Here is a 57,671-nt window from a genome sequence, read left to right on the forward strand (position 1 = left end):
TCGATTGCAACATCCACAAGTGAGCGTCGAAGTGATCTTCACAGAGACACCTCTCGACTTGATTGAGGCTGGGTTTGATATCGCATTCTACTTTACCGATACTCCTCCAGAGGGATACGTCGGCCATCAGCTACGCACTTTACACTGTAAACCGATCGCTCATCGCTCGTATTTAGCTGATAAACCAAATGTAAGTACGCCAGAGGAGCTTGGTGACTTAGAGCACATCCTTTATAAAAGTCGCGACTTGGTGTTAGATAAGTGGACGTTTACGCATAAGCAAACTCAACAGCAGTGCAGCATTGAGTTAGAAAGTACGCTGAGTTTTAATCTTGTCCAGTCCATGTTGGATGCTACTTTGGCTGGCTGTGGTGTAGCCATGTTAGATGAATTTGCACTGGCTAAACTCGACCCTGCACAAAAAGAAAAACTCGTGAGTTTGCTGCCAGAATGGCAAACGGATGCGATTTTGCCGCTTTATCTGCTTTACCCAAAACGTGAGCACTTACCAAGAAGAACGCGAGCGTTCATTGATCACTTTAGGAACATATATTCTGTCGGCGAATAGCGACAACAAACTTAGCAACAATTGAGGAAGCAAAGGAATGCGAAAACACTGTATTGCGATTGGCGGTGGGGGCTGGATGATGGGAGAGAATCCGAGCCCGCTCGATCAATACATTTTGTCTTTGTCTGGTAAGGAGAATCCAAACATTTGTTTTCTACCGACAGCCACGGGAGACGCCGATGAAGTGATTGAACGTTTTTACGATGCGAAGCTTAGTGAAAACGTGACCCATTTTCCGCTGTTTAAGTTTGAAGCTGGTTGGAAAGAAACGCTATTTGAACAAGACATCATTTACGTCGGTGGCGGTAATACGCGTTCGATGTTGGCCATTTGGCGCGAATGGGGTATCGATAGAATACTCAAGCAGTGTTATGAACAAGGCATCATCATTTGTGGCATGAGCGCAGGTGCAATTTGTTGGTTTGAGTTTGCGGTGACAGACAGTGATCCCGAAGCATACCAAGTTATGCGTTGTCTTGGATTTATTGACGGTTTGGCTGCGGCGCATTTTTCTCATGTAGGTGAGAAGTTCGAGGTTTTCCAAGCCTTTGCTCGTTCTCAACCGAGCATCACTTGTTATGGCATTCACGATTATGCGGCATTGCACTTTGTCGATGGAAAATTGTTAGCTACTGTCACCAGCTTTCCTGATGCCGGTGTGTTGGTTAAAACAGGTAACGAAGAAAACATATTGCGAGGGTGAGCTTCTTCAAATCAGCATTAAAGGCAATAACTACTGACCGGACATAGAAGAAGCTCATGGATTCAGCTAACTTACATTAAGTATCGTGCTTACAGCTCGTAACGCAGACCTAAGTGGTAGTAGCTTTCGTCTGCGTGTGCACCGCCAAACGAGACTTCTTGTCCATTGCTGTAGCCACGCGAGCCGTTACGATCAACGTAGTTTGTGTAGATAGAAGAACGAGGCGTCAGTTTGTATTGCACTTCTAGCGTTGTATCTTTCAGCTCTAGCTCGTCACCATCACTGTTTTTTAAAGAACGATAACCAGCACGCAGTACCCATTTGTCATTTACACTGTAAACCGCCGTTAGTTCCATCACTTTGTCGGTACTGGTTTGTGAGTAATAGCCCTCTAGTTCATCTTCCGAGTACAACGCACCCAACATCAAATCACCTAGGTAGTAACGCGTACCTGCGCCCCAGAATGTGTAATCGGTGTCGTTGCTTTCACGTGCATCACCTTTATTCTTCTGCATCGCTATCACTGGTGCCAAGGTACCCAAATTCCCCATGTCTAGCGTATAACGCAGTGCAGCGTTGTAACCGTAGTCGAGCTCAGAAGTGTTGTTTCCTAAAATGTACGCGACAGAAAAATCGACATTACCTAGGCTGTTTTGGTATTGCAGCGTGCCATCTTGACGGAAAACTTGCGTTGCGGTTTTGTCGACTTTATTCGCTTGGCGCGCCATAGAAACATCGGAAGAGGCGAACACATCACCAATGTCGGTAAACATAATCAACCCAGATGCCACGCGACCACCAGTAATGCGACCATAATCTTTCGCATCAATACCCGCCCATACATAACGTGCGGTCAGAGACGGTTTGTCGTTTACTTGGTTTGCGTATTCAGCGGCACCCACTTGGTATTGCGCTTGGCCGATGATCGACGCGTACTCGTTGATGGTTTGTGAACCGTTTAAACCAATACGGCCATCAAACTCGCCATTTGCATCGCCGTGCTCATCATTTTTACTGGTGACATTGAAACCAAGACGAGAGTAAATATTTAAAACTGACCCATCTTCCGCTTGATACAGCTGCGCTGCCATTGCGTTTGATGCCATCAATGTTGGGAGAAGTAGAGTCAAAATGTGCTTTTTCATGATTAACGACCTTTCATTTCTATTGTTTTAGGTACGACAAAGCCCCTTCCGAGTAACGGAATAAGAAAAATTGTCGTGAAGTAGAGAGAGGGTGCGCCCTTGTTTGCCAAGGGCGCGAGCTAGTCCATTCCTATAGGGGAAGAATGATTTAGCTTAAATCGACGTCTTTGCAGCCAAAGAAGTAAGTCGCGAGGAAGCCGACGATGTAAGAGATAAGCAGGCCAGCAACAAACACCATCATGCCCGGGAAGATGCCATTTTCAGATGTCATGAGAGGAATCGCCACGATACCGGATGGGCCAAACACCGTATTAAGACCAACTGGTAAGCCAAGGTAAGAAACTAAACCGATAAAGAAGCCGCCCGCAGCACCACCAATACAAGCGGTAACGAATGGTTTTACACGTGGTAATGTCACGCCGTAAATCAATGGTTCGCCAATGCCTAGAAGACCCGGAATAATAGCGCCTTTAACTTGAGTGCGCAGTAGAGCGTCTTTTTTGGCTTTGAAATACAGCGCCATTGACGCGCCAACCTGACCGCCACCTGCCATCGCCAGGATAGGGAATAGCGAGTTAAAGCCCTGTGCTTCCATCAATGCGAAGTACACTGGAACAAAACCCTGGTGGATGCCAAATACCACAGAAATTAAGAACAAACCTGCCAAGATTGCAGCGCCTAATGGGTTATCGTTCAAGTTGAGGAACAACCAAGACATCCCTTTAAACAGCTCGCCGCCGATCGGCATGATGATCAAGAAGGTTACCGCACCCATGATCAATAGAGTGATAACGGACGTTAAGATCATGTCCAGATCATCTGGCATGTATTGACGAACCTTACGCTCGACTTGTGCACCGATGATCGCTGCTAAAAGTACGCCGATAATGTTGCCGCGCGGATCAATCGCAAAGCCGAAAAACTCGTTCATGCCAGAGTAAATGCCGGATGTCGCCTCTGGGTTGTAACCCAGCACAAACAAAGAGGCGAGAATGGCACCATTAACACCAGAGCCGCCAAATGCTTGCTGCGCGTTGTAACCAATCAGAATACTTAGGAAAGCAAACAGACCCTTACCAAAGACTTTCATGTAGGCGATCAGATCCAACATAAACTGGCTTGGTGTCTGGTCGAGAACAAACATTTGTTCCAATAACGTCGCAAAACCTAGCAACAAACCAGCGGCAATAAAACCAGGGATCAACGGCGTAAAGATGGTGGCAAACTTGCTTAAAAAACGCTGAACCGCACTGGTTTGCTTACTCTTCATCTGTTTTTTCTGCTCGGCTGCGACGGCAGAAAGATCTTGTTGCGGCATATCTGCTTCTTCACTGTCACCAGAGGTTAAGCTGTCGATCAATTGATTCATCATCTCAGCCGCTTGTTGAGCTTTTCCGGGACCGAGAATGATCTGAAACTGCTCATCGCTTTCCACCACACCCATTACGCCGGGAATTTGCTTGATAACTGATTGATCAGCCAAGCCATTGTTGGCGAGCGATAAACGCAAACGCGTCATACAGTTACCACATTTGCTTACGTTGCTACTGCCACCCACTGCGGACAGCAACTGCGATACTGTGTTTGAAGTTATTTTTGCCATAGGGTCTATCCTTCAGAACTCGGATTATTTAGTTATTATTTAGTGCTGCGCGAATAAAGCCGTTGTGCGCGGCGAGGCGTGATTTGGCTTGTTCGGCATCCAAATCGGCCAAAATCATTAAGATGGCGGTTTTGCAGTGGCGACCGCAGGCATTTAATGCTCGCTCTGCTTCTTCTTTTGATGCGTCGGTTGCTTCCACAACAATGTTGGTTTGGCGTTGTATGAGCTTGGCGTTAGTGGCTTCTACATCCACCATTAAGTTGCCAAATACCTTACCGCTACGAATCATTGCGCCTGTCGTGAGCATGTTTAGCACCAGTTTTTGTGCGGTGCCGGCTTTCATGCGAGAAGATCCAGTGACAACCTCTGCGCCAACTATCGGCAGAATCGCGATGTCGGCCGCTTCTGCCATGGCACATTCTGGATTACAGGCGATAGATGCGGTCGTGGCTCCGATGGATTTAGCGTAGTCCAAACCACCTAGTACATAAGGTGTACGGCCACTCGCTGCAATGCCTACAACCACGTCATGCTTGGTGAGGTGAAGTGCTTTTAAGTCGTCTTGACCCATTTTCGCGTTGTCTTCTGCGTTTTCTACCGCTTTTAAAATCGCTTGATGTCCACCAGCAATTAAGCCAATCACCATATCTGGATGCGTGCCGTAGGTAGGAGGACACTCGCTTGCATCAAGAATGCCTAAGCGACCTGATGTACCAGCTCCCATGTAAATTAAACGGCCACCATTTGCAAAAGCTTGGGTAATTGCGTCAACTGTCTCTGCAATTTGTGGTAGCACCGCTTTTACCGCGAGCGGGACTTTTTGATCCTCTTCATTAATGACTTGCAGCATCTCGATGGTCGAAAGCGTATCGATCTCGGCACTGGCTGGGTTACGGCTTTCTGTCACCAATCTGCTTAAATCAATTTTCATGTTTTGCACTCTTCGTAATGTTCAATCTGAGGGCGATTTTATGGAATAAAATATTCAGGTTTGGTGATAAAAATCACACTTGAGGTTATTCTTTATGCAGGAGAAATTTGGAATAATGAGAGAAAATATACGTCTATTACGTCCGGGATTAACTGTCTTGGTTAGAATAATCAGGGGGTTAAATCAAACGCCTATTATTTCTGATTTGGAATAATTTATTTAAAGTTTTTGAGGTTTTTGTTGTGTCAGTTATCAATAAGATAGTCGCGAGGCGTACTCAGCTTTCGCAAAGTGGTCGTTTGGTTGGCGATTGGATTGTTGAAAACGCAGAAAAGGCGGCGCTGCTCACCAGCCAAGAACTTGCGGCGCAAGTAAAAGTGAGTCAATCGAGCATTGTGAAATTTACTCAGCGTATCGGCTTTAAAGGTTACAGCGAGTTTAAGTTAGCTCTGAATGAAGAGATTGGCCGTAAGCATGCGATGCAGTCGACACCGCTGCACAGTGATATTTTGGCTGACGACCCCATTGCGGTAATTTCACAGAAACTGGTGAAAGCGAAAACCGACGCTATGTTTCAAACCACCAATACGCTGTCTTACGAAGCGTGTCACCAAGCGGTGAAATGGTTGAGTGAAGCGCGTCGAGTGCAAGTGGTCGGGATTGGGGGCTCTGCACTGACCGCCAAGGATTTAAGCTTTAAACTGCTTAAACTTGGTATTACGGCGCTTTCTGAACAAGACAGCCACGTGCAGATTGCTGTTGCCCGCACGCTCTCTCCAGAAGATGTTCAGATCGCAATCTCGTTTTCGGGTGAGCGCAAAGAAATTCTCGTCGCGGCAGAAGCGGCAAAAGAGCAGGGCGCGAAGGTGATTGCGTTATCTGCGCCTGGAAGAAGTCGCTTGCGCGGTATTGCCGATATTACGTTTGATACGATTGCCAATGAAACGGAACATCGCAGCTCATCCATTGCTTCGCGTACCGCGCAAAACGTGATCACCGATTTGCTGTTTATCATCTTGGTTCAGCAAAGAGACGACAGTGCCCGTCAGTTGATCAGCGATATTAGTACCGACATCAAACAGATCCTCACATGATCGCTTGTTTAACAGCGGACTAGAGATCCGGATCGTGCCTCAGCAAAGCAATAAAAGCGGAGAGATGTTTTTCAATGGTGAGATCGGCAGAAATCGCGGGTAATTCCAACGTGATGCAAGGTAAATCACGTTCACTACACCAAGTGCCGAATGAGCCGGGTGTTTCGTAGTCGACATCGTCTACAATTGGCAGTTGGAACTGCTCGCGGAGCCATTTGGCAAGGTCGGAATGTTTGGGATCATCCACAAACGCAAGCGGTTCATGAAACGACACCACAAACTTTGGCTTGCGCAGTTCAATCAAGTTAATTAAAGCGCTAACTTCAGGCTCTAGTTGATTTTTAGTGCCAGTTTTCACCTGTACGTCTCGAACGGGGGTGTGAGAACTCCATCGATACACTGTGCCATGCTCAGTCCAATTTTGGGTTGGAAACGCGCGATTGAGGTCCACTTGGTTTGCATTTGCGCGTGTGCCTAGCTGGTTGCCGTCAGGATTCATTGACAGAATCACATCATGTCGTAAGTTTTCAGCAGGCAAGCTTCTTAGCGCGCAGGACAAACCTGCAATCGAGGCTGTCTCATCCCCGTGAGTGCCTGCCAAAATCAAACCTCGTGAAGCACTTTCGACTTGAGCCGGAAAATACAGTAATGGCGCACCAAGCACGGATTGACCGTATGATGTTGGCCGAATTAAAAATGCCGCTCTTTCCGTTCTTGGAATTAGACTCACCGTAATCTCCTGATTGATGAAGTAGTATCAATATCTAAGCTAATTACACCTAGCTAAACTGAACCGTTTAAACTCGTCAACGGTTGAAATGTTAATTGTGGCACTTGCTTCACAAGACGCGTTAGGAGAACGAAAAACGATATGGATTTTAAAAAACATTCAACGGCGTTGCTGATTTCCTCTTTATTCACCCCTTTTCTTGCTACATCAGTTGCTGCGGAGACCTTACCTAAAGGCATTCAACTTGCCGCAGAACAGCATTTAGTACGTGCGAATGACGCAGAGGCGGCGACACTTGACCCAGCGAAAGCCGAAGGTCTGCCAGAAATGCATGTGATTCGTGACTTATTTGAAGGGCTTGTGATTCAAGATCGTGACGGAAACATTATTCCCGGTGTGGCAGAATCATGGGAAACCAAGGATAACCAAACCTTTACTTTTCACTTGCGCAAAGACGCGAAATGGTCGAATGGCGAGCCTGTGACAGCGGATGATTTTGTCTATTCACTGCGCCGAGCGGTGGACCCGAAGACCGCTTCTCCAAATGTTTGGTATCTCAAACTCACCAAGATCAAAAACATCGCCGATGTAGCAGAGGGCAAAAAGCCTTTGGACGATCTCGGTATCAAGGCAGTGGATAAATACACCCTACGTTTTGAGTTGGACAGTCAAGTGCCGTACTTTGTTGCTATGACTGGGCACACGTCCATGATGCCAGTGCATCAAGCGACAGTGGAAAACCGCGACAAGCCGTGGAGCGATCCAGACCAATTTGTTAGCAACGGTGCATTCACATTGGATAAGTGGGTCGTGAATGAACGCATTGAACTGGTTAAGAGTCCAAGTTACTGGGACAGCGCAGATACGCATCTAAACAGAGTGACTTACATTCCGTTTGAAAACCAAAACGCGTCTATCAATCGCTTTGCGGCAGGAGAGCTGGATATCACGTCAGATGTGCCGACTCATATGGCGCAGAAGCTTAAACAAGATTACAAGCAGGCTTACACGGTGGTGCCATTATTGTGTACGTATTACTACGCGTTCAATACCACTCGTCCGCCATTTGATGATGTGCGAGTGCGTCAAGCGGTGTCGTACTCCATCATGCGCGATGTGATTACGAATGGTGTCACGCAAGTGGGCAACCTTCCTGCTTATACTTTTGCGCATCAGTACACCGCAGGGTTTGATGCGACGCCGCCTGAATACAGTAAGTGGAGTCAGCAACAACGTGACGAGAAAGCGCGTCAGTTGTTAAAAGAAGCGGGTTACAGCCAAGACAAGCCGCTCGATTTTAAATTGCTGTACAACACCAGTGAGGCAAACAAATCGATCGCGGTTGCGATAGCGTCGATGCTACAAAAAAATCTCGGTGCAAACGTGGAGTTAGAAAACCAAGAGTGGAAGTCGTACTTAGTGGCGCGTAAACAAGGCAATTTCGATGTGATGCGCGCTTCCTGGTGTGGTGATTACAATGAAGCGTCTACTTTCCTGAGCTTACTTCGCTCAGGTTCTTCGGGTAACTTTGCACGTTACAGCAGTGAAGCGTACGACAACGCGATGAACAGTGCATTGGCTGCAACCGATGAGAAAGCGCGCCAAGGTTTCTATGATCAAGCCGAGCAATTGTTGGCGGCGGATATGCCAATCGCACCGATTTACTACTACATGCAAGCGCGTTTGGTTCGTCCTACGGTTGGCGGTTTTGCCAAGAACAACGTAGAAGGTCGTATCTACTCGAAAGACCTCTACATCAAGAAGTAGCGCTCAAAACAAGCGATAACTATGAAGCCCCGAAGATGTATCTTACGGGGCTTCTTTTTATTGTTAGCGAGTGGAGAGTTTATTCACGAGCATAGCGACTCGTTTGCCAAGATACTCCGCCGTTGCAACATCAGAGGCATGCAACTGACCATCTTCATCACCTTGTGCAACAATACCGCCTTGTACACCATAACGATTCAGGTTTTGCTCGCCAGAATTGCTGATCTTATCCAACCCGACCCACATCATGCCGTGTTGGTTAGCGAGCGTTTGTAGATATTGTAATGTGCAAGATTGGTCGCCATTCATTGCCCCACCACTGGTAAAGCCAGCCGCGATTTTGCTCGCCCATTTTTGGTAATACCAAGATTCACTGCTTGCATCTGCAAATGCTTTAAACTGCGCTGCTACACCGCCCATATAGGTCGGTGAGCCAAAGATAATCGCATCACACTCAGCAAGTTCATCCATTAGTTTAGGGTTCACAAAACGTCCCTCAATAATCTCACTGCCTTCAATTCGGTGAGAGAGGATTTCACATTCATCTTGCTGCTTAATGCCTTGTTGTTCAACGCCTGCGGCAATCGCGCGAGCAAGCTGACCAGTAACGTCGGTTTTAGAGAAATAAATAATCGCAATTTTGGACACAATGGTTCCTTTTTTCATTGTTGATTTTTAATCGTGCGACTAAGGCTAAAACCTCAATCTAAGTTGAGGTCAAGAAGAGATTTGAGATAGATAAAGTACGAATTGGCATCTAAAGAGCTTTCTTATAGGGTAAGTCGACGGCATAACTACAGTGAATGCAACGACGATGAATGTCGTGTATAAAAGCGTTAAAGGAAGATCTTAAAGATGTAGAAAACTCTCTTGGAAACAATGATAAAGGTACCGATGCTAGTGATGATTAATAGGCGGAAAAATAGATTAAAATATGTAAACTCAGACCTGATCCAAGGCGGGAAAAGTACATTTCATCGTTTCTTAAGGCGAGGGATTATTATCATTATGGTAGGAGGCCTTTCTACAGCCTCTTCCACGGTATTTGCACACTTTATAGCGGGTGTGTTTGATGTGGATATGAATGTTCATCCAGAGAGCTTAGAAGAAAAAGTGCATGCACTACTTTTTGTTTCGGTCAGTCTTGTTTTTACCTCTTTTATGCCCTTATCTCGCTAAATATTAGTGGGTGGCTCATAATGAAGCTAAAAATATAAGCTTAACTAAAACCATGTCCTTGTATTTTAAGGAAGATGGAACTAGTGACGATTTTTTCTTTGCTTGCACCATCTCTATTTTTGTATTTATTTAAGGTTCGTAAATAAGAAGCTTCCTTTGGTTAAAGTGGCGCTTTTGGTTTCGGCGATGTGTCATGTTTTTATCATGAAAGAATACAGTGGTGACCTTCAGCTTATACGTTTTGTCTCTTCACTGTTTTTCGCCATTAACTTTGGGTTATTTGTGACCACCAAGTGATACTAAAAAGCCGATGTAGATACATCGGCTTTTTAGTGGGTTATTTCTTTCTGCGAGTATAAATCCGAGATTTTGCTTTACTTGGCTCTGGCTTGTTTTTCGCCAGCTTTAGCACTGCTTTTTGCAAAATCTGGTTGTTTGGGTAAGTGATTAAGTTTCCGCTGTCGTGCTTAATTAACACGTGAAACATGCTGATTTCTTGAATCTCGCCACTGATGTCTTCGTCTTTATCTACGACTTTAATTTGGTCACCCACTCGGTATGGGAAGACAAAAAAGATCAAAAAGCTGGCAGTGATGTTGCTCAGAATTGACCACTGCGCAATAAACGCCACACCTAATACGGCAAAAATGGACGATAGGAACAAAGACACATCGCCATAGCCAATACCTGTGATAATGGCAAAAATAGAGGCGGTCAAAAATAGCAGCGCGACATTGAAACAGCGCTGAATAAAACTCAAACGAGCCTTTTTTACACCTTTCGTTGTTGCCAAATTTAGGATGGCTCGATTTACAATCCTCTTCAGGATGCGATACGCGATCAGGACAAAAATGCCCATCAATAGTTTGTAACCGAGGGAGCCCGTAGTGAAATACTGGCTCACTTGCTCTAATTGGATCCAATCATTCATTTCTTCATCTCGACGATATCTAGAAAGCGGCTTTTATAGCTGATTTTTTGCTGTAAGTAATCACAATTTTTCTTTACACCATTTGTCTCTGTGTTGAGGTACCACAGAGTACTATATTGGTTAATCAAAGACTTAGTGAGCATTGCGAACTCTTTGGCTTTATTACTTATATTCAACCAAAGCTGACGTGATTTTGAAAAGAGCAATCTTTGAGCTGTATCCCATATCCGACATTCTATGACGCTAGTTCCTTATAAACGAGCTGAATATGACTTTTGTCCTGATAACCTAAGGTGTATTAATTGAAAGAGCTTTTAGGGCGTTGAAAAATGGAAGAAGATGAAAAGGCGATTATGATTTTATTCGTGATTGTTGGCCTTGTACTCGTTTGGGTCGCGCTTGAAGAACTTAACTATCTCGGGCTCCCAATAAAATAAGCCCCGTTAAACATGAGTCAAACGGGGCCTTTGTCTTTTATCAATGTGAATTCAGGCTAGCTAACCGCACGCACTTTGCCTTGTTTCAAATCGTTCAGCACTTGCGCTTTAGGGCCATCTGCAATGATGCTGCCTTTCTCCATCACAATTACGCGATCAACGATGTCGAGCATAGACGTTTTGTGCGTAATCAGAATCAGCGTTTCACTAGGTTTCAACTGTGCTAATTGATGTTTAATGTGCATCTCTGAGCGATTATCCATCGCACTGGTTGGTTCATCCATGAGTAGAACAGGAGGACGACCCAAAAATGCACGAGCGATCGTGACTGCTTGACGTTGACCACCCGAAAGCATTGCTCCACCTTCACCAACTTGGCGTTCTAAGCCCGCTGGGTCAGATTGCGTAAACGCAGTAACACCGGCACGATTCGCTGCGTCTAGTACGTCACGGTCATCGGTTAATGGGCGACCTAGCGTAATGTTGTCGCGGATAGAACCAAAGAACAGATTCGAATCTTGCGGCACACAACCAATATTACGGCGAATGTCGACATGATGCAGTTGTGCGATGTCGGTATCATCAATGCGAACATGACCTTCCGTCGGCTGATACAAGCCCATGATGAGACGTTCTAACGTGGTTTTACCCGAACCGATACGGCCTATGATCGCTACTTTTTCGCCTGGGTTAATGGTCAAGCTCAAATCTCGAATCGACGCCACCGGTGAATCTGGGTAGTGGAAGGTCACGCGTTCAAGTTCAATTTTGCCTTGTACTATTGGGCGGTGAATGTAACGTTTACCTTCTTCTTGTTCATCCGGCATTTCCATGACTTGATTGATAATTGTCATAGAAGACTTCGCTTGGTTGTAGCGCGTAGAGAGTAAGGATAACTGAACCAAAGGACCAATCGCGCGGCCGCTAAGCATGGTTGCGGCAATCAAACCGCCCATGGTTAAGTCGCCTTCTGCAATTAAGTAAACGCCTAGGATGATCATCCCTACGTTACTACTTTGCTGCACAAAACCCGCCGCGTTTTGAATGCTATCCGTAATTCGTCGGCTTTTTATATTCCAGTTCGCCATGTGCGCAACTGCCTCTTCCCAGCGGTATTGGAATTGGCTTTGCGCACTGAGCATTTTTACGGTTTCTAACCCAGCTAAGCTCTCTATCAAATTGGCATATTTTTGCGATGCTAGGCGTGAACCCTCCTCAATGGAGCGACGCAGCGGCCCTTGTATCAGTAGCGAGTGAATAATCAAAATGACCACGCCCACCATCGGTACATACACAAGATCGCCAGCCATTAGCCATATAATCACTAAGAATAAAATGGCAAAAGGCAAATCAATGAGAGCACTGACGGTCGCTGAAGTAAAAAACTCTCGAATAGATTCGAATTCTTGTAAATGGCGAGCGAAGGCACCGACCGAAGGCGGCTTCGATTCCATTCTAATCCCCATCACTTTGCTGAACAGTTTGGATGAAATCAGAATGTCAGACTTCTTGCCCGCCACATCAATGAAGTAATTTCTCAGCGACTTGAGAATGAAGTCGAACAGGAACACGACAAAGATGCCACTTGCTAGTACCCATAGGGTTTCAAACGCAAGATTCGGAACCACTTTGTCGTACACCAAGCGAGTGAATAGCGGAGCGGCAACCGCAAAGAGGTTGATGAGAAGTGATGCGATTAAAACATCACGGTAGATGCGTTTTGACTGCCACAAGGTGGACCAGAACCAGTGGCCTTCGTTGGTTTTGAGCACTTCGGGAGAGCGCTCATCGAAACGGAATTGCTTTTTAACTAAAAAGTACCGACCAGTGTATTGCTCAAGTAGGTCTTCTAATGGAATAGAGATCGGCACCATTCCACTTTCTAGGGTGGTGACTTCGGCCTCGCGTTTCTCCATATTGATGCTGTTGAGAACGCAAGAGTCACCGCCTTTAAGAACTAAGATTGCCGGCAGAATTAGGCTGGAGATGCTCTCCAGCTCTGCGCGGTTTTCCTTGGCAACCAATCCGGCCCTTTCCGCTGCTCTTGGTAGCAAAAATGGGGTCAGTTTACCGTCAGATAGCGGTAGTCCGTTGACTAGCGCTTCTGGCGAGTTAGCTAACCCATAGTAACGGCTAACGTAGATGAGCGAATTCAGTAAAGGGTCTTTCATCGTTGATAAACCTTTTTATTCCTTGTCGACGATGAATCCTTGGAATACCTCAACAAAATGTTCAGTGAGGAAATCCAACTGGATTTGAGTTTCGATACGCGATGCGATAGTCGTAATACCAAGGTTGTGGGCAGTACGAGAGATCGACGTTAGCGTGAATTTCTGTTTTTCGTCGTGCAAGTTGTGTGTGAATAGGTAATCGAGCTTCACATAGTTCGGGCGGAACTCTTGGATGTATTCCAAAGATTGGAAGTTACGTCCGTAGTTATCTACGCCGAACTCAGCACCTGATTGGCGAATGGCATTACATAACAGTGCTGTGTGGTGAGGCTGATCGATAAAGCATTCCTCTGGAATTTCAAAATGTAGCTTAGAGGCCACTTTGGCGTGTTTCTCTAGCATGCTAGTTGTCCAGCGAATAAACGATGGTTGAGACAAGCTGCTTTGCGCGATGTTAATCGCGACTGGGTCATTAAGTTCACCATTTTCTAGCATCTTAATCATTGATTCAATGACATACTGGTCAAAGATGTTGGTGGCGTCTAACTGTTCTAGTGCGAATAGGTATTGATTCGCACGATACGTTTCACCATCTTTTTCGATGCTTGAAAATACTTCGTTGTGGAATACTTTACCCCATGTGTTTTTCGCAGCTTGGAAACGGAATTTAACCCAATCACTATGAATGGCTTCTTCAACCAACGCTTTCCATTGCTGTTTACCCATCAAACTAGAAGGTGTATCACTGCCAATGAAGCCGTATGGCTTGTCTGGTTGCGCTTTGGCTTTCGATAGTGCGTTGTCCACCATCGAGAGGATTTCAGAACGCGTTTTCTGATCTTTGCTGTGTGCAACCCCTAGTGACGCTTTAGGTTTTGCTAAGCCTGTTGGGTCAGTATTTAGGCCGTTCACACAATTGACGATGCTGTCCGATAAAATGCGTAACTCGCTCTCATCCATATGAGGGAAAAGCAAGCCGAACTCATCACTAGACAAGCGAGCAATAGTGGCACCCGGTACATCAATGGTGTTTTTCAAACGTTGAGACAGTTCTTTAACGTGGGCATCTGCGCGTTGGTAATCTTTGGTCTCGTAAATGTCCCCAATGTATTCAGCATGGAGTAGCGCGATACCCCCTTGCGTTTGCTCTGCAAGCCATTGGTCGATTTGGTTGATGTAGAATGAGCGGTTACCCAATTTAGATATAGGATCGAGGTAAGCCTGAGCACGCAGACGTTGCGCCTCTTTGGCTTGCTCTTTGAATGATAGCTCGATTTGAGCAGACATCATGTTAATGCCATCTACCACCGCGATAAGATCTTTGGTTCTTGGACGAGCAAGCGGTTCACCAAATTGGTTATTCGCGATTTCATGCATTTTATTTACGATGGCCGTTAATGGTTTTAGCGAGCGACGTAGGATGTATGAAATTGCCACTAAACCAGCTAGAAAAATAACACTGAATACAGACAGCAAGCCAATAAAACCTTGCCAGAGCTGCTCGTAAGCTGCGCCTGGGTGACTAATGATTTCTACTTCGGCGAGCTGCATCCAACCACTGGTCACAACACGCTTATCGTGAATCGCTTTAAATAGATTCATGTCGATAAACCATTGTGGCACCGTACTTGGTTTAACTGGGTAAGTACGCACGATCTGGTAGTCAGAATCTAATGCTGTAAGACGAACAACGGAGTAGGTGCTGCCGTCAAATAGAGCATTAATCACGGACTCAACCGCGACTTTATCTTTGTCCTTTAGGTAAGGAGCCAGTGCCAAACCTACGGTGTTAATAGTGTTGTTGACCTCTGAACGTTGCTGTTGCTCCAAGCTGTCTCGAGTCGTGTTGAATTGGATTACGAATACTGATGCCAACAAGAGTATAAAGACCGTAACCATCCCCACCACAAGCTTCTTATATAGGGTCATGTTTCTCACTCGTCATAGTTAATTTTAGGTTTATTTAACTGCAACTTACGTTCGCGCGAGCGTAAGTCATTCCAAAGGCTCAACCGTGATGCTTTCCCTGCTAGCTCTCCAGTGCTAGCAGATGACTTCATCAACCACAGGTTTGTACCATTAAAACTGTATATCGGTAGCAAGTCGCTACGCTTAGAGGCTCGGACAATGTCAGGATTGATATTATCGAGAATGAGCGGCTCAGAACTTGGGGTAGGGTAGTAAGCTAATACCATGTGAAACTGATTCAGTTCGATGGCTTTTACGTATATTAAACGCATCTTTGAATCTGGTATTCCTAGCTCGAGTAAAGAGAAGTACTTAGCAATAGTGAAATCTTCACAGTCTCCTGCGTTACTCCCTAAAAATTCGAGTGGCGTAGCCCAATAATCTGTCTTTCCCCACAGTTTTATGTCGTCAACGAAATACAGCTGATTAAAAAAGTCGTTAACGCCAGCGAGCTGTTCATGAGTCTCTAATTGTTTAAATAAGTCGAGGTTCTTTCGCCATGTATTTACGCGCAATCCCGCACGTTCGCCGTACACCGCTGTGACCGTATTGACCCATCGTTGTTCTTTACTGTTCAGCGCACCAAGTTGGAACGACAAACAACTTAAGCTGATTAATAATGTAACTTTACGCTGCAAATTGGATCGCATATTCGACTCGTATCACAAGTATACTCTTCTAGAGAGTTCGTCAGTGAGAAATAAGTGCTTTTTATTTAATCACTTATCGCTCAATACTCCCTATCGCGAGTATCTTAATGTGGTTTACTCCTTCAAGGCGTTCGTTTTGGCACTTAAAATCGGTTTAAGTAGATATTCCAAAACGGTTCGCTTCCCTGTGATGATATCGACCGATGCTGTCATTCCTGGAATGATTGGTAAATCTGCATCTTGACCAAAGTTTGTTTTTTCGGTGCGTACACGAACAATGTAGAAGCTGTTGCCTTCTTCATCTTGAGTGGTATCCGCGCTGATATGTTCCAACTCTCCCTCTAAACCGCCGTACTTTGTGAAGTCGTAAGCTGTAAATTTCACGATAGCATGAAGATCTGGGCGTAAAAATGCGATGTCTTTTGGCGCAATTTTCGCCTCTACCAATAGTGTGTCTTCTGTTGGTACGATCTCGACGATATCCATACCAGGTTGGATAACACCACCGACAGTATTGATGTTCAGTGTTTTGATTTTGCCTGTTACTGGCGAATTCACAACCGTTCGGTTTACTCTATCTTCCAAGCCCACCGCTGATTCAACCAAGGCAGATAACTGGTCTTGGGCGCTGTTGAGTTTCTCTTGCTGTTCAGAGCGGAATTTGAGTGCAACATCAATACGGTTGAGCATGGATTCTCGAATCGCTGATTGCAATACGGGAATCTTGAGCTCACTGGACGTCATTTCACGACGGGTATCGTTGACTTGGCGCTGTAATTTGAGCAGTTCAATACGAGGAACAACGCCCTCGTCTGCCAAAGGTTTGGTGATATCGAGTTCTTTTTTCGCGTATTGGTAGCTTTGACGCAAGTTCCTTACTCGCGCTTGGATCTCTACCAAGTCCTGCTGCTTTTGCTGCACTTGTTGGTCAATAACAGAAAGTTGGTTGCGCAAATTATCTAGATCTTCGCGATATTCTGCTTTTTGACGCTGTGTGAGTTGAGGTCGAGTCTCTTCCAAGGTTGGTGGGAAGGTCAGTTTACCGTAATCAAGTAGTACACTTTGACGCCAGTTTTCCGTTTCAAAATCACGATTAACGGCAACACTGTTAATAGAAGCGGATAGTTGCAGCACAGATGCGGTAAGGTTGGCAACTTGTTGCTCACGTTCACGAAAATCTGAGCGAAAGCGGGTGTCGTCGATAAGCAGTAACTGTTGGCCTTTTTCAACCAACTGGCCTTCTTTGACCAAGATTTCTTTGACTAAGCCACCTTCTAAGTTTTGGACTACTTGTATCTGTGAGGAGGGAATCACTTTGCCTTGACCAACCGTGACTTTGTCGATTTCAGCCCAAGATGCCCAACCTATTGCTGCAATGAAAAATAGCACCATAACCCAGAGCATAAAACGCGCGCTGTTGGGGGTATTGAGGAGCAATGCTGCAGTTTTGTCATCAACAAAATCCAACTCTTCATCGTTGAGTTTGTTGTAGTTATCTCGGCTCATCACAGTCCCTGCTTATATAATTACGGATTATCTTTTTGATCTTATTATTATTAACCGATCATGTCAGCATGCTCGGCTAATAAAATATGAGAAGAGGGTTATTCTCTCTTCAAATGAGCTTTCTTACACTTTCTAAATCAAACAAAAGCATAATTAGCGCCGGAGTATAGCTATTACGCCTTGAACTTGGCTTTATCCAACTGATGTTTTTTTAGTTTGTCGTACAAGGTTTTGCGTGATACCTGTAATTCTAGTTGAACCTCTTTGAGTCTGCCGCGATGTCTTTGCAATGCATCGAATAACAAGCAATATTCAAAGTATTCTGTGCGCTGAGTCATACTCTGAATTTCAAGACTTTTCTCACTGTTCCAATCTTCCATTCTAAAAGTATCTGGCTTGAGGGCACGAAGTTCAGCAAATTGGCGTAGCTGCTTAACGTTTTCTGGCCATTCGAGACTGGTGAGGTGTTTGACCTCTTCTAGGCTGATATGTGGCGGCTGTAACTGATATCGACTCGCTGTGTGGCGCACAAAGTGCTTGTATAAAGGCCCTATATCTTCCTTTCTTTCATCGAGCGTCGGTAAGTGAATTAGAGTCGCCAGGGATTTTAGAGGTGGCTCGGCTTGGGTGGTCGCGCCAAAAACACGCTCAAGTTTTGGGTGCTTGAATAAGTATTCCCATTGCTCAAATGATACATGCTCTGCGCTATGTAAGTACAAACTGCAGTGGCGTTTTCCTTCACTTAAGCGGTGTATGGCTTTGTCGAGCGCTTCTAATGAAAGCTCATAGAGGTCTTCACCAGAAGCGGCGATTAGCTCACTATCCGGTGTTGCATGTATGTCGTGGGCAAATTGTGCAGCGAGTCGCCGACCCGTACCATCTTGACCTACAAAAATGAGCGGCTGGCTTGTGGGCGCACTGATCAAGGCGCGACGAATGCTCACCATGGCCTTACTGTGACCAATCATTTTCGGACCAACATGAGTTTGCATGTCGAGCTCTTTCTTAAGCCAGATGTTTTCTTGCAACAAGTTCAGTTTATCGCTGGCATTGTTGAGCGATTTCATGAGCTGTTCCGTTGAAAACGGTTTTTCTAGAAAGTCGTACGCGCCGCTTTTCATCGCATCTACCGCGGTTTTCACATCTCCATGTCCAGTAAGTACGATGAATTGAAAGTGATCGTTTTTGCTTCGCAAAGTTCGCATAAACTCCAAGCCATCCATCACGGGCATATGGATATCGGTAATGATAATCGCAGGCGTATTTGAGTCGATTACGCGTAAGGCTTCTACTGCGTTTGGTAAGCAGGTGACGTCTATCCCTTCAATCAGCAGGGCTTGAGACACGGCATCACGAATGTGTGGTTCGTCATCAACAAAGAAAACTGAGTTATTCATGGTCGTTTTCCACTTCTGGAGTACGTTTATTCTGATTGACTATTGGTAGCGTCACGATAAAGGTCATGCCTCCTGCTTGTTGTTCTGTGTTCTGATGTTTATAGGCACAGAGGGAGCCGTGATAGCTCTCTAAAATGCGTTTGGAGATGGTCAAACCTAATCCTAAGCCCTCTGGCTTAGTCGTAAAAAATGGATCAAAGACTTTTGCTAGGGCTTCGTCCGACATGCCAGGCCCGTTATCGGAAACAAGAATGTCGCAACTGTCATCATGACACTGAACAGCAATGGATATTTGCGGATCGATACAGTGGTTTTCCATCGCTTGTGCGGCGTTGTGGAAGAGGTTTATCAGCACTTGTTCTAATTCAACGCTGTGAATGGCCAGCTTCACATCATAGTCGATGGCCGGAACTTTTAGTGTTACTCCTTGCTTAATAAGCTTGTTGCTCAAAATGCTGGTGGCAGTATGTACCGCGTCGTGCAGTACTGAGATTTCATTGTGTGAATCGTGCGTGGCTTTCCGAGTAAAGACTTTTAAGCGGGCAATGACTTCCGAAATGGTGTCATTGAGTGTCAGCATTTTGCCCAAATTGTCAGCGACCATTGGGTATTTTTCCATTGCCAACAAACGCTGCGAGTTTTCGGTATAGGTTCTTAGTGCGGAAAGTGGCTGATTTATCTCATGATTAATACTGGCTGATAGCTCGCCCAACAGTGCCAATTTCGCGGCTTGCGTCAGCTCTTGTTGTGTTTGTTTAAGCTCTTGTTGGCTTTGTTCATATTGGCGGATGGTCTGTTGTAGCTTTTGGTTGGCTTCACTCAGAACTAGTGTCCGTTGCACTACTTTTTCTTCTAGGCTCACATTGAGATGAGCAAGGCGCGCTTTGTTAACTAGGGTTTGGAACCACGCTAACGCAATTAGAGCAATGAGCGCATATAAGATCAGGAAGACGATATCGGCCTGTAAAACGGCGGCAAGAACGCTGTTGTGGTTAATTAAGGCAACGACGCGAAACCCTTTATCCAATAAGTGTGTTGCGTATGCGAGGTAATTCGGTGATAGAAGCAATTGATTGTCATCAAACTCCGTGACACCACTGTGTGCCGTTAACTCACCAAAATATTCGGGTAAGGTATCGCCATATTGACGCGTTTCGGTAAGTTCATTTATTGCACTCGATGACAGTGGGAAAAGTGCACGATAGCGCCAGTCTGGTAAATTGCTCATAAACACGACATTGTGTTTATCTGTAATGAGTACGTCAGTCGTGGTTTGCGAAAGGCGCTGTTCTAATTGCTCCAAATTCACTTTTACTGTGATCACGCCAACGACTTCCTCATTTACCCACAGCGGAGATGAGAAGAAGTACCCACGTTTATTCGAGCGTACGCCTAATCCAACGTATTGAGCGGGCTCACCGCGTCGCGCATTTTTAAAATAGGGGCGATAGCTAAAGCTAGAGCCAACAAACGTATCTTCTTGCTGAAAGTTACTTGAGGCTATGACTAACCCGGTACGGTCATGAACGTAAATCGTATCGGCCAAACTTTGCTTCAACCAATCTGATAACAGTAGGTTGAGCTCTTGAGAGGGCGTTCCGCGCTCGACTGCTTTGAGTAGTCTTGGGTCGTGACTTAATAGGTTTGGTATCTGTTCAAACTTTGCCAGTTCGTAGTCCACTTCTTGTGACACTTGCGCGGCTTGTCTCTCTAGCTTTTGTTGCCATTGATCATGTTGGTATTGAGTTGCGTAATGATGAGTAAGCGCAAGCCCTGAAATGCCGACGGCACACAGTAGCAGTAAAAAATGACGTAGGGCTTTGGGGTTGAGTAAGTTCACGATCGGCTCACTGGTTTTTTGTGTCATGGTATCAAATGACGCACTGTGATGCTGTGAGCGGCAACGATAACAAGCACAATGATGTCCTTGTATTTCCTCAGTATCGGGAGCACAATCGACAAAAACGAGTGAAGGAGTAAAGATGGAACTTGCTGATATTCGTCGTGAGTACACCAAAGGTGGGCTGCGTCGTAAAGATTTGAAAGCTGATCCTATTGATCAATTTAATCTGTGGCTAGAGCAAGCAGTTGAAGCGGGTTTAACGGACCCGACTGCGATGACAGTTGCAACGGTTGATGAAAATGGCATGCCGTTTCAACGCATTGTTCTATTGAAAAACGTCGACAAAGATGGTTTTGTGTTTTACACCAACCTAGGCAGTCGCAAGGCCCAGCAGCTAGAGCATAACAGCAATATTAGTTTGCACTTCCCTTGGCACCCGTTAGAGCGCCAAGTTCATATTACTGGTGTGGCTGAAAAGCTTACCGCCGTAGAGAATATGAAATACTTTACTTCTCGTCCTAAAGAGAGCCAGTTGGCCGCAATCGCGAGCAAACAAAGTAGCCGTATTTCTGCCAGAGGTGTGTTGGAAGGTAAGTTTTTAGAGCTAAAACAGAAGTTTGCTAAGGGTGAAATACCAGTACCAACCTTTTGGGGTGGCTTTCGCGTAAAACCAAAGAGCATCGAATTTTGGCAAGGTGGCGAACATCGCCTTCACGATCGTTTTCTTTTCTCCCAGCATGATGGAAGTTGGGACATTGATCGTTTAGCGCCATAGGCTTATGGTCCCTCATGAATAAACAAACACCGCCGAATTGGGGCGGTGTTTTTGTAGGTGGAAGCGATGCGAATTATCGCTCTCCATTCAACACAACCGATAATTGATGCTTAAGCAGCGTTTTGGGTACAACAGAGCCGTAGCCTGCTTCCATTGCTTTATCTATTAGTTCGTTCTTGCTGTTCGCTGCAAACTTATTACGTAAGCGTGCGACGTGACCTTCAACGGTTTTTGTTGATATGCCCATGACCTGAGAGATAAATTGAGGCTTTTTGCCATAGAGCAAGAGGAAAAGCGTTTCTTGCTCGCGGCATGTGAGCTTCTCTGGTTTTGGTTGTAAGTCAGAAAAACGAAAGATGGATTGTTGATTTGGGTTGGTACTGATTGCACGACAAACCCAATACCCGACTTCAATCACGGCGGTGTCGGTGAGTTCCCTTCCGTAGAAAATGGTGCCTACGATGTCGCCTTTGTCATCTCGCCACGGTGTTTTAGTAAATATATGTGCTCGCCAGCGGCCATCTGGATAAGGGTGGATATCCAGAATTTTTAGTGACTCGCCAGTTTCGAGAACGTGTTTATCTTGGCGTTGAAATTCTTGCGCGCATTCAGTGGTTGGGCTGGCCATATCAAAATCAGTTTTACCCAAGCACTCCTCGGGCGATGTGTGCCCTAACAGTTCTGCGTATTCCTGGTTTACGTATAGGAATACCGAATCTTTATCTTTGCATCCCCAACAACCTGGTAGCTGTTTAAGGAGGGATTGTTCTATGGTATCGACTGAAATATTCACAAAAGGACTCACTACATACTGCTTTTACCAATACAGAGACGTCCGTGTTACATGGCTCGTATTGATGTTGCCAAGTAGGCAGTTACGTTGCTAGAACACGTTCGTTGATTGGCGCTCAATCCAATTAAATTCATGGTGTTCGATGTTTTCGTCAGGTAGTCATAGACAACGACGAAATGGAACGAAGAGTTTAATTGGGAAAATGGTCTGTTTCATTACAGATATGTGCGCTCACGGATGTCCGCCTAATGTTCGGCTTACAACTCGTATCGTCCTTGATCATGCTTCCTACAACTCAGTTGTAATGTGTTTGACTTTCATATCACTTGTGAGCGAAAGAGCAGCACCTAAGCATATGAGAGGGACAGTGAGACAAAAGCTATGATATCAGCTTATGCCATTGTTTTCATTGTTGAGAAGCGAAAAAAAAGCCAGCCTGAAGACGGGCTGGCAACACAAGATATAATCTTGTCGACGTGTAGAAGAGGTTCTAAATTACCTAGCGAGGGTCTGCTAAGTAAGTTAGAGGTATCAATGAGATACCGAGAGCTTTAGATCGTATGCATCTTAAAGCTCGATAACTAATGTATTGAATCAGAGGCATATTAGTAAGGGGGGAAATCCCTCTATGTTGAGTTTAAGAGTGGGTTTCGATCCGTTTCAGAGACGACTTATCTAATATGGAGCACGGTGTTTTACAAAATAACAGATTGTTCGGTAACAAGGATCTTTACATTGATTGATTATATATACGTAAGGTGTTGCCTATCTATCCGTTTTTGTTAATAAAATTGGTTGCTCACTGACCGTAAATTAACCTCGCATGATCATCGTTCCGGAACTATGATCATGTAAATGAACTTGATCATGCTGATTTGATCTTGTCGATTGAGTTGGGTAAAAGTTGCAACCCAACAAAGAAGGTATATGATGCGAAGACGTAAGCTGACCGTGTAAAGACGACTGTTTAAAATGAGTGACTCAGATAACCAAAAAATCCTTTCATATCAAGAGATTATGCTGCCGAAGCCGGCGGAGCTGATCACACTTCCGTCTTATATGGATTGCCACGATCATTCTTATACGCAGATCGTGATTGGTTTAAAAGGGCAAGCCGAATTTGAAGTGCGCGGGCGAGGTAATCTTGTCGGCCCTGGTCAAGGTTGTGTGGTCACCGCATGCTCTGATCATGCTTTCGGTGGCGTCATCAATCAATCGGATATTTTGGTGCTGAATATGCCCAAACCGACAAATGATGATCCTGACATGCTTCAAAAAATCAATAACCTGGAGAGAGACCATGTCTACTTCCAGTTAGATAGTCAAATTCAGAAGCTGATACAGATGTTGGTTCAGGAAATGCGAAACCATCCGGATGACCTGCTGTTAAGTCGTGCGTGTAACGACACTGTGATTGCATTAATGCAGCGCCATATCTCGGCATTTGAGACCAGTCGAAAAGAGTCGCGCTTTGATTTGGAGGCGATTGATCGTTACATTGAGCAGCACCTGAGTCATAAGATTAGTGTGGCTCAATTGGCCGGGCGAGTGTTTCTTGGGGAAAGTCAGTTCCATTGCTTGTTTAAAGAGCAGATGGGGATTACACCTCATCAATATGTTCTCGGAAAGCGTATCGACATGGCTCGTGAATTAATCGAGCAAGGGCACCTTTCTTTAGGGCAAATTGCCGAGTTTACTGGCTTCTCAAGCCAGAGTACTTTTACTCATACTTTTACTCGCTTACAGGGAATATCACCTTCCCGTTATAAAAAACAAGTTGGATAACAACGCGTTTTTTTAGGTCAAATAATCATCAATCAGAATAAAGCCATGCACTATGCATGGTTTTTTTATGTTTTATTCACGTGACCTATCTCTCGTTTTTTTAAATTCTCTGTTCTTTGCAGTGGTTGATATGCCACTTGATCCTACATTTTCTCTTAGAACGAGCTCTTCACAAAAATCTTATTGATATTCTTGATATTTTGTTGTGAATGCAATGAAAAAATTAAAATTTACAACACAAAATATTACCTATTTGAATGTGACTATGTGGATGTTTTGTTATAAAAGCGAGTTTTTGGCAAAAATGTCGTAGTTTTTGACAAGTATTCTTATCGGCCTCAAAATACACTGCCAGCCATTGATAATCCTCGAAGCGGTTTTCGAGGAGTGAGATTGAGGAACACACATGTTTACAGCTACGAACGTGTTGACACCGGAATTTATCGGGCAGCCGCTTGATAAGTTGTGGTCACTGATCTCGCCATTATATATGGTGGACGAGTCTCAATGGCTAGAGCAACTATTGCCACTAGCGACGCCGACAGAGGATGAAAAATCGGCGATCACTACCCAAACTACCCACCTTATCGAAGCCATTCGTGCCGATAAGAAGTCAATCCAGATGATTGATGCTTTATTGCTGGAATACAGCTTAGATACTCAAGAAGGTATCTTGCTGATGTGTCTTGCAGAAGCATTAATGCGCATCCCAGATGCCGCGACAGCAGATTCTTTGATTAAAGATAAGTTGAGTGTCGCAGACTGGAAATCTCACCTGAAAAACTCTGACTCTGTGTTTGTTAACGCATCAACATGGGGCCTCATGCTAACAGGTAAAGTGGTTGGTCTTGGTGAGCAAGGCACCCAGAGCCCAGGTCAGGCTGTAAACCGTCTGGTAAATAAATTCTCTGAGCCCGTGATTCGTAAAGCCATGTATCAGGCAATGAAGATCATGGGTCACCAGTTTGTTCGTGGTCGTACGATCGAAGAAGCGCAAAAGAACGGTCGCCCAATGCGCGACAAAGGTTTCACCTACTCGTTTGATATGTTGGGTGAGGCGGCGTTAACTACAGCGGACGCGAACAAGTACTTCAAAGATTACCTAATGGCGATCGAAGCGGTGGGTCGCGAGACTTACGGTAACGACACCAGCCCTGCGCCTTCGATTTCCATCAAGCTTTCTGCATTACACCCGCGCTACGAAGTCGCAAATGAAGAACGTGTAATGACAGAGTTGTATGACTCACTAATGCAACTACTAAAACGTGCTATTGAAGTCGACGTTGCAATCACAATCGATGCAGAAGAAGCGGATCGCCTTGAGCTTTCCCTGAAGCTATTTGAGAAAGTATACCGTAGCGATCTTGTGAAGGGTTGGGGCAAGTTTGGTTTGGTTATTCAAGCCTACTCAAAACGTGCGCTACCAGTCTTGGTGTGGCTAAATGCACTCGCAAAAGAGCAAGGTGACGTTATTCCTCTGCGTTTGGTTAAAGGCGCGTACTGGGACAGCGAAATCAAGTGGTCTCAACAAGCGGGTTATGCAAATTACCCAGTATACACTCGCAAAGAAGCGACGGACGTTGCATACCTAGCTTGTGCTCGTTTCCTACTTAGCGAAGGTGTTCGCGGTAATATCTACCCACAATTTGCAAGCCACAATGCTCACACGGTGACGGCAATTGCTGTCATGGCGGAGCACAAAGAATACGAGTTCCAGCGCCTGCATGGTATGGGTGATTCACTGTATAACCATGTTATGAAAATGTACGGTCAGCCAGTACGTATTTATGCTCCTGTCGGTAGCCATGCTGATCTTCTTCCGTACTTGGTTCGTCGTCTGCTTGAAAATGGTGCGAACAGCTCGTTTGTACACCGTCTAGTTGATGCGCGTTGTCCGATTTATGAGTTGACCCATCACCCTGTGGATGTGTTGACGGGTTTTGACACGCTACACAACGACAAAATTCCATTGCCTGCCGATATTTTCCCTGAGCGTAAGAACTCATATGGCGTCAACATTGACATCGACAGTGAAGCGAAGCCATTTGAAGCTCAGGTCGAAAGCTTCATGGACAACCAGTGGGTTGCAGGCCCGATGATCAATGGTGAACGCTTTGCCGAAAGCATGATCAAGGAAAATGCGGCTGAGATCATCACCGCACCATACGATCGCCGAATTGAAGTCGGCAAAGTGGCATTTGCAACTCTTGATCACGTTTCCGCTGCAATTGATGCGGCGCAAAGTGCTTTCTCTGATTGGAAAACCGTTCCTGTTGAGCAAAAAGCGGCTTGTTTAGAAAAGCTTGCTGACTTAATGGAAGAAAACCTGGCTGAGCTGGTGGCGATTTGTCACAAAGAAGCGGGTAAAACGATTCACGATAGCATTGATGAAGTTCGTGAAGCGGTGGATTTCTGTCGTTATTACGCGAAACAAGCGCAAAACCTACAGCCATTTGAGCTAGAAGGCTTTGATGGTGTGAAACGCATTTCTAGCCGTGAAGGTCTTGGTGTGTTTGTGTGTATCAGCCCTTGGAACTTCCCGTTGGCTATCTTCCTTGGTCAGGTGACGGCAGCACTGATTGCGGGTAACACAGTGGTTGCAAAACCTGCTGAGCAAACAAGCTTAATTGCCGCTCGCGCTATTGAACTAATGCTGGATGCTGGTTTCCCTGCAGGTGTGATTCAGTTACTTACTGGTCGCGGCGCTGAGATTGGTCATGCACTGACTTCTCATGATGCTATTGCTGGTGTGGCATTCACTGGCTCAACGGCAACGGCGCAACGCATTAACGTTACGCTTGCGGAGCGCAGCGCGAAACCGGTTCCGTTTATTGCGGAAACAGGTGGCCAAAACGCAATGATTGTGGACAGTACTGCATTGCCAGAGCAGGTGGTGCGTGATGTGATTCGTTCGGCGTTTGCATCTGCTGGTCAGCGTTGTTCTGCCCTTCGTGTTCTATTTGTACAAGAAGATGTAGCAGACCGTATGATCAACCTGATTCAAGGTGCGATGAATGAACTGCATGTTGGTTTACCTTACCTACACAAAACAGATGTTGGTCCGGTTATCGACAGCAATGCAAAACAAAAACTCCTCGCTCACCTTGAGCAAATGAGCAAAACACAGACTAAAGTCGCTCAGCTACAGCTGGATGAATCGTGCCAGCATGGTGACTTTGTCTCACCAAGTGCGTTTGAAATCTCGGGTATCGATGTGCTGAAAGAAGAACAATTTGGTCCAATCTTGCACATTGTTCGCTTTAAAGCGTCTGAATTACCGAACGTGGTTGCGCAGATCAACAAAACGGGTTTTGGCTTGACGATGGGTATCCATAGCCGTAACGAAACCACGTACCGTTGGATTGAGAAACATGCTCGAGTAGGTAACTGCTACATCAACCGAGACCAAGTTGGCGCTGTGGTTGGTGTACAGCCGTTTGGTGGTCAAGGCTTGTCAGGTACTGGCCCGAAAGCTGGTGGTCCACATTACCTATTCCGATTTACTCAACATCTTCTTGCTCAAGCAGAAAACGCATAAGGAGTCGCATTATGGTTCATCAGATCACCTATTTTAAAGATGCATTCTCTGCGTGGGAGCAGTGGAATCTGACTGATTTTGATTACAAATGCGAGCATGTTCTGGCATTTAAATCTGCACTAGAAGGGCAGCAGTCTACCGTTGCCAAAGTGGTTTCTTACCACTTGCAACAAGCATCAACTCTTCTTGCAGAAACTCACCAGTTAGTTGGCCCTACAGGGGAAACTAACGAACTGTATGCCGCAGGACGCGGTGTGGCTTTGGTGATTTGTGAAAACAACATCGAGCCTGCTGATAATGCGTTATACAGTGCTTTTGCGATGATCACCTGTGCCTTAATTGCAGGCAACAGTGTGGTCGTTTGCAGTGACAATGCAGAGCTAAACCAACTGGTTAAGCAAGCTGTAGCGTTGGCAAACTTCCCATCTAACTTAGTCCAGGTTGTTGCGTACGATGCGTCTGCCCCGTTGCTTGAGAGCGATGTACGTAGTGTGGGTTATGTTGGGCGTTCACAGATTGAGCATGCGCTCAATCTTCAACTAGCTAAGCGTGACGGTGCAATCGTCGGCTTAGTTTCTGAAACGGATTTAGAGTCACCGAAATTGGCTCATGATCCTCATCTCTCGTTGCGCTTCATTACTGAGCGCACTCGAACGATAAATATTACCGCGGTGGGTGGTAACGCAACTCTACTCGAGTTGGGGAACGAAACTCACTAACCTGACTTGTAATGCCAATCTGGAGTAACTGGACTGAGAGCCGGTCCAGATTGGTTTTTTATACTCTGATGTATTGCTGAGACGGTAAAATATCAGGGCAGGCAAGGAAGGAAATAATTATAACGAGGACTATCTAATGATAGAAAATAGCTTTGCTATCACGTCCACTTTTGTGGCGTATTTACTGATTATGGTTGCTATTGGCGTATACGCGTATAAGAGGACTTCCAATTCATCTGACTACTTCCTAGGTGGCCGTAGTCTAGGTCCGTGGCCTGCTGCATTATCTGCAGGTGCTTCAGACATGAGTGGTTGGTTGCTGCTAGGCTTGCCTGGCTATGCGTACGCTGCGGGTATCGAGGCCTTCTGGTTAGCCGGCGGTCTACTTCTTGGTACATGGGCAAACTGGCTCATCAGTGCAAAACGCCTCCGTACCTACAGTATCCAAACTGACGCGCTAACGTTGCCAGAGTTTCTGTCACGTCGCTTCAACGATAAGTCGAAACTGATTCAGACAATCTCTGCGTTTTTCATTCTTCTATTTTTCCTTTTCTACACCAGCTCAGGTTTGGTCGCAGGGGGCAAACTGTTTGAGACGGTATTCGGTCTAGATTACACCTACGCTGTTATCATCGGTACGGTGTGTGTCGTTTCTTACACACTATTCGGTGGTTTCCTAGCGGTATCTTGGACTGACTTAGTGCAAGGTCTTCTAATGGCGGCTGCGCTAATGATTGTTCCTATAGCGGTAATGGACGGTGGTTTAGGTCAGCTAAGTTCTGATCTACATGACATCAACCCAGAACTTGCAACGCTATGGAATGACGCGAAAGGCGAACCATTGTCTGCGATTGCCATTATCTCTCTAGCGGCGTGGGGCCTTGGTTACTTTGGTCAGCCACACATCCTAGCGCGTTTTAAAGCGTCTCGTTCAAACAAAGATCTAACGACTGCACGTCGTATCGCAGTGATTTGGACGGCACTATCTATGGTTGGTGCAATGCTTGTTGGTCTTGTTGGTCTGGTTTGGGTTACGGGTCATCCGGGTACTCAACTAGAAGACGGCGAGAAGATCTTCATGCTATTGGTTAACGCAGTATTCCACCCTGTCGTTGCGGGTATGTTGTTAGCAGCAATCCTAGCGGCGGTAATGAGTACCGCTGACTCACAGCTCCTTGTTTCATCTTCAGCGCTTGCAGAAGATTTCTACAAGCAAGTATTCAAGCCAGAAGCGTCTTCTGAAGAAATCGTAATGATTGGTCGTATCGGTGTTATCGTTATTTCGCTTGTTGCGCTATTCCTAGCGATGACGCCTGATAGCTCAGTACTTGGTCTTGTATCTTACGCTTGGGCTGGTTTTGGTGCGGCATTTGGTCCTGCGGTTGTACTTAGCCTTTACTGGAGCGGTATGAACCGTAACGGCGCGTTAGCAGGTATTCTTGTTGGTGGTATCACTATCGTAGTTTGGAAGCAGCTAACTGGCGGTTGGTTTGATGTGTACGAAATCGTACCGGGCATCATCTTCTCTACGCTTGCCATCATTGTGGTAAGTAAAGCAACGGGTGGTGCTGCGCAAGACGTGTTAGACCAACACCAGTCGTTCGAGAAAAAACTGGTTGAACTAGACTAGTAACTTCCCGTATATGAACACAAAGCCCGCTATTTTAGCGGGCTTTGTTTTATCTGAAACTTAATTAACGTTAATGGTGGTAGCTTGAGATCAAAGCTTAGCATTGCTCGGTTAGATTGGAGTGTTAGTCGCGATGAATTTTGGCGTAAACAACGGTGTTACTCAGCTCTCCCGATGTAGTCAGACGTTCGTTTCTGAGCTCTCCTTCGAACTCATAACCACAGCGCTCGGCTACAGCTCGGCTCTTTTGGTTGGTGCTATCAGCATGAATTGCGATTCTCTTGGCACCCAAGTCATCAAACGCATAGCGCTCAACTTCGAGCACAGCCTCAGCAACATAACCATTGCCAACGGCAGCATTATCTAACCAATAACCTATCTCAAAGGATGGCACATCGGGATCTCGAATCATTAAGCCGACCGCACCCAGTAAGCGATCGCTTTCCTTTTCAATCATGTAGTAACGCAGCTCTTCTTCGAAGTTTTCAAAGTTTGCGATGGCTTTCTCTGTCCCTTCTATCATCGCTTCTAATGTCAGCACATGAGGCACCCACGGCAGATAGACTTCGAGAGTCTTTTGGCTGCGAACGACAGCTTGATGCGCCTCTTCTGCTCGTTCTAAACAAGCAGGGATGAGTTTGAGACGTTTCGTTTCCATGCCGACTCTCCTATGGGTGAAAAATGAACGGAAAATCATTTAAACAGATGTACTTAGAATGATCTAGTCAACGCCGTCATATTATTCACTTGGTTTGCCAGAGAGAAACTGAGAGAATCGAACCGTTATCAAACCAACTAGGTTCATTATGAAACTTTTAGTAAGAAACTTGGCTCGTCACATGACCGAGCAAGATATCCGCAAATTATTCTCAGCGTACGGCAAAGTAGAACTGTGTTCGCTAGTGCTTGATCAAGACACGGGTTTGTCGAAAGGCTTCGGTTTTGTCATCATGCCGGACGAAGCAGAAGCCATTTCTGCTCTTGAAGCACTGAATTTGACGAACGTAGAAAAAAGCAAAATTCGCGTGAAAGTCGCACAAGACTAATACAGAGAAAAGCCAGCGTTATTGCTGGCTTTTTTGTCTTTCTATTTAGAGACCAAATTGGCAACATTCTAGAATGTCTTCTCTTTTCGTTTTAGCGAGATTGATCATCAATTCTTTCTTCAAGTTGTTTCATTAAATCCTTTAACTGTAGAGAATCGAAATTGTCTGAATTCGGCACTTGGTAAGCGTCGTTGACTGTGTAGAGCATCAAACTTTTGCTAGAGAAGAACTCTTTCTGTATTTGGACTTTGACAATGTCATCAAGAGGTAGACGGAAGTAAACCGTTGAGCCCTGGCGGTACTTCAAGGTGATGGTGCTTGCATCGATATCTAGCGTTTTAGGATTGAACGCGCGGCGCGTGAAGTACGTTGAGAGCAGTTTCAATCCTATTATTGTGAGTGCTACGAGTCCAAATTCGACGACCTTGTCTGCTAGGTAGGAAAAATAGAACAGCGACAACAATACAGTTCCTAGCAAGAAAGGGTTGTTCTTGGGCAGATTTTGTGAAGTTTCATGGATAATCATCCGACATATTCCTCGACTTTATTCAGAAGCGACGAACGTGAGTTGGTAGACACAAACCTTTCGTTCTTTGCCTTGCATGCGCAATGTTTTGTCACCGATGTAAGGGATATTTAGTTTTTGGATCACCGATTTAGAACGCTGATTGTCCACCAAATGCATCACGGTTATTCCGTTTAACTCAAAGTGCATTCGAGCAAATTCGAGTAAGGCTTTGGAGGCCTCGAATGCATAGCCTTTCCCCCAATGTGGCACGCCAACCCAGTAGCCTAATGTACCGTAGCCCTCTTCGATACGCGGTAAACTCACTGTACCAAGTAACTCCCCAGTGTTTCGCAAGGTAATAGCGTACGCCACGCCTTGATGCTGCTGATACATCGGATCGTGCCTATCTATCCATGCTTGCGCCATCGGTCGCTCATAAGGATGAGGGATGTTTGCTGTCATGTCGGCAATTCGCTTATCTCCAGCGAGTAAAGCCACTTGTTGGCAGTCATCGATATTGAATGGCCGGAGGATGAGTCTTTCGGTAGTGAGAATCGGTTGTATCGTCATGCATTTCTTCCTTGATGAGACGGCTATAGCTGCTAGCAACTGGTTTGCGGGGTAAATCAAGATAACAAGGCGTCTCGAAAGCTCGATCTAGCCAGCTGTAAAGTTGTCATGCGCCTTACTAAATAATAAGCCCGAACAATTGCTTATGTGTAATGTGTCGTATTAATACACACATAAGCACGTTTGCTCATATTGATGGTACAAAAGTTGAGGTCTGACCAATGTCTCAGTTTTTTGATACTTTCGTTCAATTTTTTGAAGATAGGGCACAAAAAATTAAAGGAGCTTTTTAATTGTGGAATTATTTTGAACAAAATATGTCAATTGTCAGTAGGACGAAAAAGTAGGGAGAAGAGAAATGCCGGATATATATTGCGCAGCTTGTAGAAAATCAACGCAACATAAAGTGATTATGAAGCGTTGCGAGCCTCAGTCTGTTGACTCGTTAACAGGCAAAATGGTGAGTTTTACACAGCTGATGGCGAAATTTGTATCAGGTGAACATTATTACGAGATGGAGCCTCAATACTACTGCCGTTGTTGTAATCATCGTGCAATTGGAGAGGTTGTTCCACATCCTACACGGCATACATCGGCCGCACTCTAATTCTGAGTGATAGCCATGATTAATGGCTAAATAGGGCAGTGTTGCCCGAACGACATATCTATACAGGCGTGTCATGCGCTTTCAAATTTGCGACTCCGCGGGAGCCGCTAGGTTGCTTTTTCTCTTCATATCACGGTTACTAAGTGAGCGGCAATAATCATAGCTCTTTCCCTCCTTCGTTGTTTTCTGGTTATTCTCTGCTGAATTTCACATGCTGTGCATTTGATGGTTTGCAATTGCTTGAGCAACGATTAATGTGATGCTTTCTAAGTGGTTACAAGGAAGTGGGTTAATGAGTTATCAATTGGACCGGATTGATTTACATATTTTGAGAGTGCTTCATTCGAGAGGCAGAATTCCAGTTGTAGAACTAGCAAAGCTGATTAACTTAACGACTTCTCCATGTTCTGACCGTGTAAAGCGGCTAGAAAAAGAAGGGTATATCAATGGTTACCATGCAGAGTTGAATGCGGAAAAGTTGGGGCTGGATGTGCAAGTATTCATCCATATTCGTTTAGACCAAACCAGTTTTTCTATTTTTGAAAAGTTTGCGAAAGCGGTGGAATTGATGCCTGAAATTGAAGAGTGCTACTCGCTCTCTGGAGATTTCGATACCATGATAAAAGTTCGTGTTAAGAGCATGAAAGCGTATCAGGAGTTTATGTCGAGTAAGTTAGGCACGCTTCCGGGCGTGATTCAAACTCGTAGTGAAGTGGTCATAGAAGAACATAAAACGGGATTTGGTGTTAATCCCGAGCTCCTTGGTTAGGCGAGGCATGTGTTGAGCCTCCTTATTTAGCGTGGCTTGGTATATTACTTTTTCTCGATTAAAAAAGGAGCCGAAGCTCCTTTTTTAATAAATCGGTGAGCGATTATGCCCCGATAAAGGTGCTGATAACGCCAATTAAACCACCAAAAACACCGCCCCAAACGACTAGCCAGCCAAGGTGTTCTTTGATCATCTTTTGCACCATTTCTTTAACTAATGCCGGTGTTAATTCGCTTAAACGTTGATCGATGATACCTTCAATGTTCTGCTTTATCTCATCCATCATTGCAGGAGATTCGAATTGCTCTTTCAGTGCTTCTTTGATGTTATCGCTCTTGCTCAACTCAATGATGGATTCTTGCATCTTTTCGACGAAAGGTTGGCGCATGGGTTGTAGCGCTTCCGAGCCGCCAAACATCGCTAGCATGCCGCCAAATTGAGAGCCTTCAATTACTTCCACTAGGGAATCAAATGCTGGATTTAAATCTACTTTCTCAATTACTGGTTGAAGATCGATGTTCACACCGCCCGCCATTTCTTTATTCAAGAATCGGTCAATGTTCGCTTCAGTAAAAAACTGTTCCATCATTAAGTTTTTGATAGCCAGTTTAAACTCTTCAAATCGCGCGGGGATCACGCCAGAACCGTATAATCCAGGCACTTTCTCAAACAGCATATGGATGGCAAGCCAGTTGGTGATGGCGCCTGAGAACGCAAACAGCCCTGCATACCAAAGATAGTCGTTTTGTAATTGATGACCTCCAGCCATCAAAGCGATAGCGAGGACATTCGTTAGCAAACTTTTGTTCATAGTGACCAGTTATATATGAATATCGGAAAGAATAAGTGGGCCTGATTCTATACCTAAGTCACATTAAGATGCTAGGTTTTGCCGTGATGAGTAATCTTGTAGAGAAGGGACAAAAAATGAATGCTCAGAAAAACAAAACCCGACAATCATTGTCGGGCCACTGCTTTTTCTTAGAAAAACTAAGATTCTATTTTTAATTTTAGATGCGGTAGATCTTACAACAAAGTTGGCATTTCCATCTTTCTGAGTAGCCAAATAGCTTGTCAGCCCAACTTGGTTTGAGTTGTACGATCTGCATTGAACCACATTTACACATAAGCTAATTACCTTATTGTTAATATAATAACTAAGCCATCTATTGAGTATAGCTGTTTCTCAAAAAGTGAAATGACAAATGAAGACGGCTCAATACTCTGTATTGTGTTCATTGCAATGGATACGCAACGAGGCGGTATATTAGCAGAAAAAGTGTGAGCTTTATCATGGAGAGTGTTTCATATATGAGAAACCACAATGGCTATATGAGCATCTAGCCATGGATTAAAATAAAAAACGGCGCTTAAAGCGCCGTTTTTATTGAGCTTATCACTCGTTAAGAAGCGTGTTGATTGTCTAGTTCTTCAGCGATAAATCCGCCAGTTTGATGCGCCCAAAGCTGGGCGTAAATGCCGTTATTCGCAATGAGTTCTTGATGAGAACCTTGTTCAACGATGCTGCCTTTATCTAGCACGATGAGGCGATCCATTTGTGCGATGGTCGATAATCGGTGAGCGATAGCAATAACCGTTTTCCCTTGCATTAATTCATTCAAGCTTTCCTGAATCGCCGCTTCGACTTCTGAATCCAGAGCCGATGTTGCTTCATCCAATACCAGCAATGGTGCGTCTTTGAGTAGCACACGAGATATTGCGATACGCTGACGTTGGCCGCCAGACAGTTTCACACCACGTTCACCAACTTGCGCATCGTATCCGACATTACCAAATGGGTCGGTCAGAGTTTCGATAAACTCATGGGCATGCGCTTGCTTAGTGGCTTTCAGCAAATCTTCTTCTGTCGCATCTGGATTGCCATACAAAATATTGTCACGAATTGAACGGTGTAGCAGAGAAGTATCTTGGGTCACCATACCGATCTTTGAACGCAAAGAGTCTTGTGTGACTTCTGAGATGTTCTGTCCATCGATCTTAATGCTGCCGTCTTCGACATCGTGGAAACGAAGTAACAAGTTCACCAAAGTCGATTTTCCGGCGCCGGAGCGCCCGACCAAGCCTACTTTCTCTCCTGGTTTGATGTTGAGGTCGAGATGGCTAATCACGCCTTTGTTCTCACCGTAATGGAAGCTGACGTTATCAAAGTGAATGCCTCCTTCAGTGACAACCAAGTCTTTTGCACCTGGTTTATCTTTAATATCAATAGGCTTAGAGAGCGTTTTCATTCCATCGACAACGGTTCCCATGTTTTCAAAGAGGGCGCCAACTTCCCACATTATCCACATCGACATACCGTTTACGCGCAATGCAAGACTAACAGCAATCGCAATCGCGCCAACGCTAATGGCACTATCCAACCACAGGTAAATCGATAAAGCAGCAACGGAAAATACCAAAATATAGTTTGAGATCTCTACAGCGACGTCGAAGCCGGTCACTAGGCGCATTTGACGATAGACCGTATTTAAAAATCCTTTCATGCCTTGCTCGGCATATTGGGTTTCGCGCTGGCTATGAGAAAACAGTTTGACGGTTTGAATATTGGTATAACTGTCTACGATGCGCCCTGTCATTGTCGAACGTGCATCGGCCTGCGCTGAAGCGACGTCTTTGAGCTTAGGGACAAAATAGATTTGGATAGCGATGTAAGCGAGTAACCAGACGATCATTGGGATCATCAAACGCCAGTCTGCCGTCGCTAACATAATGATCATGCTGGTGAAGTAAACCGTAACGTAAACAAACACATCCATAGCTTTCATTACGGTTTCGCGCACAGCTAATGAGGTTTGCATGACTTTCGTTGCGACTCGGCCTGCAAAATCATCTTGATAGAAGTTCAAGCTTTGATTGAGCAAATACCGGTGTGCAAGCCAGCGGATAGACATTGGGTAGTTGCCCAATAACGTTTGATGAACGAGCAACGAGTACAAGATCACCAATATAGGCATGACAACCAGCAATAAGGCTCCGTAGAAAATCAAATCCGATTTGTTGTCTTGTAAGAACGTTTCTGGATTGCTGGTAGACAACCAATCAACCAATTGTCCCATGGCGCCAAACAACATTACCTCAACAACAGCCACAATTGTGGCCATCAAAGACATGATGATCAAAGGCTTTTCATAACCACGAGTGTAATAACGCAGAAAAGCGAACATCCCTGAAGGAGGCTGATCCGGTGTAGATTTGGGGAACGGCTCTGTAAAGCCTTCAAATCGTTTAAACATAACTCATCCTAAAGTTAAAACAATGCCATATGGGGTGGCTAAATCCATCGATTCACGCTGCTTTGGACGAAACCGCGTGTATGAGAGTTTCTTGCCTGCTCCTCGATAAAGCAGACCGATTGACGAGAGGGGCGAAAAAATAGTCTAACCGATTGTGTCTTAAATGTAACTAGTTGGTTATGAGTGTGATTGTCTATGGTTCTGATTCTTATGATGAATTCTTATCATGTTCATCGTGGTGCCATAAAAGCTTAAACCTGCAAAGTGACAATAAAATTTAAGGAAAAATGAACTTAATGCAGCAAAAATTACTTTTGTGCAATTAAATTAATTGTCAAAACAGCAAAACTGAAGTTAACAATAAATTTACAATCTCCTCATTCTAGTGATAAGGAATGTATTGGATGCTATTACACGAATCAGTGACCCAATTTGCTAATGGGAAAGAAGAAAGCACGCAAAGTGCTCAGCGCCAAACCGCAAACTGCGTAGTGATGGTGCCACCGAAAGAGTTTCGTTTTAATGAAGAAACCGCACAAGATAATGAGTTCCAACATAAAGTGTCACTCAGCCAAGAAGAAGTCTCACGTCGAGTAATGGCCGAGTTCGCGAGTATGGTTGCAACGCTGCGTCAAGAGGGCGTTCAAGTTGTTGAGTTTGATTATCCAACTTCAGATGTTGCAACGCCAGACGCGGTATTTCCAAACAATTGGTTTAGCACTACGCCAGATGGCACGTTGTACACCTTTCCAATGGCCTGTGAAAACCGTCAAAAAGAAGTACGTCCCGATGCACTTGTGGCAGCACTAGCGCAAGCAGGGCGAGAAGTTCATCGACGCAGCAGTCTAACTGAATATCTTGACGAGCAAGCGTATTTAGAAAGCACGGGTGTGATGGTGTTTGACCACCTAAATAAAACGGTCTACGCCGCACTCTCACAACGTTGTGATCGTCTGGTTTTAGAAGATTACGCCGATCGTATTGGCTATGAACGAGTGATTTCTTTCCAAACTCGTTTGCCGTCTGGTGCGCCGATTTATCACACCAATGTGATGATGGCGGTTGGCGAACAGTTTTGCGTGATTTGTGACGAAGTGATCCCAGAATTTGAGCGTCGTTTTGTAATGAAGTCACTCGCCAAAGACAAGCAAGTCATCTCAATTTCGCTTGATCAGATGAACCAGTTCTGCGGTAACATTCTGCAACTAGAAACGATCAACGGCGACAAGGTGATTGCGATGTCGCAATCGGCGTACGATGCATTCTCACCAGCACAAAGAAACCAATTGGCGACGCACGGTAAATTGCTGCCATTCGACGTTTCTACCATAGAATCTATTGGTGGTGGTTCGGTTCGTTGCATGTTGGGTGAAGTGTTCTTACCGAATCGTAAAGCTGTGCTTTAATAAACTGCACATTTCTTTTCAGCCGCAGTGAAAGGCTGATGAAGCGTTCTCTTCAAGGGTTTTTAGCCGTTAGCTCTGTGGCAGTACAGACTAACGGCTTTTTTGCGCTTTTTAGTTTTCTGACGATTTGCGTAGGCGACGCTTGGTTTAAGCGCCTAAAATAGGATGGTTCACCTAGCAGATTGTGGTAAAGTCCGCGCCTGCGTTTTACCGCATCTTCATTATTTTCATTGCTTCTTCAACCCAAAGTACAAGGTTTTCGTTAATGCCATTTTCTACTCTCTCATTGAGTTCTGAGCTGATTCATGCACTGCCAAAAGACTTCAAGAAGCCGACTTATATTCAAGCGTTGGCCATTCCTGAGCTGTTGGCTGGTCAAGATCTATTGGCTTTGGCAAATACAGGCAGCGGCAAAACCCTTGCTTATGGTTTGCCTTTGTTGGAAAAGCTGGGTGTCAATCCAGAGCAAAAAGCGCTGATTCTTGTGCCAACTCGTGAGCTGGCAATGCAAGTGAGTGAAGCAATTAACCAAGTTGGTCAAGTTCTTGAACTCAACGCAGTGTGTTTGTGTGGCGGCGTTGATAAAGAGCAACAACAGCAGGCGCTAGCGACAAATCCTCATATCCTTGTCGCGACGACAGGTCGTTTGGTTGATCTGGCAAACAACGGTTTAGACTTAAGCAATATCCATTACCTAGTGTTGGATGAAGCGGATCGTCTGTTGGATATGGGCTTTTGGCCTGACGTACAAAATATTGCGGGGCTGATTTCAAACCAGCGTCAAACCGCGATGTTCTCGGCAACGTTTTCAGATGAGTTGAAGGGTAAAGCGAAGCTGCTTATGCCGGCACCAAAGCAAGTTGCAGCGCATCAAGAAAACAGCACCAACCAAGATATTGCTGAAACGCTGTACCTCGTTAACAAAGGCAGTAAAACCAAGGCATTGATTGAACTGATTCAAAAAAACGCGTGGACTCAGGCATTAGTATTTATTGGTGCGAAAGAGAACGCCGATGGCTTAGCGAAGAAGCTGAATAAAGCGGGCATCTCAACCAATGCGCTGCATGGCAATAAGAGTCAAGATGAGCGAGAAGAAGCACTGGCGCAGTTTAAATCTGGGCAAATTCAGGTGTTGATTGCCACCGATCTACTAGCGCGCGGCATTCACATTGAGCAATTGCCTGTAGTGATCAACTTTGAACTGTCAATGCATGCAGAAACCTATGTTCACCGAGTAGGACGCACCGCTCGCGCAGGCGAACAAGGTGTGGCGGTGTCATTGGTTTGTCATGGTGAAATGGACGCACTAAGCGCGATTCGTCACCTGACTCAACGTGCATTACCAGTGCAAGATCTGGCAGGTTTTCCAGTAACGGATAAGCCATCAACTGGCGAGAGCAAACGCGCGCCACGCGATAAAAAAGCCAACCGCCGAACTAATGCTAAGAAGAGCATTAAGCAGTTTCAAGGTAAGTCGAAACGCCCAGCCCCGAGTGCGAAGTAAACCAAAAAAACACGCTCTGACGGCATAGTCGGTTCAGAGCGTGGCTTAAATTTTACTTTGGGGTGTTAACCCACAGTTGGGCCAACCAAGCGCATTTCCCAATCTTCAACTTCGCCAGTTTCTAGGCGGCGCTCGACCAACTTGCCCCAAGACTCGACTAACGGCAGATCAGACAGCTGAGTGAGTTCTTTTCTATCTAAACAGCCAGTGAAAACCGCGCCCATGATGCGAGCCAGTGGCCATTCTGGATAAGGTCTTTCGCACAGAATAATCTCGTCACCTGCACCGATATCGCCTTCTTCCAACACTCGGAAATACCAGCCTGTTCGAAGCGTATCTTGCAGTCTTCTCGCCATGTCGTGTTGGTCAAAACGTACGTTAAGTTTCCAACAAGGCATGCGACCTTGCGACACTTCCAGTAGTGTTGAGCCGATGCGAATTTTATCTTTCAAGCAAATCGTGGATTCGGTGACGCCTTCGGAGCTGATGTTTTCGCCAAAGCCGCCGGCGGATTGAAAAATGGTTCTTTCGCCTAATTCTTGTTGCCAGATTGGGTAGTGTTCGCTTGGGTAAATATGAAGCGCTTTTTGAATGCCACCATGAAAGCGCGGATCGCCTTGTTCATCACTGATAAAACCAAGCTCTGTTGCGTGCTGGCGCTCAGGCAGCACTTGTTTGTTGATTGCGCTTTGCGCTCCATGAGCATAAGGGACGGTTTTCCCTGCTAGCACAGCTTTTACGACGCCGATTTTCTTCATATAACCTCCTTATTATTTGAATGAGAGATAAAGTGTTTACCTTCATTCGCGATGCGGAGCATGATAGCCTAGTAAACGTGTGTCGGAGTAGGGATGAAAAGACAACTAACAATGCTAACTCGCCAAATTGATTCGAAGTCAGGCGTCGTCACCTCCAATAAGATGATGGACGCGAATCCCCATTCTCCTGTTTTGGTGAAAACCATCGACATGCCAAAAGGTTACATTGATGCGCTGCATCAACACACTTGGCATCAAATCATCTTTCCTATCAAAGGGTTATTGCAAACACAAACTGAGCATTATCAGCATTTGGTTCCGCACACCTCTGCGTTATTTGTTCCTGCGGGTGTTCAACACGAGTCGATTGCTCTAAGCAATACGATATTTGTTGGTATTTACCTCAACCCTGAGTTTGGTGCGACGTACGAGCCACAAGTGAGAACCATTGCTTTAACGCCGTTTTTAAATGAGCTTTTACAAGAGATCCGCAGACAGTGTGAAGGTGAGACAAGCCACGAAGAAGTGCTGCATTTGCTGGCGGTGTTGCATGATCAAATTTTGAAAAGCAACGTGCAGACATTTCAGTTATTGCTGCCACAAGACAGACGACTAAAACTGATTTTCGAGCAATTGACTGACGAGCCCGCGTTGAGCTGTTCGCTAAAAGAGTGGGGGGAGAAAATTGGGGCGTCTGAGCGCACTTTATCACGGTTATTCGCCAAGGAATTCAACACTTCATTTCTGCTTTGGCGGCAACAAATTCGGCTAATTTATTCGCTTTCTTTGTTAGATGAATCGTTGCCAATCCAAGCCATTGCAGACCTAGTGGGTTATCAAAACGACTCATCCTACATCAAAGCATTTAAAGCCTATTTTGATATGACGCCACAACAGTTTAGAGTGAACGGCGCATCGCGCAGGTAGAAATACAGAGTTTCGACTTCACTTAATGCTTTTGAGTAGAAGTTACGAAACTTCCTTTTTGAATTTCAATTACATGGTATGAATAACAATGGCACCAACGATAAATACTCGAGTGAATCAATTCTGTTTTGGTCAACCCAAAACGTCGCTGTCGTTGGAAAAAGAGCCCCTCAAACCGCTTGCTCAGGGCAAGGTTCGGGTGCGACTGGAAGCTACAAACATTAACCCAAGTGACTTGCTTTCCATTCATGGTGTTGGGCAATACCGCCGCGTTCACGTACCACCTCGCGTGCCGGGATTTGAAGCGGTTGGGCGTGTGGTGGAAGTCAGTGCAGTTGGTCAAACTGACCTTCAAGTTGGGCAAAAGGTGTTGGTGGCGATGAGTGGTACTTGGCAATACTACATAGATGCCTCGCCTGAGAATCTTTTTCCGCTACCTGAGAGTTTGGAGAACGGCTATGCCTGCCAATTGTACATCAACGCGCTAACCGCGTGGGTTATCACCACTAAAGTGGCGAAGTTGAACAAAGGCGATGTGGTGATCATCAATGCGGCAGGGTCAGCGATCGGTAAGATATTCGCCCAGCTTGCTCACTCACTGGGTTTTACACTGATTGCTGTGACTTCAAAGCCAGAAAAGTATCCGTACGATACGATTCCAGTGTTGGACGCAAAACAAGACTTACACGCGCAGCTGCAAACGCGCCAACTGCCACAACCAACGGTCGCTTTGGATGCGATAGGCGGTGAGGCTGGCACGGATCTCATTCGTACCTTGAAAGAAAACGGCCAATACATCAACTACGGAACATTGTCGTTAACGCCTTATACGCCTGAGTTTTTTGAATCGATGAAGGCCAACAACATCGACTTTAGTACATTCTTTTTGCGGTATTGGGAAGAATCGGTAGGTAAAGGCGGGAGAAAGACGGTGTTCGCTGAAATGTTAGAACACTTTATTAGCAGCGACATAAAGTTAAACGTTGCATATGATCTGTCGTTAGAGGACTTTCAAACAGCGATTGAAATGGTTGAGCGACGCTCGTCAGCAGTGTCAGGTAAAATCATTTTGACGCTATGATTTACAGTGAGTCTGTTGAGAAAAGGGAGGATAAAATCCTCCCTTTTTTATGGGTTTACTTGTAATGATTGGGCTATTTTAGATGGAAGATTTGCTCTGTTTCGAGCGATGTCATCACACGTACTTGACGCCAAATGTAATAAAAAATACCGAACATCATCAACATACTTGGGATGGCAATCATTGGGTAACTGTACAGCGTCATTTTTCCTAACTCTTCGTTAAAGGCAGCAGTACCAGAAGGGCTAGTCACAATCCAAGTCGCAAGGAAGTAGTTCATTGCAGATGAGAACGCAAAAGTACTTGCAAACAGGTAGTTAGAAGACATAAGGCAACGTTCGAACGCATCGGTTTTACCATTTTCTTTTAAACGTTGGTTAATCAACGCGAGGTTCAACACAGTGTCATTCAGTACTAACTTCTGCATCAGCGGGTAGCGGGTAAACGTTGAACCCAAAACCGCTAAACCGATCAGGCCAGGAATCAGGGCTTCTTTTAGTGCTAACCAGCGTGTATCAAGCTCTAACAAGCCGATGCCACCAGTTAGTAGAACACTGATAAAGCCCAGAGCAGCAATAAAGTTAAATTTCTTGTTACGGACAAGGTCCATACCGCCATAAATGATAGGAAATAGCAAAGCGACAACCAGCGCCATTGCTGTCCCTAGATGCTCATCGCCACTAAACTTCATCAAAATGAAGGAAGGGATAAATACGTTGAAAAGGATTTCAAATAAGGGATTCGGCTTTTTCGCCGTCGTGTTACTCATAATGTTTTACTGACTCTACTCTATGTCGGCTGTTATTGTACTTTGACAAGAAGTGTTCATCTAGTCGCGCTTGATGTAAAGCGTTAAAGCGTCGAGTTGTGTAACGACTTATGAAATAGACCGGAGCATAGCCAGTTAGTTTACGTGGTTGACTACTTTTTGTGTCTTAATGACTCTCCTTCTGTGCGATGATCTGATTACGCGCTCTGAATAATCGAGTCGCCACTGTGTTGTGGTTGAGCCTCAAGGCTTGGGCAATTTCATCATGATTCAACCCAGCCACTAAGCTCAAGAGCAACGGCTCTCGGTATTTGGGTTCGAGAATCATCATTTGTTTTTGAAGCCAATCTTGGGCCATGTCGTAGTCACTGCCAGGGTAGGTTTTTGTCTGTATTGCACACTCATCAATGTCGACAAAATCGTACTGTTTTCTATCAAAGCGCCGAGCATTCTCACGACGCAAAATAGTAATGAGCCAAGACTTCGCGGCGTTGGGATCATTTAAATTATCAAAGAATCGCCACGCTTTCAGGAAGGTTTCTTGCGCTAAATCTTGAGCAAGGTGGTGATCTTTGCATAACCAATACGCGAGACGGTAGATCTCTTGGTATCGCTCTTTCGTCAGTGCTTCGTAACGTTTATGTTTTTCCATAGCGTTAAGATAAAAAGTTTGGAGAGCACGTTGTGTCTGCCAGATGAACGACAACCCTTTTTATCGCTTTTACAGTGATAAAAAGGGTTGTTCGATTAGGAAGATAAATTCGAAGAGTTAACCTTCGAAATATCGAAGGGTGACTCTGATTTCTTTCTTACACGCTTAAAATGGTTGGTTGGAAAAACGTGAGTACTGGATGGCATCTGCGACTTCCTGAGCTTTAGACTCTGAAGTCATAAGGTGAAGTAGCTTAAGAGCAGCTTGATAGCTAACTAGGCTACCGTTCGAAGTGATAACGCCATCATCAATGACAAAATTCTGGTCGACTTGTACTTTGACTGCTGGGTAATCTCTTTGAAAGCCGTTTTCACCTCCGGCCCAAGTTGTTGCTTTTTTGCCGTTTAAAAGGCCAGCTTCGGCTAACAAATACGCGCCAGAGCAATTACTTGCCATCCAATCTGCCGCCTTTGAGGTAGTTTTAATAAAGTGAATGAGATCTTTATTTTCGATTAGTGCATCCATGTCATAGCTGGATGTTAAAACCAGTACGTCGAGTTCCGGCAGATCACCAATCCAAGCATCCACACCAATTTTTAATCCTTCTTCAGTGGTGATGGTTTTCTGATCTGAGACGGAAATGGTGAGCACGTCATAATCACTAAACCAAGTGAGACGACTTGCGACGCCAAAAACCTCTAAAGGCGCAGTAACATCAGAGGTCAGTACGCCATCGTAAACCAGAATACCAATTCGTTTATCTGCGGCATGTGCTGTTTGAAGCACCCCAAAGAATAGGACTAGTGTCGCTATCAATAGTTGTAGTGCATTCTTCAATCCGTTTTTACCCATGGTTTTTCCTCGCTAACAGAGCATCAAGTTATTGAGGTTCATTATATTTAGGCTAATTAGTGATTGAAGAGCCACTTGGTCTTTACTAAAGTGAATAAAATTCATGAATAGAGTTCATTGGTTATATGGATAAGATACGGTCCCTACGATTTTTTATTGCCACTTTAGATGGCGGTAGTTTTGCTGCGGCTGCCAAAGTGTATGGCACTGACCCTTCGACCGTGAGCAAAGCCATACATCGTCTTGAAAGCGATTTGGGTATACAGCTTTTTCAACGTTCTACGCGACAGAGCCGCCTGACAGAAGCTGGTCGTAGGTACGCAAATACTGCTAGGTTTGTACTGGAGGAGCTGGCGGCATGTGAGGATTCATTAAAAAGTCACAATGATGCGCTTTCAGGGCAGCTTAAGATTAATGTGCCAGTCTCGTACGGTCGCCTCTATATTCGTCCTTTATTAAAAGAGTTTTGTCGCCGCTACCCTAACATCACTATCGATATTCATTACGATGACGCCTACGTTGATATTATTGAGCAAGGTATTGATGTGTCGATTCGCTCTGGTGTCGTTCACGATAGTCAATTGATTGTGCGTCAGCTCAGCCCTATCGATTTTATCATTTGTGCCAGTCAGGATTACTTAGCGCGCCATGGTGTTCCGAGTGGCTCGGATGTATTCAATGACCATTCTTGGGTTCGTTTTCGTTTTAAACAAACGGGGAAACTGTTGCCGATTCGGATGCCAGAACCAGACGGTGCGAGTGAATATGACCCCGAAAGAAACTACATTGTAAATGACGGTGAATCCATGGCAGAGCTTTGCGCAGAAGGCTTAGGATTAACTCAGATCCCTCATTTTATCGCGAGAGACTGGCTTAAAGCGGGGCGTTTAGTGCCGATATTTCCGAGCATGCGCCAAGCAGGAAATGGCGTGTATCTTCTCTATGCCAACCGGGAATATGTGCCTGCCCGAGTGAGGGTGTTCATCGATTTTATCACTCAAGCAATACAGGATATGGATGAAACGCCATTCCATACTTGGGCTGAAACGTTGCCGATTTATCGACCGAACCAAGGCGATTGAAAACTTCATGTGAGTCTTTGGTTAAAAAACCCTAAGCTATATGGTGCTTTTATTGGTTTTTGTTAGTTTATTGGGCGTTATTATCGAAAAGCGCAGTTTGCTCTTCGTCACTCATAAAGGAAAGACAATGCCAACTAAGATCTTAGTGCCTGCTTTGGCCCTACTTCTCAGCGCATGTGGCGGCGATGGGGAGTCGTCAGCCCCAGCAGAAAGCGGCTCACAAAACACAGGTTCCACATCGTCACAAGGCACATTTGCCGAGCAGATGCTTGCAGCGGTCAACAGCGCCCGCTCTACTACACAACAGTGTGGCGCAACCACCATGCCACCTGTTGGGGCCCTGACTTGGAGCTACGATTTGGAAAGCGCCGCTTATCGACATTCAAGCGATATGGCGAACAGCGATTTCATGAGCCACACAGGCTCTGATAGCAGCAAAATGTCAGATCGAGTTAACGCAACGGGCTATGCTTGGAGCGCCATTGGTGAGAATGTCGCAGTAGGGCAAAGCAGCATTAACGCCGTCGTTAATGCTTGGTTATCGAGTGAAGGCCACTGCCTTAATATCATGAGTGCGGATTTTGATCAGATGGGCGCGTCGCTTGTCGAAAATCACTCTGCACGCTACGGGTATTACTGGACTCAGGTTTTTGCCAAACAGCGCTAATGCGATAAAGAAGCCCGATAGATAAAAAATAAAACGCCAGCAGTCACTATCTGCTGGCGTTTTATTATTTACATCTCTTTTAGCTTGTCAGGTTACGAAGTTTTGGGTCATCCGCCAGGTATTCAACAAATTCAATCTCAAAACCGGCAGGGTCAACAAAATACACATTCTTGCGGTATGGTTCATCAGCACCAGGTTGGGCAATCGGATAACCTGCATCGGTTAGTCTTTTGATGATTGCATCGACGTTGTTGGTCACATAAGCAAAATGCGCTAGCCCAACTTGGTGCCCGCTCAACTCGCGGTTTTCTCCTTCGCCATGGTCACTCATGGCTATGTATTGATACTCGTCGCCAAAATGTAGCCAGTTTCTTGGCTTGCCACTCCATTCGCCTTTACCTTCATCACGCACGTACCAATGTGGAAATGCAGTTTGGTAAAACTTCAGCATTTCAGGGATATCTTTCACGACTAAGTTAATATGTTCTAGTTGGATCATGATGTGCTCCTTTTTGTCATTTTCTAGCCAACGATGAATATGCTAAAACCTCAAGTAAAGTTGAGGTAAAGGGCTTTTTTAAAATTTTTTAGGGTTGATATCTTTGGATCTGGATACATTGAGAGATTCGGTGGGTTTGGTGCTTTGAATCTGAGAGCTGGGTTAGGGGCTTGCAACCTTGTCTCACCTTTTGTTTGTTCGTGTTCTTGCTAATCATTTTCGATCGAGTTTGTGGTGAGTAGATTCCCAGCCTCACCTAGGTTCGCGGGAATGACGGAAAGAGAGTGCTAAACGAAGAGCGTCATTCTGAAAGAGCCTAAGCGAGTATTCAGAATCTACTTTCAGTGTGTTGTTATGTTGCGTTGTGAATTGAACTATCCGCGAGCACAGAACCAGTTCCTCCCTTTTGAGCTCTGCGTGTTGAGAGCTTCGGAGTTTGATACAAGGGGAGGTTAGGTGGGGTTGCTGGTTTGAGGTTGAATGTTGGGTAAGGTGCTTGCAACCTTGTTTCAACTTTTGTTTGTTCGTGCTACTCATTTTCGATCGAGTTTACGGTGAGTAGATTCCGAGTCTCACCTAGGTTCGCGGGAATGACGGAAAGAGAGCTAAACGAGCAGCGTCATTCTGAAGGAGCCTAAGCGAGTATTCAGAATCTACTTTCAGTGTGTTGTTATGTTGCGTTGTGAATTGAATTATCCGCGAGCACAGAACCAGTTCCTCCCTTTTGAGCTCTGCGTGTTGAGAGCTTCGGAGTTTGATACAAGGGGAGGTTAGGTGGGGTTGCTGGTTTGAGGTTGAATGTTGGGTAAGGTGCTTGCAACCTTGTTTCAACTTTTGTTTGTTCGTGCTACTCATTTTCGATCGAGTTTACGGTGAGTAGATTCCGAGTCTCACCTAGGTTCGCGGGAATGACGGGGAGAGAACGATAAACGAACAGCGTCATTCTGCAAGAGCCTAAGCGAGTATTCAGAATCTATTCGCAGCGCGTTGTGATGCTGATGGAGTGAACTGAATTATCCGTGATTGTAGAGCCATTCCCTCCAGTTTGAACTCGGAGCGCTGAGAGATTTGCTTACACCTCTCCCCAAACCAAAAAAGCCAGCAGTTAATATCTGCTGGCAAAGTCTTTGGGCTTCTAGGTTTTTTGATTGTATTTCTTGTTACTCATCGCTGTCACGGTGCCCCGATTGGTTTTCCGGGGAAGAAAACACAGCACCGTGCGCTTTGTGCTCAAGAAATTGGAGATTAACCTTGCTTACGGATTAGGTAGTCAAATGCGCCTAAGCTTGCTTTTGCACCTTCACCCATCGCAATGATGATCTGTTTGTAAGGAACGGTTGTTGCGTCACCGGCTGCGAAGACACCTTCTAGGCTAGTATCGCCACGGCTGCCGACTTCAATTTCGCCGCGCTCAGATAGGGCTACTTCTGAATCTTTTAGCCATTCTGTGTTCGGTACTAGACCGATTTGAACAAAGATACCTGACAATTCAATCTCTTTGATTTCATCTGTGTTGCGGTCTTTGTACTTCAAGCTTGTTACGCGAGTACCGTCACCCACTACTTCAGTAGTTTGCGCCATGGTGATGATGTCTACATTTGGTAGTGAGTTCGCTTTGTCGATAAGCACTTGGTCTGCGCGAAGTACGTCTGCGAATTCAAGAACCGTTACGTGTTCTACGATACCAGCAAGGTCGATAGCCGCTTCGATGCCTGAATTACCACCACCGATAACTGCGGTTTTCTTGCCTTTGAACAGTGGACCGTCACAGTGTGGGCAGTATGCGACACCCTTGTTGCGGTACTCTTGCTCACCCGGAACGTTCATTTCACGCCAGCGTGCACCAGGGCTAAGGATGACACTCTTACTCTTCAGCGTTGCGCCGCTTTCAAGTTGGATGTGAATCAAACCATCTTCTGTGTGTGCTGCGCCCATTAGCTTCTCAGCTTGTTGCTCAGTCACGACGTCTACGTCGTATTCTTTTAGGTGTTCTGCTAGGTCTGTTGCTAGTTTTGGACCTTCAGTACGTTTTACTGAAATGAAGTTCTCGATTGCCATGGTGTCCATAACCTGACCACCAAAACGCTTAGCAACAACGCCAGTACGAATACCTTTACGAGCAGCGTATAGAGCAGCTGCGCTACCGCCAGGACCACCGCCGACAACAAGTACGTCGTATGGGTCTTTTTCGCTCAGTGCCTTCGCGGCTTTCTCGCTCGCGCCGTCATCCACTTTGTTTAGGATTTCAGTTAGAGACATACGACCTTGACCGAATAGCTCACCGTTCACGAATACGCTTGGTACGGCCATGATGTCGCGTTGTTTCACTTCATCTTGGAACAAGCCACCGTCGATCATGGTTGCTTTTACTTTCGGGTTGATCGCCGCCATCATGTTGAACGCTTGAACCACGTCCGGACAGTTTTGGCACGACAGTGAAATGAAGATTTCTACGTCTAGATCTTTGTCTAGTGCTGCGATTTGCTCAATCACTTCTGGTTCTAGTTTGATTGGGTGACCGCCAGAGTGAAGCAGTGCCAATACTAGAGAGGTAAATTCGTGACCCATTGGCAAGCCTGCAAAGCGTAGTGCTGTGCCTTTTGCTGGGTTAGTTACCGCCATCACTGGTTTACGTGCGCTTGCGTTGTCGTCACGTTCAACGGTGATTAGGTCGCTCATCTCTGCGATTTGGTTCGCTAGAGACAAAATGTCATTTGATGCTTTGCTTTCATCTAGACTAACCACTAAACGAACTTCTTCTTTTACATTAGCCAGATATTGTTTGAGTTGTTGTTGGATCGCTTGGTCTAACATAGTTGTTACTACCTTAATTAAATAGTTACCAATCAAAACAAGTATTTGTTCATTCTTGCTAGCTAAAATCGTTGATAACTGCGTTATAGATTTTGTAGTTAGAGTAACTAGCTATCGAAAATCTATGCCTGGTTCTAAACGATTTTTTCTACGCAATTACTGCACACCTACTTATTCAGATAGGTAATAAAAAGTGGTTACTGTAGATAAAACCTGAGGGGGAGAGAGCAAATCAGGCAGAAGGTCGTCAAGGTATCTAACCTGAAGTGCTCTCTAATTCAGTTCTAATCAGAAAAAGGAAATCGGGAACTGATTAGAACTTAAATTTCAGTGGCTTAGATTTTGCCAACTAGGTCTAGTGATGGAGCTAGTGTCTCTTCACCTTCTTTCCATTTCGCTGGGCAAACTTCGCCTGGGTGCGCTGCTACGTATTGAGCTGCTTTCACTTTGCGTAGTAGGTCTTCTGCGTCACGACCGATACCTTCAGCAGTGATTTCCATTGCTTGGATAGTACCTTCAGGGTCGATTAGGAACGTAGCGCGGTCTGCAAGACCTTGACCTTCACGCATCACACCGAAGTTGTTTGTGATGTTGCCTGTTTGGTCGCCAAGCATGTAGTACTGAATCTTACCGATTGTGTCTGAGCTGTCGTGCCATGCTTTGTGAGTGAAGTGTGTGTCAGTTGATACTGAGTAAACTTCTACGCCACGTTTTTGTAGCTCTTCGTAGTGGTCTGCTAGGTCGCCCAGTTCTGTTGGACATACAAACGTAAAGTCTGCTGGGTAGAAGAAGAATACTGCCCATTTACCTAGAACGTCTTGTTCTGTTACTTCAACGAATTCGCCGTTTTTGTACGCTGTAGCTGCAAATGGTTTGATTTGAGTATTAATCATAATTTACTTTCCTTTGAATGTTTTAAGCTGAGCTGTTGTTGCTTTCGGAAAGTATATTCTCATCGGAGTGTGTTTAAGGAAAATCGCTTGTAACTATCCTATTGATAGCCATTTCCTATTTCACTTGATAGGGAAATCCGATGTAAGTGGGTTTGCTTTGATAGGTTTTATTGAAGATGAAGGCGGATTAGCAATAGAGAATACTGATGATGTACTGAAGTAGATCGTCTAGCTAAGATCGAAAGAGCCTGCATCTCGGCAGGCTCTTTCTTATCGGAAGTGGGGAAGCGGATGCTTCTATCTTGTTAGCTCAGATTGTCGAGCACTTTGCCGCACAACTTCTTCAGCATGATCATTTCATCCAGCTCTAATGTGATTTTACACATCATGGCGTTTGGCACTGACTTGGCTTGTTCTTTAAGGTCACGACCTTGCTTGGTTAGGTTGAGTACGCGAACGCGCTCATCGGTTTCACTGCGACCACGCTCTACATAGCCTTTTGCTTCTAAGCGTTTAAGCAGCGGCGTGAGTGTGCCTGAGTCCAAATGCAGTTGTGATCCCAGCTCTTTCACGCTGGCACCGTCTTTCTCCCACAGCACCATCATCACTAAGTACTGCGAATAAGTCAGATCAAGCTCGTCCAACAACGGGCGGTACGCTCGGATCACTGCATTTGCTGCGCTGTAGAGCGGGAAGCAAACTTGGTTTTCGAGTAAGAGTTTATCGTCGTCGGTCATGGTGTTGTCGGTGTAACACTGGCTCATTGGCGTTGCCTACCTGCTCATAGAGAAAGAGAGTCATAAAATAAATTGTGCACAATATAGTTGCAAACGATCTTCACTTCGATATAAGATTGCAAGCAATTAAATTGTGCACAACTTAAATTAAGAAGGACACTCGCATGACTACTCTATACAAAACTCAAGCTACCGCTTTGGCTGGTCGTAATGGTCAAGTAAAAACAGATGACGGTCTTCTCGATCTAGAGCTGTCATACCCGAAGGAAATGGGCGGCACAGGTGCAGCAACTAACCCAGAACAGCTTTTTGCAGCGGGCTATTCGGCGTGTTTTTCTAACGCGATTCTGCACGTAGCACGTGAAGGTAAAGTAAATCTGAAAAGTGCACCCGTAACAGCGGAAGTGGGCATCGGTCCGAACGATAACGGCGGCTTTGCACTAACAGTGAGCCTAGCGGTAGAGCTAGACATGCCACAAGAGCAAGCGCTAGAGCTAACGCGCATTGCACACCAAGTTTGCCCATACTCAAACGCAGTTCGTGGCAACATTGATGTGGCAGTAACGGTAAACGGCGAAGCAATTTAAGCGTTCTTATTACTGCACAAAGACAAGAAAGCCTGCAAGTACGCAGGCTTTTTTTGATTGGTATGAGTCGAGAATACTTAACGCGACTCTAGCGGGTAAGAGCGGTAGCTCCACATGCCGTAGGTACGCAGAGCATCGCGGTAGATACCAAGCAGTTCGCCATCGCTGGCTTTGGCTAAGTCTTTCAGTGGCTTGTCTGGGTAGCTCACTGTGTCAAAAGTGATGTCTTGTGGTCCAGTTTGCCAGCTTGCGATTTCAAACAAGGTTTGACCACGGCGTACGTGGCTCGCTGAGCTGATGATGGTCGCGTGTTTAATGTTATGACGTGCCAATGCGTAGCTGCTGAATAGAGCGTTACCTACCGTGCTGGTGGCGTAGTTTTCTTCAATGATGCGATCTTTGCTGATGCCTTTTTCAATCAGCCAATCCGCCATTAACTTGCCTTCAGTTTTGTGGTTCTTTGGTACGCCGCCCGTCAATACGATCAATGCGTCTGGGTTTGCTTTTGCCATGGCTAGCGTGGTTTCCAAACGCTCAACCAAGATCTGGTGCATTGAACCATCTGGGTTCAGCGCGTATCCCAAAGTGACGATTGCGCCTTTGTCATCCAGTTTGCCTTTGTCGGCTTTCTCTTTCAGCGGCGTTGCAAGTACGCGGTCTACGGTGTCGAAGATGCGTTGGATGTCTGCGGCTTTACCTGCATTGAGCTTAGTGAGCGTCGCCATGTGTTTCGCTGATTCCGCTTGGTTGCCCTCAAAGCGTTGCCATACCGCTAAGTAAGCGTGCAAATCCACATCGTCTGGCGCAACAGAAAGGGCTTGTTCAAACAGTTCAATCGCGCGGTCTGCATTCTTGTTGTAGATCTGCGCGTTTGCTGCAGAAATCAGTAGATCAGTGCGGTACGGCTCAAGTTTGTACGCTTCTAATAAGCGGTCGGTAACAATCTCCATGTTGCTCGGCATTTTGGCGGTAAAACCCGCATGCGAGATACGCGCAGGGGATTTGAATGCCTGTACGGCGTCGTTGAGAAGTTGGTCGACAACCTGACGTTTAGTGACGATCTGTGAGTAGTCGGCGGAAGATTGGACGGCAGCGTCGTTAGCCGCGATAGAGTATGGGGCTGCAGTCAGCGCAATCACGCTACCAAGAGCAATGGCAAGTAAGTTCTTCTTCATGGAATTTCCTAGAGGTGCTGTAGTACCTAGTTTTTATTGTGCCTAGCGTTGTAGGTCGAACGGGGTCGATGGAGTTTTTTCAGTCTAGGTTCGCTTCATGAATAATCTGTGAAATGAATCCCAACTCAGCCGAGCGAATGAACGCGCGTGGTCAAAACGCGAAGTAGGATCACGAAAATAATGAGGTATTCGTTCGTGTTCTAAGTAATTGGATTAAAAGATAAACAGCGTTTGAAAGAACGGATTTAAGCAACCAGAACAAGAAATGAAAAAGCCTGCAACGATGCAGGCTTTTGGTTTATTTGATGGCGGTGCAGAAGCTAACGTCTGCATGGTGTGTTTGTGGGTCGAAGCTGTGGTAAAGCTCAAAGCAAGGGCGGTCGTCGTTCTCAATACCGGATTCAATTACCTTGCTCATGACATCATCCCACGCTTTTGAGTATTGGCTCGGGTCAGTAATGTGCTGGCGCATCACCGCATATTGACCGCCGGGGAAGTCTTGTAGCTCAATCCCTTTCGGAACTTCCGTATCTTCTGGCACCATCAAGCAGATGTCAGTACGGCACTTCTCGTCTGGCGTGATTTCAGGATTGTCGTGGTAGATGAAGATGCAGGTATTGCCCGCCAAACCTTTCATTCCTGCCCATTGATACAAGCGACCTGATGGCTCCTCATAGCCTTGGCCGTAAGGGCCGTTTACGCGAATGTAAGCCAGTTTTGCTTTTTCAAAGTTTTGCGTTTCCATTGTCGTGCTCCATTTGGTGAGTTCAGAGCCAGTATATGAATCGCTTGGTGTTACTTCGTTTCCATTCTTGCGCAACGTGTGTCCAATCTTGCTGTTTCGTGCTAATTCAGAAAACTGCTGGTAGTTTTCGCAGTCACGAAAGGCCGTAGGTGTAACGCCATAATGTTGTTTGAAGGCTTTGGCTAAGCTCTGTGAGCTAGAAAATCCGTACTCTAGGGCAATGTTCAATACCGGTTGCTTGGATTTGAATAAGTCATCGGCGGCGGCTTCTAGACGTAAACGTCGAATGAAGTCGGCCAGTGTTTCGCCTTGCACGGCTTTGAAGGTGCGATGAAAGTGATAAGGGGAAAGGTTCGCCAGCGCGGCCACTTCTGGTAGGTTGAGATGTTCATTAAAGTGTTGTTCTAAATAACGAATCACAGGAACCAGTCGTTGGTGGTAGTCGACGCGCATCGTGGTATTTCCTTGTTCTGTTCAGCTTGTTTTCTCTGCTCAAAGCCTACCGTAATCCAACAAGCTTGCAAGGGAGCAGGGTGAGAAATGCGTGGCGAGATGAGCGTCAATCAGTCACACTCAACGAACAGATGTTGAAGCAAAAACGTCGCGCTTATTATCTTTACTAACCGCTAGGACAATCATGATAGCTTGGAAACAGTCTCTGCCAGAGTACGAATGGCTCATTCATCAAGTTTGGTACTTGGAAGTGCCAGAGGGTGAAGTCATTGACCCCAAGCCGCACCTTATTCCAAACCCGCGTGCTCATTTACTCTTTACGCCACCAGAGCAAGGCTACAGTTACGACACGGGAGACACTAAGCTTGCTGGCAAAGGCTGTCACTTATTAACGGCTAACGAACACTTGCTGTTGTTGGAAGATACGGCACCCATCAAGCGTATTGGTATCACCTTTCGCCCAGAGGGTTTGTATGCCATTGAGTCACGGTTTAGTGATGTATCCCAAGTCGGTGCAATTAACCAATGCGAATGGTTTGAGTGGCTTAACGTGGCGTTTGATGAGCGCTTTCAACAAGGGTTATGGCAGCTAGAGTTGCAAGATTCACCGCAATGTTTGCTGAACTACATCAAACAACATCTAGATGCGTTAGATATCGAACCTTGCCGCAGCAAACCGTTTTTGGCATCGCAAAAAGCGGTGTCCGTGATGGATGCTCAGGCGCTACGCTCACCTGAGCTAGCGATGGATATTGATGAGATAGCCAAACAGTGCGCCTGTTCTCGCAGAACGCTTGAGCGCAGTTTCAAGCAGGTGGTGGGGTTGAGCGTTAAGCAGTATCAACAAATGGCACGTCTGGAGCAGATGATTTTGACTCTCTACAAGCAACAAGAAGCGATTGATTGGGCGAGTTTCTCCCAACAATTTGGTTTCAGTGACCAATCGCATTTGATTCGTACCCTCAAACAGCAGCTAAGAAAAACGCCAAGCAAATACTTGAAAAAGCGTGACTTAACCATCGATATCTATGGCGACTTTGAGTCGTAATACATTGCTAATCAGCCCGAAAGTTGTCGCAAAAATCCAATTTTTCTCTTATCCGCTGGGCTACTATTTTCCGCAGATAACGAGGTAACACATGTCATATCAAAAACTAAAACAAGGCGAAGCCATCCCATTTAACGAATCGTTGACTATCCAACTGATTCAAGGCTCTGATCTACAAGATATTATCGAGATGTTAAACGACGATAAGGTCAATCAATATCTGTTCTTCGCACCTGCTGACAACAGCCTATATGAAGGCTTCTTTGGCCCTATTATTGAAAATACGGCACAAGCGATTAAAGACGATGTTTGGCCAGATAGCCCAACGTTCGTGATTCGTGACCAACAAGGTCAGTACATGGGAATGTGTGCAGTGACCGCAGTGATGTTCTTAACTGGCAACTACGAAGTGGGTTATCAGTTACCAACTTGTGCATGGGGCAAAGGCGTTGCGACTCGCGCTTGCCAAATGATGACCGAGATTGGCTTTACTGAGCTAAACGCCCATAAAGTCAGTGCCGATTGCTACGCTTCCAATGCAGGTTCTTACAAGACATTAGAGAATAATGGTTTTACTCAGGAAGGCCGTCAGAAAGACTACTACAAACGAGAGCATGGCTTTGACGACAAGCTATACTACGGTATGACCGCAGAACAATTCGCGTCTTTAAATCGCTAATAACTAGCCGACAAAAAAGGCCGTTAACCCACATGATCGGGTTAACGGCCTTTTCTATATTCAGCGCTAAATGGCTAAGACTTAGTTGCCTTGGTTTTGGCTTTGAAGCTTCTCTTTTGCTTCTTCAACCTTTGAGAAATCCAATCCCAACTCGTCTACGGCTTCTTTGATTAGCGCAGGGTTTTGCATCACTTGCGCCATCAGCATTTGTAGCTTGTCTTGTGGCAAACCTAGTTGGCTGATTGTTGCCATTGCCGCTAGAGGGTTTTGCGTCAGAGTCTGAAAAATCTCGTTGATTTGTTCGTCGCTGATGTTGTTCTCTTTTAGCAGCGCAATAATCGGGTTCATCGCATTTCCTTTTAATCACAGAATGAAATAGAACCCGAGTTTATCATTTGGCTGAGCTTGGTTGAACTAGGAACTTCTCGCCAAGGACGTTGTTAGCTCCACTGCGCGTTTTCGGTAGTTGAATAACATGCTCAAACTGATCACCGCGGTGAGCGTTTCTGCAAAGACTATGCTCGCCCAAATGCCGTCTTGCGGGAAGAACTTAGGCAATAGCAATACACCTAGCGCGACAAACACAAACCCTCGGCATAAGGAAATAAGCGTGGCTTGTTTTGGTTTGGCAATGGCTTGGAACAGGTTGGCAATCACCATGTTTAACCCCATCAAAGGGACGCCGAAGAAATAGAACGTCAGTGCGCTCGCAGCGATTGGGATCAAATCATTTGCGTTCCCCAAGTAAACTGAGGCAATCAGTGGCGCTGACAGCCAGATTCCTAAAAGAAAGACTGTGCCGCTGCCCATGGCTGCTTTCATCCCCAGTTTTAGAATCTCGTCAATGCGTTCTGATCGCCCTGCGCCGTGGTTAAAGCTGATGATTGGCTGACACGCTTGCGCGATACCGACCATCACAAACAGAGCGAATACACCGACATTGGTGGTTAAGCCATAGGCAATGATGTGGCTTTCACCGAATTGGCTGAGCAACACGTAGTTGAACAACACGATGGTCATTGCGGATGTGACTTCGATAAAGAATGTCGGAGTACCGATGCTTAAGATTTCTTTAGTCTTGCTTAGGCCGATGCCTTTTAGGCTGAATTCTAATGAGCCTTTCTTACCCACGAAATGAGTCAACAAAATCAGTGCGATAACCGCTTGAGCAATGGCCGTACCATACGCTGCGCCTTTCATCCCCATGTTCATCTCTATGATAAACAGGTAATCAAAAGCGAGGTTGGTAATGGCACCAATCGACATCGCATAGGTGGCCAATTTAGGGTTGGTGTCGTTACGCACAAAGCAAGACAACACCCAAGCCAGCGAGTAAAGAACAAAGAAGGGCAGCAGCACGATCAGGTAATCATGAGCAAGCTGAGCCAAGTTGCCTGAAGCGCCCATCAAGGCTATCAATTCATCCAACCAAACGAGCGCGAGCGTCACCGTGATAGTGGATAGCAAAGTGGTAATCAACATGGATTGGCTAAACCACATCTGGCTGGATTCTGTGTTGCCTTTGCCTATTTCTATCGACATTTTGGCGGCGCCACCAATACCAACCATCATGGCGATGGCAGTAAAAATAGAAAAAGGTGGAATCACCAAGGCAATAGCACCAAGCCCATCGGGCCCGACGCCTAAACCGATAAATAACGCATCCCCCATGATGAACAGCGATTTAATCACCATTCCAGTGAGCGCTGGCCATAGATACTGATAA

52 protein-coding genes (2 of these 52 running past the window's edge) are annotated in these 57,671 nt (G+C 45.5%); 22 read left to right on the forward strand and 30 right to left on the reverse strand.

The genetic code is table 11. The features are described 5' to 3' along the window. Together R7P72_RS04675 and R7P72_RS04680 are read left to right on the forward strand one after the other, a co-directional pair. Nucleotides 1-568, forward strand: the 3' portion of a protein-coding gene (locus tag R7P72_RS04675) for a LysR family transcriptional regulator (protein WP_017635661.1). Its footprint begins 344 nt before the window's first position; the window shows 568 of its 912 coding nt (coding positions 345-912); its start codon lies beyond the left edge, outside the window; its stop codon occupies nucleotides 566-568. 37 nt (nucleotides 569-605) lie between these two features. Then, nucleotides 606-1,271: a peptidase E gene (locus tag R7P72_RS04680; RefSeq protein WP_054575283.1), complete on the forward strand. Its 666-nt coding sequence runs from the start codon at nucleotides 606-608 to the stop codon at nucleotides 1,269-1,271. Nucleotides 1,272-1,360: 89 nt separating this feature from the next. On the opposite strand, the gene R7P72_RS04685 is transcribed toward R7P72_RS04680, so the two are convergent. The 3 genes from R7P72_RS04685 to murQ all read right to left on the reverse strand — a co-directional run bounded on the left by R7P72_RS04685 (nucleotide 1,361) and on the right by murQ (nucleotide 4,950). Then, on the reverse strand, nucleotides 1,361-2,416 hold the full coding sequence (locus tag R7P72_RS04685; protein ID WP_213866649.1) for a porin: 1,056 nt from the start codon (nucleotides 2,414-2,416) through the stop codon (nucleotides 1,361-1,363). Between the two features lie 148 nt (nucleotides 2,417-2,564). Next, the gene (gene murP / locus R7P72_RS04690) at nucleotides 2,565-4,019 is read right to left on the reverse strand and encodes a PTS N-acetylmuramic acid transporter subunit IIBC (RefSeq protein ID WP_025500819.1); all 1,455 of its coding nucleotides are present in this window, start codon (nucleotides 4,017-4,019) and stop codon (nucleotides 2,565-2,567) included. 28 nt (nucleotides 4,020-4,047) lie between these two features. Continuing rightward, nucleotides 4,048-4,950: an N-acetylmuramic acid 6-phosphate etherase gene (gene murQ / locus R7P72_RS04695; protein ID WP_017635657.1), complete on the reverse strand. Its 903-nt coding sequence runs from the start codon at nucleotides 4,948-4,950 to the stop codon at nucleotides 4,048-4,050. Nucleotides 4,951-5,192: 242 nt separating this feature from the next. Here murQ and R7P72_RS04700 point away from each other — a divergent pair, with 242 nt between their 5' ends. Continuing rightward, nucleotides 5,193-6,044, forward strand: coding sequence for a MurR/RpiR family transcriptional regulator (locus R7P72_RS04700; RefSeq protein WP_033907250.1), 852 nt, complete (start codon nucleotides 5,193-5,195; stop codon nucleotides 6,042-6,044). Nucleotides 6,045-6,063: 19 nt separating this feature from the next. Here R7P72_RS04700 and mpaA read toward each other — a convergent pair whose 3' ends face one another. Then, nucleotides 6,064-6,774 carry a murein tripeptide amidase MpaA gene (gene mpaA, locus R7P72_RS04705; protein ID WP_064354431.1) on the reverse strand — a complete coding sequence of 237 codons (711 nt, stop codon included), beginning with the start codon at nucleotides 6,772-6,774 and terminating at the stop codon, nucleotides 6,064-6,066. A 141-nt stretch (nucleotides 6,775-6,915) separates the two neighbouring features. On the opposite strand from mpaA, the gene R7P72_RS04710 reads away from it, so the two are divergent. After that, nucleotides 6,916-8,541, forward strand: a complete 1,626-nt coding sequence (locus tag R7P72_RS04710; protein ID WP_213906972.1) for an ABC transporter substrate-binding protein — start codon at nucleotides 6,916-6,918, stop codon at nucleotides 8,539-8,541. Nucleotides 8,542-8,604: 63 nt separating this feature from the next. On the opposite strand, the gene R7P72_RS04715 is transcribed toward R7P72_RS04710, so the two are convergent. Then, a complete protein-coding gene (locus R7P72_RS04715; RefSeq protein ID WP_213906971.1) occupies nucleotides 8,605-9,189 on the reverse strand; it encodes a flavodoxin family protein in 585 nt (194 codons plus the stop codon). Nucleotides 9,190-9,411: 222 nt separating this feature from the next. On the opposite strand from R7P72_RS04715, the gene R7P72_RS04720 reads away from it, so the two are divergent. After that, the gene (locus R7P72_RS04720; protein WP_239945509.1) at nucleotides 9,412-9,720 is read left to right on the forward strand and encodes a hypothetical protein; all 309 of its coding nucleotides are present in this window, start codon (nucleotides 9,412-9,414) and stop codon (nucleotides 9,718-9,720) included. Nucleotides 9,721-10,057: 337 nt separating this feature from the next. Here R7P72_RS04720 and R7P72_RS04725 read toward each other — a convergent pair whose 3' ends face one another. The 7 genes from R7P72_RS04725 to R7P72_RS04755 all read right to left on the reverse strand — a co-directional run bounded on the left by R7P72_RS04725 (nucleotide 10,058) and on the right by R7P72_RS04755 (nucleotide 20,647). Next, nucleotides 10,058-10,651: a mechanosensitive ion channel family protein gene (locus tag R7P72_RS04725; RefSeq protein ID WP_005374541.1), complete on the reverse strand. Its 594-nt coding sequence runs from the start codon at nucleotides 10,649-10,651 to the stop codon at nucleotides 10,058-10,060. A gap of 493 nt (nucleotides 10,652-11,144) precedes the next feature. Beyond that, on the reverse strand, nucleotides 11,145-13,259 hold the full coding sequence (locus R7P72_RS04730) for a type I secretion system permease/ATPase (protein ID WP_005374556.1): 2,115 nt from the start codon (nucleotides 13,257-13,259) through the stop codon (nucleotides 11,145-11,147). A 15-nt stretch (nucleotides 13,260-13,274) separates the two neighbouring features. Next, a complete protein-coding gene (locus R7P72_RS04735; protein ID WP_005374560.1) occupies nucleotides 13,275-15,188 on the reverse strand; it encodes an EAL domain-containing protein in 1,914 nt (637 codons plus the stop codon). A gap of 5 nt (nucleotides 15,189-15,193) precedes the next feature. Beyond that, nucleotides 15,194-15,877: a transglutaminase-like cysteine peptidase gene (locus R7P72_RS04740; protein ID WP_005374561.1), complete on the reverse strand. Its 684-nt coding sequence runs from the start codon at nucleotides 15,875-15,877 to the stop codon at nucleotides 15,194-15,196. Between the two features lie 114 nt (nucleotides 15,878-15,991). After that, on the reverse strand, nucleotides 15,992-17,383 hold the full coding sequence (locus tag R7P72_RS04745) for an HlyD family type I secretion periplasmic adaptor subunit (RefSeq protein ID WP_005374562.1): 1,392 nt from the start codon (nucleotides 17,381-17,383) through the stop codon (nucleotides 15,992-15,994). 173 nt (nucleotides 17,384-17,556) lie between these two features. Beyond that, nucleotides 17,557-18,780, reverse strand: a complete 1,224-nt coding sequence (locus tag R7P72_RS04750) for a sigma-54-dependent transcriptional regulator (RefSeq protein ID WP_005374563.1) — start codon at nucleotides 18,778-18,780, stop codon at nucleotides 17,557-17,559. Beyond that, nucleotides 18,773-20,647, reverse strand: coding sequence for an ATP-binding protein (locus tag R7P72_RS04755; protein WP_005374564.1), 1,875 nt, complete (start codon nucleotides 20,645-20,647; stop codon nucleotides 18,773-18,775). The genes R7P72_RS04750 and R7P72_RS04755 overlap by 8 nt, the downstream gene beginning before the upstream one ends. Before the next feature lie 115 nt (nucleotides 20,648-20,762). Here R7P72_RS04755 and pdxH point away from each other — a divergent pair, with 115 nt between their 5' ends. Further along, on the forward strand, nucleotides 20,763-21,398 hold the full coding sequence (pdxH, locus tag R7P72_RS04760; RefSeq protein WP_005374570.1) for a pyridoxamine 5'-phosphate oxidase: 636 nt from the start codon (nucleotides 20,763-20,765) through the stop codon (nucleotides 21,396-21,398). 73 nt (nucleotides 21,399-21,471) lie between these two features. Here pdxH and R7P72_RS04765 read toward each other — a convergent pair whose 3' ends face one another. Then, entirely contained in the window at nucleotides 21,472-22,191 is a 720-nt protein-coding gene (locus R7P72_RS04765) for a PAS domain-containing protein (RefSeq protein WP_017820063.1), read from the reverse strand. 972 nt (nucleotides 22,192-23,163) lie between these two features. Here R7P72_RS04765 and R7P72_RS04770 point away from each other — a divergent pair. The 4 genes from R7P72_RS04770 (at nucleotide 23,164) to putP (ending at nucleotide 29,863) form a co-directional block, all read left to right on the forward strand. Beyond that, nucleotides 23,164-23,976, forward strand: a complete 813-nt coding sequence (locus tag R7P72_RS04770) for an AraC family transcriptional regulator (RefSeq protein ID WP_005374573.1) — start codon at nucleotides 23,164-23,166, stop codon at nucleotides 23,974-23,976. Between the two features lie 406 nt (nucleotides 23,977-24,382). Continuing rightward, nucleotides 24,383-27,514, forward strand: coding sequence for a bifunctional proline dehydrogenase/L-glutamate gamma-semialdehyde dehydrogenase PutA (putA, locus tag R7P72_RS04775; protein WP_005374576.1), 3,132 nt, complete (start codon nucleotides 24,383-24,385; stop codon nucleotides 27,512-27,514). Between the two features lie 11 nt (nucleotides 27,515-27,525). Further along, nucleotides 27,526-28,233, forward strand: a complete 708-nt coding sequence (locus R7P72_RS04780) for a 1-pyrroline-5-carboxylate dehydrogenase (protein WP_005374581.1) — start codon at nucleotides 27,526-27,528, stop codon at nucleotides 28,231-28,233. Nucleotides 28,234-28,369: 136 nt separating this feature from the next. Then, a complete protein-coding gene (gene putP, locus R7P72_RS04785; RefSeq protein WP_005374582.1) occupies nucleotides 28,370-29,863 on the forward strand; it encodes a sodium/proline symporter PutP in 1,494 nt (497 codons plus the stop codon). Nucleotides 29,864-29,987: 124 nt separating this feature from the next. On the opposite strand, the gene R7P72_RS04790 is transcribed toward putP, so the two are convergent. Further along, nucleotides 29,988-30,521, reverse strand: coding sequence for a GNAT family N-acetyltransferase (locus tag R7P72_RS04790; RefSeq protein WP_005374585.1), 534 nt, complete (start codon nucleotides 30,519-30,521; stop codon nucleotides 29,988-29,990). A 148-nt stretch (nucleotides 30,522-30,669) separates the two neighbouring features. Between R7P72_RS04790 and R7P72_RS04795 the strand changes: the two genes are divergently transcribed. Next, nucleotides 30,670-30,909, forward strand: a complete 240-nt coding sequence (locus tag R7P72_RS04795; protein WP_005374587.1) for an RNA recognition motif domain-containing protein — start codon at nucleotides 30,670-30,672, stop codon at nucleotides 30,907-30,909. A gap of 91 nt (nucleotides 30,910-31,000) precedes the next feature. Here the strand turns inward: R7P72_RS04795 and R7P72_RS04800 are convergent, their stop codons facing one another. Next, complete coding sequence (locus tag R7P72_RS04800; RefSeq protein ID WP_005374589.1) at nucleotides 31,001-31,435, reverse strand: hypothetical protein; 435 nt, start codon at nucleotides 31,433-31,435, stop codon at nucleotides 31,001-31,003. A gap of 18 nt (nucleotides 31,436-31,453) precedes the next feature. Then, complete coding sequence (locus tag R7P72_RS04805) at nucleotides 31,454-31,987, reverse strand: GNAT family N-acetyltransferase (protein ID WP_005374591.1); 534 nt, start codon at nucleotides 31,985-31,987, stop codon at nucleotides 31,454-31,456. Between the two features lie 358 nt (nucleotides 31,988-32,345). Here R7P72_RS04805 and R7P72_RS04810 point away from each other — a divergent pair, with 358 nt between their 5' ends. After that, the gene (locus R7P72_RS04810; protein WP_005374593.1) at nucleotides 32,346-32,594 is read left to right on the forward strand and encodes a hypothetical protein; all 249 of its coding nucleotides are present in this window, start codon (nucleotides 32,346-32,348) and stop codon (nucleotides 32,592-32,594) included. A gap of 292 nt (nucleotides 32,595-32,886) precedes the next feature. Then, nucleotides 32,887-33,363, forward strand: a complete 477-nt coding sequence (locus R7P72_RS04815; RefSeq protein ID WP_005374595.1) for an Lrp/AsnC family transcriptional regulator — start codon at nucleotides 32,887-32,889, stop codon at nucleotides 33,361-33,363. Between the two features lie 103 nt (nucleotides 33,364-33,466). On the opposite strand, the gene R7P72_RS04820 is transcribed toward R7P72_RS04815, so the two are convergent. Continuing rightward, nucleotides 33,467-34,174 (reverse strand): DUF445 domain-containing protein, encoded by a 708-nt coding sequence (locus R7P72_RS04820; RefSeq protein WP_005374596.1) that lies wholly within the window; start codon nucleotides 34,172-34,174, stop codon nucleotides 33,467-33,469. 592 nt (nucleotides 34,175-34,766) lie between these two features. Then, complete coding sequence (locus R7P72_RS04825) at nucleotides 34,767-36,617, reverse strand: ABC transporter ATP-binding protein (protein ID WP_005374597.1); 1,851 nt, start codon at nucleotides 36,615-36,617, stop codon at nucleotides 34,767-34,769. 404 nt (nucleotides 36,618-37,021) lie between these two features. Between R7P72_RS04825 and R7P72_RS04830 the strand changes: the two genes are divergently transcribed. Beyond that, nucleotides 37,022-38,023 carry an arginine deiminase-related protein gene (locus R7P72_RS04830; protein WP_005374598.1) on the forward strand — a complete coding sequence of 334 codons (1,002 nt, stop codon included), beginning with the start codon at nucleotides 37,022-37,024 and terminating at the stop codon, nucleotides 38,021-38,023. A gap of 265 nt (nucleotides 38,024-38,288) precedes the next feature. Next, nucleotides 38,289-39,527 carry a DEAD/DEAH box helicase gene (locus R7P72_RS04835; protein ID WP_213906970.1) on the forward strand — a complete coding sequence of 413 codons (1,239 nt, stop codon included), beginning with the start codon at nucleotides 38,289-38,291 and terminating at the stop codon, nucleotides 39,525-39,527. Between the two features lie 65 nt (nucleotides 39,528-39,592). Here the strand turns inward: R7P72_RS04835 and R7P72_RS04840 are convergent, their stop codons facing one another. Continuing rightward, nucleotides 39,593-40,285 (reverse strand): MOSC domain-containing protein, encoded by a 693-nt coding sequence (locus R7P72_RS04840; protein ID WP_318110386.1) that lies wholly within the window; start codon nucleotides 40,283-40,285, stop codon nucleotides 39,593-39,595. A 111-nt stretch (nucleotides 40,286-40,396) separates the two neighbouring features. Here R7P72_RS04840 and R7P72_RS04845 point away from each other — a divergent pair, with 111 nt between their 5' ends. Further along, nucleotides 40,397-41,212 (forward strand): AraC family transcriptional regulator, encoded by an 816-nt coding sequence (locus R7P72_RS04845; protein ID WP_005374602.1) that lies wholly within the window; start codon nucleotides 40,397-40,399, stop codon nucleotides 41,210-41,212. A gap of 88 nt (nucleotides 41,213-41,300) precedes the next feature. Beyond that, nucleotides 41,301-42,293: a zinc-dependent alcohol dehydrogenase family protein gene (locus R7P72_RS04850; protein ID WP_005374605.1), complete on the forward strand. Its 993-nt coding sequence runs from the start codon at nucleotides 41,301-41,303 to the stop codon at nucleotides 42,291-42,293. A 73-nt stretch (nucleotides 42,294-42,366) separates the two neighbouring features. Here R7P72_RS04850 and R7P72_RS04855 read toward each other — a convergent pair whose 3' ends face one another. The 3 genes from R7P72_RS04855 to R7P72_RS04865 all read right to left on the reverse strand — a co-directional run bounded on the left by R7P72_RS04855 (nucleotide 42,367) and on the right by R7P72_RS04865 (nucleotide 44,566). Beyond that, complete coding sequence (locus R7P72_RS04855; protein ID WP_005374607.1) at nucleotides 42,367-43,062, reverse strand: VC0807 family protein; 696 nt, start codon at nucleotides 43,060-43,062, stop codon at nucleotides 42,367-42,369. A 166-nt stretch (nucleotides 43,063-43,228) separates the two neighbouring features. Continuing rightward, on the reverse strand, nucleotides 43,229-43,759 hold the full coding sequence (locus tag R7P72_RS04860; protein WP_258458155.1) for a sigma-70 family RNA polymerase sigma factor: 531 nt from the start codon (nucleotides 43,757-43,759) through the stop codon (nucleotides 43,229-43,231). Between the two features lie 120 nt (nucleotides 43,760-43,879). Next, nucleotides 43,880-44,566, reverse strand: coding sequence for a DJ-1/PfpI family protein (locus R7P72_RS04865; protein ID WP_005374612.1), 687 nt, complete (start codon nucleotides 44,564-44,566; stop codon nucleotides 43,880-43,882). A gap of 125 nt (nucleotides 44,567-44,691) precedes the next feature. Here R7P72_RS04865 and R7P72_RS04870 point away from each other — a divergent pair, with 125 nt between their 5' ends. Both R7P72_RS04870 and R7P72_RS04875 read left to right on the forward strand, forming a co-directional pair. Next, entirely contained in the window at nucleotides 44,692-45,648 is a 957-nt protein-coding gene (locus tag R7P72_RS04870; RefSeq protein ID WP_005374613.1) for a LysR family transcriptional regulator, read from the forward strand. Between the two features lie 127 nt (nucleotides 45,649-45,775). Continuing rightward, entirely contained in the window at nucleotides 45,776-46,315 is a 540-nt protein-coding gene (locus R7P72_RS04875; RefSeq protein ID WP_031778865.1) for a CAP domain-containing protein, read from the forward strand. 79 nt (nucleotides 46,316-46,394) lie between these two features. On the opposite strand, the gene R7P72_RS04880 is transcribed toward R7P72_RS04875, so the two are convergent. The 4 genes from R7P72_RS04880 to R7P72_RS04895 form a co-directional block, all read right to left on the reverse strand. After that, on the reverse strand, nucleotides 46,395-46,814 hold the full coding sequence (locus tag R7P72_RS04880; RefSeq protein WP_005374615.1) for a VOC family protein: 420 nt from the start codon (nucleotides 46,812-46,814) through the stop codon (nucleotides 46,395-46,397). A gap of 1,245 nt (nucleotides 46,815-48,059) precedes the next feature. After that, a complete protein-coding gene (gene ahpF / locus R7P72_RS04885) occupies nucleotides 48,060-49,628 on the reverse strand; it encodes an alkyl hydroperoxide reductase subunit F (RefSeq protein WP_005374617.1) in 1,569 nt (522 codons plus the stop codon). 335 nt (nucleotides 49,629-49,963) lie between these two features. Further along, nucleotides 49,964-50,521, reverse strand: coding sequence for an alkyl hydroperoxide reductase subunit C (gene ahpC / locus R7P72_RS04890; protein ID WP_005374632.1), 558 nt, complete (start codon nucleotides 50,519-50,521; stop codon nucleotides 49,964-49,966). Nucleotides 50,522-50,826: 305 nt separating this feature from the next. Further along, a complete protein-coding gene (locus R7P72_RS04895; RefSeq protein WP_005374637.1) occupies nucleotides 50,827-51,285 on the reverse strand; it encodes a MarR family winged helix-turn-helix transcriptional regulator in 459 nt (152 codons plus the stop codon). Between the two features lie 137 nt (nucleotides 51,286-51,422). Here R7P72_RS04895 and R7P72_RS04900 point away from each other — a divergent pair, with 137 nt between their 5' ends. Further along, entirely contained in the window at nucleotides 51,423-51,845 is a 423-nt protein-coding gene (locus tag R7P72_RS04900; protein ID WP_005374640.1) for an organic hydroperoxide resistance protein, read from the forward strand. Between the two features lie 77 nt (nucleotides 51,846-51,922). On the opposite strand, the gene R7P72_RS04905 is transcribed toward R7P72_RS04900, so the two are convergent. Both R7P72_RS04905 and R7P72_RS04910 read right to left on the reverse strand, forming a co-directional pair. Then, nucleotides 51,923-53,020, reverse strand: a complete 1,098-nt coding sequence (locus R7P72_RS04905) for a YdcF family protein (protein WP_005374642.1) — start codon at nucleotides 53,018-53,020, stop codon at nucleotides 51,923-51,925. Between the two features lie 298 nt (nucleotides 53,021-53,318). Continuing rightward, nucleotides 53,319-54,218: a GyrI-like domain-containing protein gene (locus R7P72_RS04910; RefSeq protein ID WP_005374645.1), complete on the reverse strand. Its 900-nt coding sequence runs from the start codon at nucleotides 54,216-54,218 to the stop codon at nucleotides 53,319-53,321. Nucleotides 54,219-54,402: 184 nt separating this feature from the next. Between R7P72_RS04910 and R7P72_RS04915 the strand changes: the two genes are divergently transcribed. Together R7P72_RS04915 and R7P72_RS04920 are read left to right on the forward strand one after the other, a co-directional pair. Continuing rightward, nucleotides 54,403-55,266: a helix-turn-helix domain-containing protein gene (locus tag R7P72_RS04915; protein WP_005374646.1), complete on the forward strand. Its 864-nt coding sequence runs from the start codon at nucleotides 54,403-54,405 to the stop codon at nucleotides 55,264-55,266. A 91-nt stretch (nucleotides 55,267-55,357) separates the two neighbouring features. After that, nucleotides 55,358-55,945: a GNAT family N-acetyltransferase gene (locus R7P72_RS04920; protein ID WP_005374648.1), complete on the forward strand. Its 588-nt coding sequence runs from the start codon at nucleotides 55,358-55,360 to the stop codon at nucleotides 55,943-55,945. Nucleotides 55,946-56,026: 81 nt separating this feature from the next. Here R7P72_RS04920 and R7P72_RS04925 read toward each other — a convergent pair whose 3' ends face one another. Further along, entirely contained in the window at nucleotides 56,027-56,293 is a 267-nt protein-coding gene (locus R7P72_RS04925; RefSeq protein ID WP_004746427.1) for a DUF2999 family protein, read from the reverse strand. Between the two features lie 66 nt (nucleotides 56,294-56,359). After that, nucleotides 56,360-57,671, reverse strand: the 3' portion of a protein-coding gene (locus tag R7P72_RS04930; RefSeq protein ID WP_213906968.1) for an MATE family efflux transporter. It continues 41 nt past the right edge of the window; the window shows 1,312 of its 1,353 coding nt (coding positions 42-1,353); the start codon falls outside the window, past its right edge — the gene reads right to left on this strand; it ends in the stop codon at nucleotides 56,360-56,362.

It is taken from the genome of Vibrio sp. Vb0888, from assembly GCF_033338835.1.
Classification (GTDB): Bacteria; Pseudomonadota; Gammaproteobacteria; order Enterobacterales; family Vibrionaceae; genus Vibrio; species Vibrio alginolyticus.

Coding starts and splice junctions, on each gene's coding strand:
- putA (WP_005374576.1), top strand. CDS start 24,383: ATGTTTACAGCTACGAACGTGTTGACACCGGAATTTATCGGGCAGCCG.
- R7P72_RS04825 (WP_005374597.1), bottom strand. CDS start 36,617: ATGTTTAAACGATTTGAAGGCTTTACAGAGCCGTTCCCCAAATCTACA.
- R7P72_RS04815 (WP_005374595.1), top strand. CDS start 32,887: ATGAGTTATCAATTGGACCGGATTGATTTACATATTTTGAGAGTGCTT.
- R7P72_RS04795 (WP_005374587.1), top strand. CDS start 30,670: ATGAAACTTTTAGTAAGAAACTTGGCTCGTCACATGACCGAGCAAGAT.
- pdxH (WP_005374570.1), top strand. CDS start 20,763: ATGGAACTTGCTGATATTCGTCGTGAGTACACCAAAGGTGGGCTGCGT.
- R7P72_RS04725 (WP_005374541.1), bottom strand. CDS start 10,651: ATGAATGATTGGATCCAATTAGAGCAAGTGAGCCAGTATTTCACTACG.
- R7P72_RS04750 (WP_005374563.1), bottom strand. CDS start 18,780: ATGAATAACTCAGTTTTCTTTGTTGATGACGAACCACACATTCGTGAT.
- R7P72_RS04730 (WP_005374556.1), bottom strand. CDS start 13,259: ATGAAAGACCCTTTACTGAATTCGCTCATCTACGTTAGCCGTTACTAT.
- R7P72_RS04835 (WP_213906970.1), top strand. CDS start 38,289: ATGCCATTTTCTACTCTCTCATTGAGTTCTGAGCTGATTCATGCACTG.
- R7P72_RS04850 (WP_005374605.1), top strand. CDS start 41,301: ATGGCACCAACGATAAATACTCGAGTGAATCAATTCTGTTTTGGTCAA.
- murP (WP_025500819.1), bottom strand. CDS start 4,019: ATGGCAAAAATAACTTCAAACACAGTATCGCAGTTGCTGTCCGCAGTG.
- ahpF (WP_005374617.1), bottom strand. CDS start 49,628: ATGTTAGACCAAGCGATCCAACAACAACTCAAACAATATCTGGCTAAT.
- R7P72_RS04845 (WP_005374602.1), top strand. CDS start 40,397: ATGCTAACTCGCCAAATTGATTCGAAGTCAGGCGTCGTCACCTCCAAT.
- R7P72_RS04680 (WP_054575283.1), top strand. CDS start 606: ATGCGAAAACACTGTATTGCGATTGGCGGTGGGGGCTGGATGATGGGA.
- R7P72_RS04755 (WP_005374564.1), bottom strand. CDS start 20,647: ATGACACAAAAAACCAGTGAGCCGATCGTGAACTTACTCAACCCCAAA.
- R7P72_RS04900 (WP_005374640.1), top strand. CDS start 51,423: ATGACTACTCTATACAAAACTCAAGCTACCGCTTTGGCTGGTCGTAAT.
- R7P72_RS04905 (WP_005374642.1), bottom strand. CDS start 53,020: ATGAAGAAGAACTTACTTGCCATTGCTCTTGGTAGCGTGATTGCGCTG.
- murQ (WP_017635657.1), bottom strand. CDS start 4,950: ATGAAAATTGATTTAAGCAGATTGGTGACAGAAAGCCGTAACCCAGCC.
- R7P72_RS04780 (WP_005374581.1), top strand. CDS start 27,526: ATGGTTCATCAGATCACCTATTTTAAAGATGCATTCTCTGCGTGGGAG.
- R7P72_RS04790 (WP_005374585.1), bottom strand. CDS start 30,521: ATGGAAACGAAACGTCTCAAACTCATCCCTGCTTGTTTAGAACGAGCA.
- R7P72_RS04805 (WP_005374591.1), bottom strand. CDS start 31,987: ATGACGATACAACCGATTCTCACTACCGAAAGACTCATCCTCCGGCCA.
- R7P72_RS04800 (WP_005374589.1), bottom strand. CDS start 31,435: ATGATTATCCATGAAACTTCACAAAATCTGCCCAAGAACAACCCTTTC.
- R7P72_RS04735 (WP_005374560.1), bottom strand. CDS start 15,188: ATGACCCTATATAAGAAGCTTGTGGTGGGGATGGTTACGGTCTTTATA.
- R7P72_RS04915 (WP_005374646.1), top strand. CDS start 54,403: ATGATAGCTTGGAAACAGTCTCTGCCAGAGTACGAATGGCTCATTCAT.
- R7P72_RS04840 (WP_318110386.1), bottom strand. CDS start 40,285: ATGAAGAAAATCGGCGTCGTAAAAGCTGTGCTAGCAGGGAAAACCGTC.
- R7P72_RS04685 (WP_213866649.1), bottom strand. CDS start 2,416: ATGAAAAAGCACATTTTGACTCTACTTCTCCCAACATTGATGGCATCA.
- R7P72_RS04925 (WP_004746427.1), bottom strand. CDS start 56,293: ATGAACCCGATTATTGCGCTGCTAAAAGAGAACAACATCAGCGACGAA.
- ahpC (WP_005374632.1), bottom strand. CDS start 50,521: ATGATTAATACTCAAATCAAACCATTTGCAGCTACAGCGTACAAAAAC.
- R7P72_RS04875 (WP_031778865.1), top strand. CDS start 45,776: ATGCCAACTAAGATCTTAGTGCCTGCTTTGGCCCTACTTCTCAGCGCA.
- R7P72_RS04810 (WP_005374593.1), top strand. CDS start 32,346: ATGCCGGATATATATTGCGCAGCTTGTAGAAAATCAACGCAACATAAA.
- R7P72_RS04745 (WP_005374562.1), bottom strand. CDS start 17,383: ATGAGCCGAGATAACTACAACAAACTCAACGATGAAGAGTTGGATTTT.
- R7P72_RS04910 (WP_005374645.1), bottom strand. CDS start 54,218: ATGCGCGTCGACTACCACCAACGACTGGTTCCTGTGATTCGTTATTTA.
- R7P72_RS04820 (WP_005374596.1), bottom strand. CDS start 34,174: ATGAACAAAAGTTTGCTAACGAATGTCCTCGCTATCGCTTTGATGGCT.
- R7P72_RS04770 (WP_005374573.1), top strand. CDS start 23,164: ATGAGTGACTCAGATAACCAAAAAATCCTTTCATATCAAGAGATTATG.
- putP (WP_005374582.1), top strand. CDS start 28,370: ATGATAGAAAATAGCTTTGCTATCACGTCCACTTTTGTGGCGTATTTA.
- R7P72_RS04880 (WP_005374615.1), bottom strand. CDS start 46,814: ATGATCCAACTAGAACATATTAACTTAGTCGTGAAAGATATCCCTGAA.
- R7P72_RS04920 (WP_005374648.1), top strand. CDS start 55,358: ATGTCATATCAAAAACTAAAACAAGGCGAAGCCATCCCATTTAACGAA.
- R7P72_RS04865 (WP_005374612.1), bottom strand. CDS start 44,566: ATGGGTAAAAACGGATTGAAGAATGCACTACAACTATTGATAGCGACA.
- R7P72_RS04740 (WP_005374561.1), bottom strand. CDS start 15,877: ATGCGATCCAATTTGCAGCGTAAAGTTACATTATTAATCAGCTTAAGT.
- R7P72_RS04830 (WP_005374598.1), top strand. CDS start 37,022: ATGCTATTACACGAATCAGTGACCCAATTTGCTAATGGGAAAGAAGAA.
- R7P72_RS04895 (WP_005374637.1), bottom strand. CDS start 51,285: ATGAGCCAGTGTTACACCGACAACACCATGACCGACGACGATAAACTC.
- R7P72_RS04855 (WP_005374607.1), bottom strand. CDS start 43,062: ATGAGTAACACGACGGCGAAAAAGCCGAATCCCTTATTTGAAATCCTT.
- R7P72_RS04870 (WP_005374613.1), top strand. CDS start 44,692: ATGGATAAGATACGGTCCCTACGATTTTTTATTGCCACTTTAGATGGC.
- R7P72_RS04710 (WP_213906972.1), top strand. CDS start 6,916: ATGGATTTTAAAAAACATTCAACGGCGTTGCTGATTTCCTCTTTATTC.